Origin of the sequence: Methylotenera sp. (assembly GCF_029946165.1) — a bacterium.
Classification (GTDB): domain Bacteria; phylum Pseudomonadota; class Gammaproteobacteria; order Burkholderiales; family Methylophilaceae; genus Methylotenera.
This window is the reverse complement of sequence record NZ_JAQSDZ010000021.1, coordinates 66,782-124,452: the sequence shown is the minus strand read 5'-3', so window position 1 is coordinate 124,452 and position 57,671 is coordinate 66,782. Positions and strand designations below refer to the sequence as shown.

Here is a 57,671-nt window from a genome sequence, read left to right as displayed (position 1 = left end):
GATCGGTTTCTCTTGGTAAAAAATTAATTTATAGTAGCGAAAAAATGTTTGGCACATTTTTGGCACAGTTGGCACATTATTTTGAGTGATTTCGCATTATTTCAAATGATACTGAGCTGACGCAAAAAACAAAAAACCCCTGATAAATCAGGGGTTTTGAATTGGTGCCCGGAGCCGGAGTCGAACCGGCACACCCATAAGGCGAGAGATTTTAAGTCTCTTGTGTCTACCAATTTCACCACCCGGGCAGATGGAAGGTCTACATCAAATTGCGGAGCGTATTCTAACACTGTAATTCAAATTTTTATAAGCTATAAATGAGTTTTTTTACAGTAAAGTAAAAAATATTTATATATTTTCACTTTCAACATGGATCAAGTCAAAATTTAACAAAAAAAAATGGAAGCCTAGGCTCCCATTTTTACTTTTAACTACATGAACTAAATTGCTACTAGAACTTCAATATGTAACTTATTTTTTCTGCTCACGCACTAGCTCTATGCGACGATTAACCAAATTACCTTTTCTTGGATCATTCTCAGCGATTGGCATGCTATAACCATAACCTTTAGCAGATAAACGTTTAGCATCTATACCTTTTTTAACGATATAGTCCATCACTGCTTTAGCACGCTTCTCAGATAAGCGCTGGTTATAATCGGCATTTGAGGTGCCGCTTTGATCGGTATGACCACCGACTTCAACGTTTGAATCACCCCACTCTTTCAAGGTATTAATCGCGTTATCTAACGCAGGATAGGAAACCTCTTTAATTTTAGCGCTATTAGGCTCAAACTGCACATCAGGCACGATTTTATTTGCCATTGCTTTATTTGCTATTGGTTTCGCTTCGACCTTTGCTGGTTCTAAGGCTACGGGCATAGCCACAAATATGGTCGAACTAAGTGGCTTTGCATCAGCCAATAGTGCTGCTTTGTCTATAGTCTTTTGAACTGGGGACGCAGCCTGACAAACATTTTCATCATCCATGTAACTTTCACGTTTGTACTCAGGCAAGCCACCACGCGCGGCGCCGATTTTATTCAACAACTCGCCTTGACCCGCATAAGTTCTTGCAAAAGCTGTTTGAATATCGTACTGCGTATTTGCCAGCGCACGCCTAGCTTGAAAGTATTCATTCTCAGTATCTAACAAATCTAATAAAGTGCGTTGACCAATCTCGAATTGCTTACGATAAGCTTCACGCGCATTCTCAATAGAGTTTTTATGTTCTGTACGATACTTTTCTTGCTCTTTTAACTGTTGAACGTCGTTATAAGCAATCACTACCAGTTGACGAGTATCAACACAGGCTTTATCACGTAAATCTTTAGAGTTGTTAAGCTTTTCTGCCGTTTGTTTAATCGCGTTTTGATCTGAAAAGCCATTAAATAAATTAAAATTCATGGTTAATTCAAGCAAATCAGCGGCGCCAGCACTAAACCTGCCATCATTACTAACACCTAGGTTCTTGCGTGCTTGCAAGTCTAACTTAGGGTAATAACGTGATTGTCTTGTTTTAATCTCATCTTTACTGGCTTGAATGTCTTCAATTGTTGAAAGTAAATCTGGATTTTGATTGTATGCAACTTTTAAGGCTTCCATTGAAGTTGGCTCTACCCCTGCATTAAAAAAGGTAGGAGCCTCTAAGGTTTCTGGTGGAAGCTCGCCATACAGACGTTGCATACGTGCAGTCACATCATGCAAATTTGTTGTTTCAGTGAGCAAATTAGCTTCAGCTAAAGCTAAACGCCCCGAGGCTTGCTCTAAATCGACTTTACGCGCGACGCCTGCGTTCACACGCTCATGAATGCGGTCAAACAATTGCTTGTGTATCACATAGTTTTCTTTTGCATACTCGCTTAACTCGCGATAACGATTAGCATCAATATATGAGCGCATAAATTCCAGCGTAGTATTTTGCATTGCACTTTGCAGTTCATAATAACGTACACGGTTGGCATGACCCAACCGCTTAACCTCATTGCTTGTAGCAAAGCCGTCAAAAATCATTTGTCGCAAAACAAGCTCATTGTTAAAGCGGGGAATATTGGTGCCATCACCAGAATTGTTAAGGTCTTCTTGTTTTCTGTAAGTAGAAACAATATCTGCTCTTGGCAAGAAATTACCGTGCGCTACATCTTGCTCGAAGCCTGATTCTAAAAAACGGTGATAACGTGATTGCACATCAGGATTTGCAGTAATGGTTTTCTCAACCATCTCTTTTAATGTTACCAACGATCCTACAGCAAACGCAGTGTTACTTGTAAGGCCACCTAAGCAAGAAATTAAAGCTAAAGTAATTAGTTTATAGTTGAATTTGTTATTCAAAATTTATTCCCATAATCTTTCATTAATTGTTCATAAAATTGAAAATGCAAGACCGCAACAAATTTCAATCTATCAATCATCTACACCATCTAGTTAATCTGACAAGCATGAATATAAGCAACAACCATACCAAGCTAAAATCCACTTAAAAATTAGAAGTTAAAATTTCAAGAAAATGTAAACGCAGCCAATTAGGCGTGACCTTTAAAGCTTGAAGACATCAAGCCTACCCGCCCTTAATAAATAAACAAGCGTTTGTTTTTATTATGTATTTTTATTATTATTAATAAAAATTTACAATTTCAACCGCCATTAAAGCGATATTTACTGTATACGACAAACTTCAGAGTGTATTTACAAAAAATGCTTACTTCAATTTAAAGTCAGCAATTAGTAAATCAGGGAAACTGTCATTATTCAAAACAAACCTGTTTAAGAATTAGACAATTGAAGGACACACTTACTATTAATCATAAGTGACCTTTAAATCTTTTAATCGGCTTTTAATTAAAAAACGATTGGTTAAGTATTTAAGTTGGTTGATAATAGGACTCCTCTCTAATAACCCTTCATTTTAATGTCCACTCCTACTGGCAGTAAAACAAAGCTCTCCGCACTTACCTTAGCCGCACTTGGGGTCGTATTTGGTGATATTGGCACAAGTCCTTTATACACAATCAAAGAAGTTTTCTCAGCTGGCGCTCACCCCGTGCCTCTCACCGAAGCTAATATGTTCGGCATATTATCGCTGATTGTTTGGGCGCTTATCATGGTGGTATCGGTTAAATATGTTGCATTTATTATGCGAGCAGATAACCGTGGGGAAGGAGGAATTATGGCTTTGCTTGCCTTAGCTAGTCATAACGCGGGCAGCAATATTAAGAAGCAACGCACCATCATGTTGCTAGGTATTTTAGGTGCCTGTATGTTTTATGCGGACGGCATGATTACACCAGCCATTTCAGTTCTATCTGCTGTGGAAGGACTTGAACTTGCAGCGCCGATTCTGCATCCACTCATCCTACCGATTACATTGGTGGTACTTTTTATTTTATTCTGGGCACAAAGTAAAGGCACTGCCTTAGTCGGCGCCTTTTTTGGCCCAATCATGCTGATGTGGTTTGGCACGCTCGGGGTTCTTGGTATACAAAGTATCATGCAGAACCCCAGTATTCTGCATGCATTAAATCCAATTTATGCTATTCAGTTTTTCATGGTAAGCCCGTGGATTGCATTTGTTGCACTTGGCGCTGTGGTGCTAGCGGTGACGGGTGCAGAAGCTTTATATGCAGACATGGGACATTTCGGACGCTTCCCCATTCGTCTAGCTTGGTTTGGTTTTGTTTTACCTGCACTAATTTTAAATTACTTTGGTCAAGGGGCACTCATCCTGCAACATCCAGAGGCTATTAAAAATCCATTCTATTTACTTGCTCCAGAATGGATGCTTTTCCCACTCATTATTTTAGCTACCCTTGCTGCAGTCATTGCCTCACAAGCTGTAATTACTGGTGCATTTTCAGTATCGCGCCAAGCCTTGCAATTAGGCTACTTACCGCGCATGCACGTGGAACACACCTCTGAAAGCCAAGAAGGTCAGATTTATATGCCACGCGTCAATTGGGGGTTAATGGCAGCAGTAATGGGATTGGTCTTAACCTTTAAATCGTCCGGCAATTTAGCCGCCGCTTATGGAATAGCGGTAACTGGCGACATGGTCATCACCACTCTGTTGGCAGGTATTATTTTCCATAATCTTTGGGGATGGAGCAAGTTGCGCACAGGTTTGTTAGTAGCTATGTTTCTCACAATTGATATTGCTTTTTTCAGCGCAAACGTCTTAAAAATCCCTGATGGTGGTTGGGTGCCGTTAGCTATTGGCATTGTAATTTTCACGTTGATGCTCACTTGGAAAACTGGCCGTGGAGTAGTCTATACAAAACTTAAAAATGAGGCCATGGCATTAGACCCATTTATTGAAGCAATTGGCGCACATCCTCCAACACGTGTTCCAGGTACAGCACTGTTTCTAACACCAAACCCAGAGGGTGTGCCACATGCAATGCTGCACAACCTAAAACACAACAAAGTATTGCACGAAAAAATGGTGATACTCACCGTTAAATTTTTAGACTACCCACATACCGTGGAAGAAGAGCGCGTGAAGTTAGAAGTTCTGCCGCACGAGTTTTATAGAGTGACCGTGAAATATGGTTTTAAAGATGAGCCAGATTTACCTCGCGATTTACAACTTTGTACTGAAAAAGGCTTAGTTTTAGATGAAATGGACACTTCATTCTTTATCGGTAAAGAAATTCTGATTGCCAGCGGCAAGTCTGGTATGTCTTTCTGGCGCAAGAAAATATTCATCGGTTTATTTAGAAGCGCAGAAACAATCACCAATCAATTCAAACTACCGCCAAACCGTGTGATTGAGTTGGGCTCTCAATTAAAGATTTAACAATTATTGACGACTTCTCATTCAACTTTATAATAGACTCACGCGTTAGCAGCTTAGATATTGGTAAATATACCCATTTAAGTACTAAAACTTTTCAGATAAAGGAACAAATATGAAAAAGCTGACCCTAATTTTACTTGCCGCAATTTCTTTACAAATCAGCGGCTGTGCTACTACTACTCAAGATAGCGTTTCAGGTGTAAATCGTACACAACTCTTGTTAATGCCCGAATCGCAAGTTGTCGCTATGTCTAGCCAAGCTTACACACAAACCTTGCAAGAGTCACAAAAGAAAAACACACTTAATACTGACAAAGCGCAATTCGAACGTGTGCGTGCTATTTCCAATAGACTCATTGCACAAGTCGGCATATTTAGGCCAGATGCTGTGCAATGGAAATGGGAAGTGAATGTGGATAAAAGCGACCAGGTGAATGCTTATTGCATGCCAGGCGGAAAAATCATGGTACTCACTGGTTTAATCGATCAACTAAAAGCAACTGATGACGAGTTAGGTGCAGTGATTGGCCATGAAATTGCACATGCCTTACGCGAGCATGGTCGTGAACGCATGTCACAAGCCTTTGTACAACAATTTGGTTTACAAGCACTAGGTGCAATCATAACCAATGGTACAAGTGCGGCAGTTGGCAATGCCTCGATGCAAGCTGCTGGGGTTGGTTCACAATTATTCTTTGCTTTACCTAATAGTCGCCTGCAAGAAACAGAGGCAGATAGAATTGGTTTAGAGCTATCAGCACGCGCTGGGTTTAATCCAGAAGCAGCGATTACTCTTTGGCAGAAAATGAGTAAACTAGGCGGCAATAAACCGCCAGAGTTCTTAAGTACCCACCCAGCGGATGGCACTCGTATTGCCCAATTACAAGCATTAGTGCCAAAAGTAAAGCCGCTATATGTAGCCGCTAAGAAAAAATAATTAGCGCCAGCAGAAATCATCTCGCAGAAATTATTTGAAGCTCATGTCAGATATTCAATATCTGACATGAGCTTTAGTTTTTGGTGAATACTCAGTTTAGGTTAAAATAACGTTTTTATTAAACCAACTAACTCTGAGAGCATTATGGATTCACGTCAAAGTATTATCGAAACGGCCTTTGAAGACCGCGCTAACATTAACCCTAGCAACGCAACTGCTGAAATTAAAGCAACTGTCGCTTCTTTAATCGCAGATTTAGACGCAGGAACACTACGCGTTGCTTCTCGTATTGGTGATAGCCAAGACTGGGAAACTCACCAGTGGCTTAAAAAAGCGGTATTGCTTTCATTCCGCCTAGAAGATAATACTTTGTTAGATGGCGGCTGCACTAAATACTACGATAAAGTACCGCCAAAATTTGCTGATTATACTGAAGAAGATTTTAAAGCTGGTGGCTTCCGCGTAGTGCCAAATGCAATGGTGCGTCGCGGTTCATTCATTGGTAAAAACGCAGTGTTATTACCTTCATACGTTAATATCGGCGCTTACGTTGGCGAAGGCACAATGGTTGATACATGGGCTACAGTAGGCTCATGCGCACAGATCGGTAAAAACGTGCATTTAAGCGGCGGCGTTGGTATTGGTGGCGTATTAGAGCCAATTCAAGCTGGCCCAACCATCATTGGTGACAACTGCTTTATTGGTGCACGTTCTGAAGTGGTTGAAGGCGTAATCGTAGAAGACAACTGTGTGATTTCAATGGGCGTTTATATTGGTCAATCAACCAAAATTTACGATCGTGAAACTGGCACTGTCACCTATGGTCGCATTCCTAAAGGTTCAGTTGTGGTTTCGGGCAACTTACCATCTAAAGATGGTAGCTATAGTCTTTACTGCGCAGTGATCGTTAAAAAAGTAGATGAAAAAACACTAGGAAAAGTCGGCATTAACGAACTTTTACGTGGTATTTAATTAAGCTGGATTTAATGCCTAGTTGACATGTAGCCGTCACTTTTCGACGGTTAGCTTTCTTAATATTAAATACCAGCCCTTAAACACCGATTGTCCATTAGAAATAATAAAATTAACGTAAATCCAATGTAGGAGGGGCTTGCAGCCCCGAATGGCGATTCGATGTGATATTTTGTTCGGGGCTACAAGCCCCTCCTACAGCCATCCGCAACAGTTTGAGTGGAAAATTCTACAAAATTAAATGTTCTAATGGATTATCTGCGTTTAATAACACTATTGTTTGAATAGGCTGCAAGCAAGCGTTCATTACGCTTCTGCAGCCTTTTTAACGTCTAGAGCAAATGCAATTCAGTCATAGGCGTCTAGATTGTGCTAACTTATCAGCACTTTAGGTCATTTCTATAGCGTATTGCTGTAAAATGCGTTTTTAATATAAAACGTTTATTTTAAACACTATATCTATGCAGCTATTTGGCATTCCTAACTGTAACACCGTGAAAAAAGCCCGCGATTGGCTAACCGAGCACCATATTGCTTACGAATTTCATGATTTCAAAAAAAATGGTGTCACTCAATCGCTACTTGAGGCTTGGTTAAACCAACAACCTTGGGAAAAGCTAGTTAACCGTGCAGGCATGACTTGGCGCAATTTAACTGACGCTGAAAAAGCCGCAATCATAGATGCGCCATCAGCGATTAAATTAATGTTGGAAAAATCTTCTGTGATCAAGCGACCTGTTTTAGTGAAAGACGGCAAAATCATTTGCCTGGGATTTTCTGAAGCAGCTTACAAAGAACTACTATGACAAATCCAAATACACAAAGCAAAACGCTCAATTTAGCCATCGACTTGTTAACCCGTCGCTCAAACACACCTGAAGACGCAGGTTGCCAAGACTTAATGATTTCACGCTTGGAACCACTAGGCTTTAAAATCGAACGTATGCGCTTCGGCAATGTAGACAATTTATATGCTAGACGCGGCACAACTGGCCCATTGTTAGTGTTTGCAGGTCATACCGATGTTGTCCCGACTGGGCCGCTAGACAAATGGCACACGCCGCCATTTGAGCCAACCATCAAAGATGGTATGCTCTACGCACGTGGTGCGGCAGACATGAAGACTTCACTGGCTGCGTTTATTACCAGTATTGAAGAATTTGTCGCTGAAAACCCAAATCACACAGGTTCGATTGGCTTGCTAATTACCTCTGATGAGGAAGGCGTGGCAGTTGATGGTACGGTTAAAGTGGTTGAAGTGCTAAAAGCGCGTGGCGAATTAATTGACTATTGCATTGTTGGCGAACCGACAAGCAACAAGGTGGTTGGAGACATGATTAAGAATGGTCGCCGCGGCTCGCTCTCAGGTAAGCTTACCGTTAAAGGCATACAAGGCCATATTGCTTACCCGCATTTAGTGAAAAATCCGATTCACCTTGTGGCGCCTGCCATTAAAGACATGGTTGAAACGGTTTGGGATAAGGGCAACGAATACTTTCCTCCCACCTCATGGCAAATTTCCAATATTAACGGCGGCACAGGTGCCACCAACGTAGTTCCGGGCGAAGTGGAAATTCTATTCAACTTTAGATTCTGCCCAGAACTTAACGGAGCTGGCAGCACTGAGGCTAATTTAAAATCGCGTGTGCATCATATTTTAGATAGCAACCAACTCAATTACGATTTGGAATGGGAATACTCACCTCCTTACATCACACCACGCGGCAACTTAGTTGAAGCTATAACAGAAGCTATCGAACAAGCTTATGGCGTAACGCCTGAATTATCAACCACTGGCGGCACTTCGGATGGTCGCTTTATCGCTGACATTTGCAAGCAGGTGATTGAGTTTGGCCCGCTTAACGCAACGATACACAAACTTAATGAATGCGTCGGCGTGGCAGATATTGAGCCGCTAAAAGAAACCTACAAACTCACGCTGCAAAAATTACTCAAATAAAGAACGTCATGGCAAATAACACACAAAATCAAGCAGCAAACGAGCTATTCACCATTCGTGACTGGATACGCTACGCCGTTAGTCAATTCGAGGCTTCAGACGTTTTTTACGGACACGGCACTGATAACGCGTACGACGAAGCTGTTTGGCTCATCATGAGCGCGCTGCACTTACCGATGGATACGCTTAATAACTTTTTAGATGCGCGCATTACTACTGAGGAGCGAATTAAGCTGGCTAACTTTATTGAGCAGCGCATCACCAAGCACACGCCTACTGCTTACCTCTTGAAAGAAGCATGGCTGCAAGGTTTGAAATTTTATGTAGATGAACGTGTGCTGATTCCACGTTCATTCATTGCTGAACTATTGGCTGACGGTTTAAACTCATGGATTGAGTTTCCTGAAATGGTCGAGAGTGCGGCTGACCTTTGTACGGGCAGTGGTTGCTTAGGTATATTGCTCGCCAGCGTGTTCCCAAATGCAGCAGTTGATGTGATTGATATTTCGCAAGATGCCATTGATGTAGCCAATATCAATATTGCCAACTACAGTTTGCAAGAGCAAGTCACTGCGATTAAGTCAGATATGTTCACGGCACTTAAAGACAAGAAGTACGATTTAATCATCAGCAACCCGCCATATGTCGATGCGCCATCCATGGCCGCATTACCACAGGAATATCAGAACGAGCCACAACTAGCGCTAGGTAGTGGTGATGCAGGTTTAGACCACACACACACTATTTTGCGTGAAGCTGCGAACTACCTGAATGATGATGGCATATTGATTGTCGAGATTGGCCACAACCGCGAGGCGCTAGAAGCCGCTTACCCAAACATTATATTTAACTGGCTAGAAGTTTCGTCAGGTAACGAATTTGTATTTTTACTCACTAAGTCACAGCTTATATAGGCATTATTTTGAACACACAAACAACTCAGCCCGTAGTTAACAATACCGTGGTTAACAACACCATTAGCTGGCAAGAAGCTAACAAAACTAAAACAGGCACTTGGCACTCAGAAAATGCCGCGCCAGTGCCTAAACGCGTTCAAATTGCCGATGACACTACTAAAGCCGACGATGCTTACAAACTTTGCTGCGAGGGCACAGCCTTACTTTGGCGTGGAGACTTTCAAAACGCTAAAATGTTGCTGCAAGCGCTTTCACGCCGCATAGATCGCCCAGGTAAAAAACCAAAAAAACCCGCAGAAACCATGCTTGAAGCTTTTCATTTGCATCGCCAAGCGCAGTCGCAAAAAGCGCGTATTTTAGGCATGTTGGTGATTGAATTAAATGTAGGTTACAACATCAGCTTACGTCGCGCGCCAGATGTAAAAGCCGCTTGTGAACATGCCTATGGCAAAAGTACGCATTCAATCGTAGTCTCTTTACGTGAGATTTTAGGTTTAGTCGGGGCTTATGAATGGAGCAAAAACGGCGTAGATATTCCCGTGATTAACAATAAAATATTCCCTAGTTATGGCGTATTTTCACCGATTCGCGGCGAATATTTAGATTTAGTGGATGTTTCACCTCTACCGATTCCATGTAACTTAGCTTTTGATATTGGGACAGGTACAGGCGTATTAGCAGCTATTTTGGCTAACCGCGGCATTACCAATATCATTGCCACAGACAACTCACATCGTGCGTTAGATTGTGCATTAAAAAACGTCAATCTGCTAGGCTTAAAAAATAATGTGAAACTGGTTGAAGCCAATTTATTCCCAAGTGCAGAACATGGTAAAGCGGATTTAATTGTCTGCAATCCACCATGGTTGCCTGCGCATCCTAGTTCTGCTTTAGAGTCTGCGATTTACGATGAAAAAAGTAAAATGCTCAAAGGCTTTTTAAATGGCTTAAACGCACATTTAAATGAAAATGGTGAAGGCTGGCTGATTCTTTCAAATTTTGCTGAACTTTTAGGACTAAGAACGGGCGAGGAATTACTAGGCTGGATTGCTGATGCAGGATTGAAAGTCATAGAAAGAACTGATACCAAAGCAAGACATGGCAAAACACTCGATGCTAGCGACCCATTACACTCGGCTCGTAAAGCAGAAGTGACTTCGTTGTGGCGCTTAGCTAAAGCTTAAATTTAAGATTTGGATTAGCTAAGAAATTTTTACACGAATCAATTAGACGCATTTTTTAAGTTTGCCTATCAAATCTTCGTCAGACTAGCAGAGGCTGGTATTCAGTCAGGTTCCAATGTAAGTGGCAGTGACTGAATACTTTAATATTTCACCACGACTGGATTCCGTCCTTCACGTGTGAATAATGCGCTTTAGCGAATATATTCCACGGGGATGCCAAGCACTGGTACGACGGAATGACGAATCTTTAAGTTTTTATGCATTGGTGTAGCGTGGGTGGAGGCGAAGCCGATACCACAAAGCAATGGTGAAATTAGGCAAGCGCTAATTTAATTTAAAGATTAGTTAAATTAAGTGATGGGTATCGCGTTGCTCAACCCATCCTACGTTTGCTAGTTAGCTTTTGGTAGTGGTGCTTAGTTCTTAGGGCTATCTTGCAAAGTTAATGCATTAATTGGCGAGACATTCCATGCATCAAGCAGCCGCCAAATGGCCGCATCAATTTCTTTAGCACGGTAGATTTGTTTTTGATCGGCATACCAATATAGACGATAGCCTGCCGCATAACGATTGACTTGAATGTCATTTCTTAAGCCCTCTGGAGGGACATAAAAATGATAATCTGGTGCTAAGGGCGTATCTGAATGCACAAAACACTGCCTCATCGGGCCTTCTTGATATGGTCTTTCTATATACTCGTAACAATCTACCCCCGCTTTTGATACTTTTTTATTCATATCTAGACCCTTCATTAGATCAAGGTCATAATTACGTTCCATTTGCAAATCGCGCTTATAAGAACGAGCTAACTCTGAACGCTTGTAATTTGAATCTGCAATATTTAAATGGTGACGAGATATGAACACTTTTATCTGATCTGGATGATCCATTTTCATACTTGCAATAGGGCTATCATACGTAGGTATTACTGTGCTGCCATTCAGCATTAAGTTAAACTCAATGTCTTTTTGCCCAGAATAATCATATTTTTTCAATCGTTTTTCTTCAGCGGCGTCAAATGCAACGGCGTCTTTCTCAGATAACTTTGGAAAGCGCTTTGGTACATAGTCAATTGGAAACTGACCGATAAATCCTTCTTGTTCGATTGGATAGCCTAAGTTCGGTTCTGTGTGTAGCCTACGTTGCCCTAAAACAGCCTTAATGACTAGTAATTGGTTGCCTCTCCACATCACGGTTTCCCCTTCTTTGGGCGCGTTGGGTAATTGGGCAGATTGGGCGTCGAGTGGCGATTTATTGATTACTTCATTTTCAGTGGAGGTGCGGGGCGGTGACGATTGATTGCAGCCACTTAAGTTCAAAGTACCGATGCTGACTAACATAAAAATCAATGAAGCATTCATCAATAGACTCCATTGATGAATGCATTTAGACCCGTTTGGCATCAGCTTCATGTTGCATCTTTCATTCATTATTAACTCGCGCTGGATTAACCAAGCGTAACCCAGCAAGCATACTAACAAACAGTACTAAATAAAAAAATGTAATCTATGGGGGGCGTTATATTGCCTAACCTCGACCGCGGTTTCTGTCACCTTTCTTCTGCATGGCTGGAGCAGCTAAGTCGCTAGTCTGTCTCACACGTCGATTAGCAGGTCTTTTAGGCGCAGGTTTTTTTGCCGCAACCGCATCAGGTTTTGCACGATAAGGTCTAGTTTCACCGTCTGCGCCAACTCTTGGCGGTCTATCAAGCGCGCTAATGCGTTGTTTACGCACTTTTGGCGTGAATACGGTAGTTGCTTTTAGTTTTTCACGTTGCGTTAATTGTCTTAATGGTGCACTTGGCACTGGCAAATCTGCCCATTCAAGCAAGCCAACCACTTCTTTTTGTTCAAGTTTCAGCATACTTCCGCGTTTAACGCGTGGTGGCAGATTCACTGGGCCAAAACGCACGCGCATTAAGCGGCTCACTGGCAATTGGAATGCTTCAAACAAACGGCGCACTTCGCGATTACGGCCTTCGCGCAGAATTACTTGATACCAATGGTTCGCGCCCTCGCCGCCTTGCGCAGTAATGCTATCAAAGTTTGCTGGGCCATCTTCTAGCTCTATGCCTTCTTTGAGTTGCGTCATTTGGCCTTCGGTTAACTCGCCAAAAATACGCACGGCATATTCACGTTCCACTTCATAGCGCGGATGCATAAAACGGTTTGCCAACTCGCCTGAAGTCGTAAAAATCAACAAGCCGCTGGTATTCATATCCAAACGACCAATGGCAATCCATTTACCGTTTTTAACTTTTGGCAGTTTATCAAACACGCTTGCACGACCTTCAGGGTCATCTTGACTGACGATTTCACCTTCTGGTTTATGGTAAATCAACACTTGCGGTAATTCCGCTATAAATGGCAATTTGACCGGGCGACTATCTAAGCGCACCGTATCATGTTGCGTTACACCTTGGCCTTGCGTGGCTGGCGCACCATTCACGGTGACTCGACCGCTAGCAATCAGCGCTTCCATATCACGGCGTGAACCTAAACCAGCCAGCGCCAATAACTTATGCAAACGTTGCGTAGGTTCTGGTGGCGCGTTAGCGTCTGTGGCTAATTTAGTGAAATTAGTTTTTGCGCGACGAGGAGTCGCTTGCGGGTCGCGTTGCGTTTTAAAAGGACGTGCCATAAGGATAAACTATTGATTGCAAAAGCGCATTTTACCGCAGTTAGTGAAAAACACCTCAGACTAAATGCAAGCAGATAAAACGGATTTAAAAATTAATTATAAATCCAACTGATTATCAGTTTTTACAAAGTCTTCCATGGCCGGCAATTCAGCAAGCGACTTTAAATTAAGGTCATCTAAAAAGTGTTTAGTTGTTGCGTACAACGAAGGCCGACCAGGTACTTCCCGTTGCCCTACTATATCGACCCAATCGCGCTCTTGTAATTGGCGCATAACATTGGGGTTAACAGCTACACCACGAATTTCTTCAATGTCGCCGCGGGTTACAGGCTGTCTGTAAGCAATAATCGCCAATGTTTCCATCACCGCGCGTGAGTATTTAGATTGCTTTTCAGGATTAAGCCGCGCTAAAAAAGTGGCGTACTCAGCCCGTGCTTGAAAGCGATAACCCGTTGCGACCTGCACCAACTCCATGGTGCGTGGCTCCCAGTCTTGCTTGAGTTCATCAAGTAACATACGTAACGTGGTGCGCTCCATGCGGTCTGCAAATAGCTTTTGCATATCATCTAGGCTTAACGGCTGCGGTGAAGTGAGCAAGGCAACTTCTAGCACCTGCTTTTTTTGCGTTATGTTTTCTGGTTCGTTCATGATAATTTCGTTTATAAAATTAAATTATTCACGAGAATTTAATTGCACATAAATCGGCGAAAAAGGCGCTTGTTGTGTCATACGTAGCAAGCCTTCACGGGCTAGTTCCAATATCGCTAAAAAACAAACCACCAACTTTGGAATGCCATCTTTGGCCACATCAAATAATTGCGAAAACTCTAAAAAATTATCCACTTTTAATCGACGTAAAATGATGCTCATATGCTCTCGAACAGAAAGCTCGGCCTTGCCTACTTTGTGATGCTTAAAGTGGCTGGCACGCTTCAAGACATTGCGCCAAGCTTCGGTTAAGTCATCCAAGCTCACTTCAGGTGGCTTCACATCGCTGATGTGCTGATAATAGGCGCTGGCAACGGCAATCTCCTCGCCGACTTTTGGCATTCCATCTAGACGCTGCGCGGCTAGTTTAATGGCTTCATACTCCATTAAACGGCGAACCAACTCAGCTCTAGGGTCATCTTCTGATTCAATCTCAGCAGGCTTCGGCAACAACATACGTGATTTAATTTCAATCAACATGGCTGACATCAGCAAGTAATCTCCCGCCAACTCAAGCTTGATTGCCGTCATTTTTTCTACATAGACTATGTATTGACGTGTTAAATCCGCCATCGGAATATCTAAAATATCTAAATTGTGCTTACGGATTAAATAGAGGAGTAAATCGAGAGGACCTTCAAATGCATCTAGATAAACCTCAAGCGCATCGGGGGGAATATAAAGGTCTTGTGGAAGCTGTGTAAAAGCCTCCCCTTTAATTTTTGCGCTTAAAGGCGTTTCAATCATTTAGCAATCAACTAACTGTAATTTAAGCCCATTGCATCGCGCACATCGCGCATAGTTTCACGCGCTAATTTACGGGCTTTCTCGCAGCCTTCTGCGACGATATTTTTAACTAAAGTAGGATCTTCGGCATATTGAGCAGCGCGTTCTTGAATCGGTTTCAATTCAGCTAACACGCCTTCAATGACTGGGCCTTTACACTCGATACAACCTATTGAAGCGCTTTTACAACCAGCTTGCGCCCATTCTTGCGTTGCGGTGTTTGAATAGATTTCATGCAGTTGCCAAACGGGACATTTTGCTGGGTCGCCCGGGTCTGTGCGGCGAACGCGCGCTGGGTCTGTCGGCATGGTTTTGATTTTTTTCGCAATTTGATCTGCTGGCTCACGTAATGAAATCGTGTTGTTGTAAGATTTAGACATTTTTTGACCGTCTAAACCTGGCATTTTTGAAGCTGGCGTGAGCTTGTATTCAGGTTCAAGCAGAATCATTTTGCCGCCGCCTTCTAAGTAGCCAAGTAGGCGCTCTTTATCGCCCATGCTCATACCTTGTTGCTCTTCAATCAACGAGCGAGCCGCATCTAAAGCCTCTTCATCGCCACTTTGTTGATAGGCATTACGCATTTCTTCATATAAAGCACTGCGTTTGCTGCCTAGTTTTTTGATTGCTGCTTCTGCTTTCTCTTCAAAACCTTTTTCTTTACCGTAGATGTGATTAAAGCGACGGGCAATTTCACGCGTGAATTCAATGTGAGGAATCTGATCTTCACCCACAGGCACTTGGGTCGCTTTGTAAATTAAAATATCCGCACTTTGTAAAAGTGGGTAGCCTAAAAAGCCATAAGTTGATAAATCTTTGCTTGAAAGCTTTTCTTGTTGATCTTTGTAAGTCGGTACGCGCTCCAACCAACTTAATGGTGTAATCATGCTGAGTAAAGTATGTAATTCGGCATGTTCTGGCACGCGTGATTGGATAAAAATCGTGGCATTGGCAGGGTCTACACCCGCAGCCAACCAGTCAATCACCATTTCCCACACACTTTCTTCAATCACTTCTGGCGTATCATAATGCGTCGTAAGCGCATGCCAATCTGCCACAAAAAACAAGCATTCATGCTCGTGTTGGAGTTTAATCCAATTTTTAAGTACGCCGTTGTAATGCCCTAAGTGCAAATTTCCTGTAGGGCGCATGCCTGATAAAACGCGTTCGATTGCCATGTGCGAAAACCTTAATTTTAATTCTTGAGTTAGTTATAACCGCTATTATACAAACAAGCTTAACCAAATAAGCTAATTATTAGCGCGTAGGCCGCATTGATGAAGGGGTCTAAAATTTTATTAAGTATGCCTGTAAACAGCAGAGCGATTAAAATTAAGAATCCAAAACGCTCAATTTTTGCAAACTTCATCGCGTAGGGCATCGGTAGCAAGCTTACAGCAATGCGTCCGCCATCCAATGGTGGTAAGGGCAATAGATTTAAAACCATTAAAACAATATTAATTTGAATACCCGCTTTAGCCATTTCAATTAGTGGAAGCGAAATCGTTTCTGGGGAACCCATCGCAAACTTAATCACAAATAGCCATAATATTGCCATTAAAAAATTAGATGCTGGACCAGCTGCCGCGACCCATAACATATCTTTTTTAGGGTTACGCAAACGGGCAAAATCAACGGGCACGGGCTTTGCCCAGCCAAAGAGAATACCGCCAATAAATATCGTCAATGCTGGCAATAAAATCGTGCCAAACAAGTCAATATGCTTTAAAGGATTTAAGGTGATGCGCCCGGCATTGAAGGCCGTCATATCGCCAAAATGCTTAGCCACATAGCCATGCGCGGCTTCATGCACCGTAATTGCAAATATTATAGGCGGTGCATAAATAATTATTTTTTGTATCAGTGATAATTCCATTATTAACTCTTTTTAAATTTTACGTTTTTTCAGTTACATGCCAACTGGTCTCAGTTGAAAGCAGCTTATATTAAAGTCCAAAGGGGGCTAAATCGCCCAATCCTTCACGTATTAACTCAGGCGCATCGCCAGTTAAGTTAATTACAGAGGTCGCGCCTGCCACGCAATGGCCTACATCAATAACCAAATCGACAACGTGTTCTAGTTTTTCGCGAATTTCCCATGCTTCATTGAGTGCTAAATCCTCGCCTGGAATAGACAAGGTCATACTAAGCAAAGGCGCGTCAATCTCTTCTAATATCGCCTGTACAACGGCATGGTCTGGCACACGTAAACCTACGGTGTTACGTTTAGGATGTTGCAGCTTGCGTGGCACCTCACGCGTAGCATTTAAAATGAAAGTGTATGCCCCAGGCGTATTAGCTTTTAGCAACCGGAATTGGCTATTGCTGACCACTGCATAATTGCCGAGCTCACTTAAATTACGACAAAGTAAGGTAAAAAGATGCTTATCATCCACGCCACGAATCTGCCGTATACGTGTTTGTGCATCTCCATGACCCAGCATACAGCCCAAAGCGTAGCCAGAATCTGTTGGGTAAGCAATTACGCCTCCCTCACGCAGAATTTCTGCCGTATGCACAATCAGGCGATGCTGCGGATTGTCTAAGTTAATATTGAAAAATTGAGACATGATGTTGTAAATATTTCTTTCAAATGAACGATGCCGCTATTTATGCGGTATTGTTTTTAGTAACATTTGTACTTGTTAACAAGGCTTCTGGCCAATCTTGCCAAATAGGCACGCAGTTATTTGGTAGTGCTGGCAAACGCCCCATTTCCATAAAGCTGACGCCCTTACCGTGATAATCTGTCCCTACTGAAGATTTCAAGCTAAACATCTGCGCATATTTCGCAAACTCAACATAATGTGCACCTGTGTGGCTGCCTGTCACCACTTCAATCGCCGTGCCGCCTAAAGCGCGAAACTCTTCTAATAATAACAACATATTGGTGCGACCTAAATCATATCGACCCGGATGCGCTAATACCGCAACACCGCCGCTATCCACAATCCAACGAATGGCTTCTTCTAAATTCGCCCATTGATGTTCAAAATATCCAGGCTTACCTTTAACCAAATATTTTTTAAACACAGCCTTAGTATCTTTTGAAACTCCACTTTCGACTAAAAATCTTGCAAAGTGAATACGACCTATAATGCCATCGTTTACGTATTGATAAGCACCGTTTAAGCTACCTTTGATACCAGCCTTGTCCAAACTGGCTGCCATTCCTTCCGCGCGCCAATTTCGTCCTGCACGAAGCGCCGCTAAGCCTGCTTTTAACTCTGGGTATTCAGGATTGATTTTTAAGCCAACAATATGAATCGTACGTTTTTTCCAAGTCACAGAAATTTCTACACCATTAATAAATTGCAAACCCCACCGCTTTGCCTCTTCTGCCGCTATCGCCAAACCACCTGTGTCGTCATGGTCAGTTAAAGCCAACACATCAACACCCTGCTTTGCCGCGTACGCAACCAACTCAGTTGGGCTTAACATGCCATCTGAGATTGTGGTGTGGGAATGTAGATCAAAAGTGAGAGACATAAACGCTATACTTAAATTTAGGCTTAAAAAATGGTAATGAATAAAAATACTTGCAAATTAAACCTTGTGGCACAACATCAATCATAGCAAAATAACGACTTACGCTAAAGCGTTGTTAATCATTGATTTTTTTAACACAATCACACCATACATTAAGTACCTCTTAGAAAGTGACTAGCCTAGGCCATGAATAAGTTTTTATTCGACATGTTTCCCGTTATTTTGTTTTTTATCGCATTCAAGTTTTTCGGCATTTTTACGGCAACAGCCGTGGCCATTGCTGCGACAATTGCGCAAATTATTTATAGCAAAATTCGCTATGGAAAAATTGAAAAAATGCTCATCGTAAGCGGCGCCGTTATCGGCATACTAGGCGGCATTACCTTGTTGTTACATGACAAAGCGTACATCATGATGAAACCTACCGCTTTGTATTGGATCATTGCAGTCGCCTTGCTCATTTCTAATTTATTTTTTAAAAAGAACTTAATTCAACAAATGATGAGCAATTTGATTGATGCTCCTGCACCTATATGGAATAAACTCAACTTAGTATGGGTGGCCTTTTTAGTATTACTAGGATTTTTAAACTTGTATGTAGCCTTTAACTATACTGAAAATACATGGGTTAATTTCAAACTGTTTGGTGTGACAGGCATCATGTTTGCATTCTTTATCGCACAAACCGTAGCCTTAAAAAAATATCTTATTGCCCCACTAGAAGAACAGGGCAAATTGGCAGAGAAAGATAAGTCAGCTCACAATAAAGACGAGACAAAATAATGTGGTACGCGATCATGGCAGAAGACACGCCTAATAGCTTAGATAAACGCTTAATCGCCAGACCCGAGCATTTAAAACGTTTACAAATATTGCAAGAAGCAGGCAAACTGCTACTTGCGGGGCCTTTTCCTGCTATAGATAGTAAAGACCCAGGACCTGCAGGTTTTACAGGCAGCTTGATTGTGGCAGAGTTCGCTAATCTTCAAGAAGCGACCGAGTGGGCAAATAATGACCCGTTTGTCATCTCAAATGTATATCAGAACGTTATAGTCAAACCATTTAGAAAAACTTTGCCGAGTTAACTCAGTCAAAATCACTTACCATCAACATCTTGCCGCACAGTAAATAGCCCAAAAATTATGACCTTAGTTGAAGAAATAACCAGCCGCTTACAATCACTAAACCCCAGCCACTTGCAAATTGAAGATGAAAGCGCATTGCATGTTGGACATGCGGGCAATGGCGGTGGCAGCCATTTTAAACTCAAAATAACAAGCTCGCATTTTTCTGAAAAATCACAGATAATGCGTCATCGCATTATTTATCAGGCACTTGCCGAACTTATTCCTAGTAAAATTCACGCCCTAAGCATAAAAGCTATGGCGCCAGAAGAACTTTAACCCATTTCTAACCATGAGGAATTTTCGCATGAAATTTACCCAAACCTTAATCGCAGTTGCTATTCTTTCATTAGCTCCAGCAGCATTTGCTGCGGATGCGGTAGCTACCGTGAATGGTAAACAAATCAAACAAACTGTTTATGATTACATTGCTAAAGATGCTGCTTCACGCGGTCAAAAAGTTGATGATCAAGTAAAGCAAGCTATTACGAATAAATTAATAGACTCAGAACTCGTATACCAAGAAGCGCAAAAAATAGGTCTAGATAAGCAACCTGACTACATCGCACGTGAAGAACTTTCACGTCGTGAACTGCTTACTTCAGCTTACTTGCAAGATTTTGTGAAGAAAAACCCAATTTCAGATGCTGATACTAAAGCCGCTTACGAACAATACAAAAAAGCATACGGCGATAAAGAATATAGCGCACGCCACATTTTAGTAAAAACTGAGGCTGAAGCTAAGGATATTATTGCGCAATTAGGTAAAGGTACTGATTTTGCTAAACTGGCAAAAGAAAAATCAATGGATCCTGGTTCTAAAGATAAAGGCGGCGACCTAGGTTGGTTCTCACCAGCAACCATGGTTAAACCATTCAGCGATGCTGTTGCTGGCCTACAAAAAGGTGCAGTATCTGTTACACCAGCACAAACTCAATTTGGCTGGCATGTGATTAAATTGGTTGATACGCGCAGCGCACAACCATTAGCATATGACAAAGTAAAAGAGGGTTTGCAAAAAAATCTTCAACAACGAAATCTAGAGAAAATGATGTCTGATTTGCGCACTAAAGCCAAAATAGATATTTCAAAATAATTCATTGCTATTCATTGAATTTGCTGCGAATTAGCAGCATTAAAAAAGGCTCTTAATGAGCCTTTTTTAATGCACATTTTTTAATTTATGACGCCTAACTTTAGCAACACTACTATTTTTCAACCTACTGCAGATTATTACTTTTAGAAATGCACACCATTATAGAATTATGCGATAATAAGAATTATTATCATTTGTGATTTTCTTCATTACCACTAATGCAACTACTCTCTCAATTAAAAATAGGTCAAAATGCTACCATTACTGCCATAGAAGCAGATGAGTATTTATTTCACCGTCTTTCTGCACTAGGTTTTCGTGTTGGCAAACCGCTCAGTATTATCCGCCGCGCCAATTTCAATGGTCCGCTTCATGTTAGGCTTGGTACCACCGATGTTATTTTGCGCGACTCCGAGGCTACTCGCATACGAATCAATACCGAAAATTAATCTATATTGTTACCCTTATAATAAAAATCCATTCATCTCCTACACCACCAATAAACACTCATGAAACGAATTGCACTATTAGGCATGCCCAACACAGGGAAATCAACCCTGTTCAATCGTATTAGCGGCGCCTCTGCAAGAGTTGGCAATTGGCCGGGAATTACGGTTGATTTAATGAGTGCAAAGATTTTGATTGGTGGTCATATTGCCGAACTAATCGACTTGCCAGGCATATATGATTTACATGGCTTTTCAGAAGACGAACAAGTAGTCAGACGTTTTCTATCAAACAATGCTGTAGACCTAGTCATTGTTTTATTAAATAGCTCACAGATAGATCGTCAACTTTCATTAGTATTACAGATTAAAAAACTTAATATTCCTTCTGTGCTAGCCTTGAACATGGCAGATGAAGCCAAGCAATCTGGGATTACGATTGATACTGAAAGTCTAGCCAAGGATTTACATATACCCGTGTTATCCATAAGCGCAAAATATGGTGACGGTTTACCAAAAGCTTTGCAGGCTGCCACGCAAATTATCAATCTGAATCAAACAGCTACCGACCCCCAAGTGATAAGCCAGCTTCTACAAGAGGACCACCAAATCGAACATGAAATGGAAGGTTTGATTCAACACCATGTTCAAATTCCAACGACCTTTACTAATAATACTACCGATAAAATCGATAAGATTTTGCTGCATAAATGGTTTGGCTTACCAATATTCTTTGCTGCGATGTTTGTGTTATTTCAGTTTATATTCACTGTGGGCAAGCCGCTACAAGATGGACTTGCATGGGCTTTGAGCTTATTAAGGTCAGGCTTATTGGAGCCCATATTCACGTCCAGCCCCGCATGGTTTAGCGGCTTGATGTTAGACGGTATTTATAACGGCGTAGCCACCGTTGCAGCCTTTGTCCCCATCATCGTTTTATTCTTTTTAGTCATGTCTATGGTCGAAGATAGCGGCTATCTATCACGTGCCGCTTTCCTCATGGATTCACTCATGGCTAAAATGGGCTTAGATGGTCGCGGCTTTGTCATGATGCTCATGGGCTTTGGTTGTAATGTACCAGCGCTGATGGGTACTCGCATCATGCGCTCTCGTCCGATGCGTTTGCTGACTATGTTAGTTATTCCATTGTCATTATGTTCAGCTCGGTTACAAGTATTTATTTTCATGATCACCGCCCTGTTTACGGCTAAACACGCGCCAATGGTCTTATTCACCCTTTACGTGATGAGCTTTTTAACAATGTTTCTAACTGCAATCTTGTTTCAAGGTCAGTATAAAAACACCGAACCTTTTATTCTTGAATTACCGCCTTATCGCTTTCCGACATTACGCCAAATCATATTAAGGGGCTGGCATGAGGTAAAACACTTTTTGGGACGCGCAAGTAAGTTTATTGTAATTGGTGTTGTGCTAGTTTGGGCGTTAACTAACTTCCCGAGCAATGTTGCTCCAGCGAGCGCTGGCACTTATGCTGGCCAAATTGGCGCTTTATTTGCGCCGATACTTGATCCACTTGGTATTAACAATCAGCTAGCGATTGCTTTAATATTTGGCTTTGTAGCTAAAGAGATTGTTGTTGGCGCGCTAGCCGTGATATACGGGATGCAGGGTGACACACTAATGGTGCACATGGCAACGCAAATTGATTGGGTTCAGGCGATGAGTTTTATGTTGTTCACGCTGATATATACCCCTTGCTTATCTACTATTGCCACACTCAGAAGTGAAGCTAAAAGTAGCGCATTTATGTGGCTGTCAATTACTTGGTCACTAGGGCTAGCTTGGGTGGTAAGTTTTGTGTTTTACCAAGGGGCGCGTTGGCTAGGTTTCTAATTTAACAAGGTAAAGCGCTCATCCTACGATGCTTAATAGGATATTTGCCCAGATAAATACCATGCGCGTTGATTGTTTTTATCAGCAATATTACCTAAATCCACATAAGCAGCGGTGACTGAAAAATTTCTCACAGGAAACCAAGTGACAAATAAATCCTTGGCATCTTCTTCTTTATAAATGTTTAAATTGTTTGGCTTAGCTCTGTATTCCGTCCCTAGTAAAACATTATCCGTCAACATTAACGCTACAGAAACAGCGGGTTCTAAACGATAACCGTCGTGCTTATCTCCACCAAAACCTAATATACCAAACTGATTGGCTTCAGTTGCAAGCAGCGTCGCATTCAATAGTACGTTCCGGCCTTTAATTGCTGCTAAATAAAGTTTTGTTGCTGTCACATATACATCAACGCTAGATGATTTTTTTGCGCCAAGTAGCTTAGGCACAAATGAAAAATCTTCATTGTGCTTAATGTGTATACCTGCAGCAATTTGCGGCACCCAGTTATCTTGATCATAAACTGCATCCCCTAAAACTCTAACTTTTACGCCTAGTGTATCAAGCCTGATAGATTCACGAGGGACAGTATTGCTTAAACCAAACTTCTGTTGGCTTAACGAGACTTCCACTCGATTGTATAAACCAATACTCACACCACCACTACTTAAGTCAAAACCGCCATTAGTTCTTAGCTCAGTATAAAAGGCTGATGCGCCAATTTGTGAATCTGTGCCATAACCGCTAATCAGCGCCCATGGCGTCAAGCCGCCGCCCGCAGAACCTTCAATTTGAGTCACCCCGCCTGTGGCAAGTAAGCGATCACCAGCGAAGCTTGGAGCTGCATATAAAAAACTAATAATGCATACAATAATGATTTTATTCATGTGCTGAGAACTATCTAGATTTTAAATGTATCTGAAGTATAAGAAATTGGTCTTATAGCATTCTTCATCATCAAATACTACAAGTGCTCGTGATAGATTGAATGACAGATTAACAAATGATTCTTAGCCTTATTCACCACTTAAATTAAAGCTTTAAAAACTATAATCAATTATTGCTGAATATTTTGTGGTTAATAATGAAACTGAAAACATTTAAAACGGTTGTGATGGTTGTATGCATATTAAACAGCCTTTTGGGATGCTCTCAATTGACAACAATATCGAATGCAGAAAAAATCTATAACTCAGAAGCAAAGGTTAATACTGAGGATAATCTGTTTAACAGAATGGGCGGCCTAACCGTCATTAAAATTGTGGTATCAGAGACGATCGATGAAGTCTCAAGCAATCCTAAAACCGCGAGATCATTTAAAGACTTGAAACTGCCGAAACTTAAAGAGAGTGTCGTGAGTCAGATTTGCATGTTAACTGGAGGGGGCTGTGAATATGATGGCGAAACAATGATTAATTCACACAAGGATGCAAAAATTTCAACAGCTGAATTCGAAATATTTGTTGCAGTGTTTAGAGAGTCTCTAAGCAAACACACGAAAACCCGAGAAAAAAATGAGCTTCTTAAAATCTTGGCGCCCATGAAGCGCGATATTGTCACGGCAAAAGAATTAATTTAGGCTAAAATTTTATGACTTCCTTCAAGTATGCAACTCCCCAGATCCTTCTTAATTTTTTCATAATATTAGGCATGTTGAATTTAAATGTGAACGCTGCAGAATTTGAAGTGCAAGTGAATGATCTTGCAGGTGTCAGCATAGAAAATGCTGTGGTTTATTTAGAAGCAAAAGATAAAACTACACCAATTTTAAAAAAACAAGTTGCAGTTGTTCAAAAAAATAAAACCTTTATCCCGCTAATCACTGTCATACAAACTGGCAGCAGCATTATTTTTCCTAATAAAGACTCTGTAAGACATCAGGTTTATTCATTCTCTCCCGCAAAATCATTTGAATTAAAGCTTTATTCTGGTGTTCCAAGCACTCCCGTATTGTTTGATAAAGCTGGGACTGTCGTACTTGGTTGCAATATCCACGACCAAATGCTGGCCTTTGTTTACATTGTAGACACCCCATATTTTGCCAAAACTGATACTAGCGGTAAAGTCAAATTTAGTGACATTCCAAACGGAGAGTATCTATTAAAAGTTTGGCATTACGCATTAAAAAAAGAGAACGTGACAGTTGATAAGGCAATTTCAAGCAAAGATACTGAGGCGATCAAAATGGCAATTGACATTAAAGTTTCCATTTAACTATTAATCTTTCATTAATACACACATAGATCTCAATGAAATTTAAAAGTCTAAATACAAGAATCACTTTCATTTTTCTTGTACTCATTCTTAGCATCCAGATTATTGGATCTATCGCCATTAGATTTAGTATTGAAAAGAACGCGCGTGCATCAGTGAGCGAACAACTGGCGCTTGGTGAAAAGATATTCTTGAGCCTGTTAAATCAGAACTCAGAGAGCTTAACTCAAGGCGCGCGAATTCTCGCCATAGATTATGGATTCAGGCAAGCCATTGCTTCGAATGATGAAGAAACAATTTTATCCGCGCTTAATAACCAACAGAAGCGACTTGGCGCTAACATTTCAGTGTTTTACACTTCATCCAACTTTTACCCAACGGCTGATGATCATCAAATAGTTGAGGGCGAAAAAATTTATGAGGTTGTTAAATCTGCAGTAACTGTGCTGGTAGAAACTGCTCAAGAGTCAGGTGATTTTAAAAGTTTTGCCATTTTCAACAACGAACCTTATCAGCTAGTTGCCGTGCCAGTTAAAGCCCCCTTAACCATAGGCTGGGTAATCATGGGGTTTAAGATAGATAATACTTTAGCTAAGAAGCTACATAAGTTAAGCAATCTTGAAGTCACGTTTGTGAGTAAATCAAATAATGCAAATTGGTCACTCATCGCCTCGACTTTAAATAGCTCCTCATTCAACAACATCATGACTCAGCCTTCGAACGTCCTTGATACAAATTCAATGAATCGAGAAATCCATATTGATGGGGTTTCTTTTGGCTCTCGATATGTGTCCATATTGAAGAGCCCTAATCAGGTGCTTTACGCTGTTTTGCAACGTTCAATTGACGAAGCAACTGCGCCTTATAAAAATCTACAGCTGACATTGTTAATTTTGACAATCTTTGGTGCCTTCGTTTTTGCAATCAGTATTTATTATGTATCTAAATATATTACCAAGCCAATTACGGATCTAGTTCAAGTTGCCAAGAGTTTGGAAAAAGGTAACTACGCAATCAACATCACGTCAGATAGAGCCGACGAACTAGGTGAGCTTAGTCGCAGTTTTAGCAGTATGAGCGAAGCGATCTCAAGTAGAGAAAAAAGTATCTCAAGGCTCGCTTACTATGATGAACTAACCCACTTACCCAATAGAACCTCATTCATGCTGACACTGAATAAAGCACTAGAGGAGGCTAAACTCACTAAGCAGCAATTGACTATATTTGTTCTAAACTTAAATCGATTCAAGCAAATTAACAATATTTTAGGTCATGATTCTGGTGACGAGATACTGCGTGTAATTGCAGAAAAAATAAAAATGACGGCTAGAGAGCAAGATTTTGTTGCTCGCATTGCAGGTATTCAGTATGCAATGATTCTTCCAGATACCACTTCTGAAATTGGCTTGAGTTTAGCTGATGAAATCTCTAGAAGTTTTGAAAATCCAATCATAATTAACATGCAATCCGTAGATGTCAGTGCGAGTATTGGCATCGCAACCTTCCCTACCCATGCTAATAATGAAGCTCAGCTTCTTACAAGAGCAGAAATAGCGATGTATGCAGCTAAAGCAAATAAAGTTGGAACCACTGTTTTTGATAAAAGTTATGATTTAAATAGCAGCACTAATTTATCGATGGCGTCTGAGCTGAAAAACGCGATTACTGATAATCAACTCATTATGTATGTTCAACCTAAGATTGATATCGCCACTAGCAAACTAACGTCTTTAGAAGCATTGGTCAGGTGGAAACATCCCGAAAAAGGTTTTATTTTTCCAGATCAATTCATCCCTTTTGCCGAACAAACTGGATACATACAACTTATTAGCCAGTGGATGCTTAACGAAGCGGCAAAATATAGTCAAATGTGGAATGCCCTGAATTTGCATTACCCAATTGCCGTTAATATCTCTACAAGAGATTTAATCGACCAAGACTTACCAGAAAAAATTGATGCCATATTCAAAACATATCACATTGATCACAGTTCTTTAACGCTAGAAATTACTGAAAGTAGCATTATGGATGACCCAGTGCGAGCCTTGGCGACACTGGACAAACTCTCTGGCATGAATATCAAATTGTCGATTGATGACTTTGGAACAGGTTATTCATCGTTGGCATATTTAAAGCGTTTACCCGTGAATGAATTGAAAATTGATAAATCGTTTATTTTAAAAATGGAACAAGATGAAAGCGATAAGAAAATTGTTCAATCAACGATTGATTTAGGGCATAACTTAGGACTTAAAGTCGTGGCAGAAGGCATTGAAAACCTAATAGTATGGAAACTACTAAGAAGCATGGGTTGCGATTCTGGGCAAGGTTACTATATGTCTAAACCCATGCCTGCCAGTGACTTTGTTAAGTGGATAAGTCTTTGGGACAATAGTTCGATATTTAAAGAAACTCAATTAAATATTGATTAGAAAATAAGTTTAATATGTAATATAAAGTCGCAACACGTTGATAGGACTCTAATCAAATGAGCCCTTATGTTCGGAACATAAAGTAAACTGCTCCCATCAGACAAACACCCGCCCACAAAAAATCTAGTTTAAGTGGCTGATGCATGTAAAGCACAGCAAACGGAACAAATACTGACAATGTGATTACTTCTTGCAATATTTTCAATTGCCCAAGAGACATCACTGTAAACCCTAAACGGTTTGCAGGGACTTGGAACATATACTCCATAATCGCAATGCCCCAACTTATAATTGCGGCGATAATCCAAGGTTTCTGACTTAGATTTTTAAGGTGTGCGTACCATGCAAATGACATGAATACGTTCGAAATGGTGAGTAAGAGAATTGTTTTTAGAATAGTAGGCATGAGTGATGAAACTTATAGATAGGAGCGAGGGTTGTTCGCTCCTATCAAAATTTTATACTGCTGACTCGCCTGTTTCGCCTGTTCGAATACGGATAACCTGTTCAACTGTACTAACGAAAATTTTACCATCGCCAATTTTACCCGTATGGGCGGCTTTAATAATGGCGTCCATGGCAGCTTCAGCCAAATCATCTCCGACCACTAACTCTAATTTAATTTTAGGCAGAAAATCTACAACATATTCAGCACCACGGTATAACTCAGTATGACCCTTTTGGCGACCAAAGCCTTTTACTTCTGTTACCGTTAATCCATTCACACCGATACTAGACAAAGATTCACGCACTTCATCTAATTTAAATGGTTTGATAATTGCTTCAATTTTTTTCATATTTGCTGAGCTCCAAAATGGTTTTTTAGTTAACTTAACTTAATCATTAAATTTATTTTTTTAATTAGTTTAAGTGTATATCAAAATCTAACTTCACTGTTATCGGATGACGCCTATCTTTTCCAAAACCACGATGCGTAATGCGAACTCCCACGGGAGATTGTCGGCGTTTGTATTCATTTCTATCAATGAGTGTAATCACGCGGTTCACATCAGCTGCAGAATATCCCATTGCGATGATATCCTTGGGACTTAAGTTATCTTCTACATAAGCTTCAATAATAACATCTAGCACTTCATAAGGCGGTAAGCTGTCTTGGTCTAATTGATTCGCACGTAATTCAGCAGACGGGGGACGAGTGATAATGCGTTGGGGTATGGCTTTAGATAAGCTATTGCGATAATCGCAAAGCCTGTAGACCAAAGTCTTTGGTACATCTTTTAATAGTGCAAAGCCGCCAGCCATATCACCGTAAAGCGTGCAGTAGCCTACGGCTGTTTCACTTTTATTACCTGTCGTCACAACAATACTACCAAACTTATTCGATATTGCCATCAATAGCATGCCGCGAATGCGTGCCTGCAAGTTTTCTTCTGTGGTATCAAAAGGCAATCCTTTAAATTCATCTGCTAGCGCTACTGTAAAACTCTCGTAAAGCTTAGAAATAGGCATTTGGCTATACTTCACACCTAGTAGATTAGCCATTTCAGCCGCGTCACTGACACTGATATCCGCGGTAAATTCTGATGGCATCATCACCGCTTGTACATTTTCAGCACCTAATGCATCAACTGCAATGGCCATTGTGAGCGCAGAATCAACGCCTCCAGATAAACCTAACACGACGCCTGGAAAACCATTCTTAACTACATAATCTTGTAAACCTAGTTTTAAGGCGGTATATACAGAGGCTTCTATTGATAACTGCGGCGAAACGGTTGCAGCAATTGGCTGTAATCCATTAAATTCGACTATTTCCAATACGGCATCAAAAGCGGGTAACTGCTGGGTTAAATCTCCTTCTGAATTTAATACAAATGACGCACCATCAAATACCAATTCATCTTGCCCACCGACCATATTGGTATAAATCATCGGCAAGTGAGTTTCTTCAACGCGTTCACGTAAAACCTCTAAACGGGTTGATTGTTTTTCCATATGAAAGGGTGAAGCGTTCAAGGCAATCAAAACTTCAGCCCCTGCGGCTTTTGCTAAAATTGCTGGATTCTGCTCCCACACATCAGCACAAATCAATACGCCAATCTGCACGCCTTCATGCTCAAAAATTAAAGGCTCTCCGCCCGCTGTGAAATAGCGCTTTTCGTCAAATACACTGTAATTAGGTAAGGCATGCTTATGATAGGTAGCAAGGATTTTCCCACCTTGCAATACTGATGCAGCATTAAAGCATTCATCACCCACTTGGTGCGGATGTCCAACAATCACAGTTATATCACTTAATGCAGTACTTAACTTTTCTAAAGCTGCATCGCAAGCTTGTAGAAAATCTTCACGGAGCAGTAAATCCTCAGGTGGGTAACCGCACAATGAAAGTTCAGGGGTCACCATCAACGTAGCGCCTTGTTGTTTTGCTTGGGCTGCATTTGCAAGAATTTTGGCTACATTCCCCGCAATATCACCCACTAAGCAATTCATTTGTGCAATGGCGATTTTCATGATGTAAGTGTTATTCTTTTTAGAAATAAATCAAAGTAAAAAATAAAGCAACTAATTTAAGGCTAAGCAATTGAGTAACATTAATAACTACCACCAGCCTCTTTAATTAAAGCAACAATTTCCGCGTTCTGACCTTTAAGTGCGTAAACCAAAGCGGTTAAACCATACTGGTCTTTAGCTTTAACTTTTGCATTGTTTTCTAAAAGTAATTTCACCATATCTGGCTTATTGTTTGTCACGGCAATATGCAGCAACGGTGTGCCTTCTGCATCTAAATTATTCACATTAGCGCCTGCTGACAAAAGCGCTTTTGCTGCGTCTAATTGCGACTTCTTGACAGCCCAAGTGAGCGCAGTCCATTTGGCAAGATCTTTTTGATTAACTTTTGCACCATCCTTAGTCAATAATTCAATAGCTTGCGCGTGACCTTGGCGCGCAGCAATCATCAGCGCAGTTAGCCCAGATCTATCTTTTGCCTGAATATCGGCCTTATTTTCTAGCAACACAGTAATGGTTGGAATATCACCACTTTTAGCCGCATGCATTAATACAGTTTTACCATCATCACTCTTGGAATTTACATCTACACCATACTTCAGCAAAGTGTTGACCGTCTCAGAAAAGCCTGACACTGCAGCAATACCAAAGGCACTCCAACCTGATGCGTCACGTACTTTAGCATCGGCGCCATTCTTTAAGAGTACTTCGGCCGCAATGAAATGATTTTTTTTAGCGGCATACATCAGTGGTGTCCAGCCATCTTTATCTTTAGCGTTTACATCGGCACCCTTGCTGATGAGCGCAGCGACAACATCCGCTTTATCTTTACGTACTGCGTACATTAACGCCGTTACGCCGTCTTCATCTTTTGCATTTGCGCTCGCACCGCTCGATAACATTGCATTCACCGTAGCGACATCGCCCTTAGAAGCAGCAGTCAGAAGATAGGAAACCTCTTCTGCGGCATGAACAGGTAACGACAATGTAGAAATGAGGAATAAAGCGGTAGAGAAATATTTAAGTAGAATGTGCATAGAATATTTAAAGATTGGTTCCCTATAGATTAATTAAGCTAGAAATTAAGCATTTTTGCTGTTAATGGCAGCTAATACAGCCTCACCTAAACCAGCTGGTGAGCTAGCCACTACTGCGCCAGCCAATTCAAGCGCGCGAATCTTGTCAACTGCTTTACCACTACCACCAGAGATAATCGCTCCAGCGTGCCCCATGCGCTTACCTGCAGGTGCTGTTTGCCCTGCGATATAGGCAGCAACCGGCTTAGTGACATGGCTTTTAATATATTCTGCTGCTGCCTCTTCGTCTGAACCACCGATTTCGCCAACCATAATGATGGCTTCAGTTTCGCTATCAGCTTCAAACATTTGTAAGCATTCAATGAAATTAAGTCCTTTAATTGGATCACCACCAATGCCCACACAGGTACTTTGACCTAAATTGAGCGCAGTCGTTTGATGAACCGCTTCATAAGTGAGTGTACCAGAGCGAGAAACAATCCCCACTTTGCCGCGCATATGAATACTGCCAGGCATAATGCCAATTTTGCACTCATCTGGCGTAATCACACCTGGGCAATTGGGGCCGATTAACTTGGTGCCATTAGCCTTTAAAGCGGCTTTCACATTGAGCATATCCAACACGGGAATGCCTTCTGTGATGCAAATAATTAAATCGATGCCGGCATCACAAGCTTCTAAAATTGAATCAGCCGCAAAAGCAGGCGGCACATAAATCACACTCGCTGTTGCACCTGTTGTTCGCACTGCATCACGCATGGTATTGAACACTGGTAAGCCAAGATGAGACATTCCACCTTTACCTGGTGTAACGCCGCCGACCATTTTTGTACCATATGCCAGCGCTTGTTCTGAGTGAAATGTGCCCTGTTTGCCTGTAAAGCCTTGGCACAACACTTTAGTATTTTTATTGACTAAGATACTCATGCCGCCACCGCGCCATTTTTTGATGCATCGCTTCGCACTGCATTCACAGCTTGTAGGGCTGCATCAGTCAAACCATTTGCTGAAATAATATTCAATCCACTTGTTTGCAACATTTGTTTACCTAAATCCACATTGGTACCTTCTAAACGCACGATGACGGGAATTTGCATACCTACATCTTTAACCGCAGTGATAATGCCTTCTGCGATAATGTCACAGCGCATGATGCCACCAAAAATATTCACTAAAATGGCTTTTACATTATTATCTGCCAAGATGATTTTGAATGCCTTAGTCACAGTTTCAGCCGTTGCGCCACCGCCCACATCTAAGAAGTTAGCAGGTGTGCCACCGTGAAGTTTGATTAAATCCATCGTCGCCATGGCCAATCCTGCACCATTCACCATACAACCAATATTACCGTTTAACGCGATGTAATTTAAGCCAGCATGATGCGCGACCGCTTCTTTACTATCTTCTTGTGACCAATCACGCTGCTCCGCCAAAGCTTTTTGACGATACAGTGCGTTATCATCAATACTCATTTTGCAATCTAAGGCAAATAATTTGCCTTCTGCAGTCACTACTAATGGATTGATTTCGAGTAAAGCCAAATCGTTTTCTTTAAATAGACGGTATAAGCCTTTTAATATTTTAGTGAAAGCGCTAATTTGGTCACCCACTAAATCCAGCTTAAATGCTAAATTACGTGCCTGAAAATCCACCACGCCATTTAATGGATCACATACTTCTTCCAAGATTTTCTCAGGGCTAGTTTGAGCAATTTCTTCAATATCCATACCGCCAGCGCTAGAGGCAATAATCACCACATGCTCAAGTGTTCTATCCACTAACATAGACAAGTAAAGCTCACGCGCGATTGGCAAGGTTTCTTCAATCAACACTTGGTTAACCAGTTGACCATCTGGCGCATTTTGATAGGTCACCAAAGTTTTGCCTAGAAGCTCACTCACAACCGCTTGCGCTTCTGAGGTGGATTTTACCAACTTAACGCCACCCGCTTTACCGCGCCCACCCGCATGGATTTGCGCCTTCACAACCCATGCATCACTGGTGATTTCTGTAGTGGCAGCAGCAGTGTCTTTAGCCACGGTCACCACTTGACCACGTGGCACTGGAATGCCGTATTTTTGCAGTAAAGTTTTAGCCTGATATTCGTGCAAATTCATAAAATAATGTTCTTATTAAAGGTAACGCACATTTTCGCGCAAAACAACCAAATGTGCTAGCCCGAATGTTTTATAAACTCGCTTAATTATCGCGCTGGATTTTGTTTTGTAGGGGAACTTTGTGAAAGAGTGGCGTAGTTATTCATACGCCCGACTGAATAAAGTTTTCATACGGAACAAAAGACTAACGAGAACAGGCGTTAGTTTATGAAACATTCGGGCTATAGTTGGCTTGATATTCTCTGTGTTTTAGTCATTTACAATAGGTGCCAAGTGTATAATTACTTTTTTAATAAAAATTAAAAGCTATGCGCCTCGTTATTCAAGCTGCAAAAAATCCAGCTCCTACTATTGGATCTGCTATCACTTTTTCACATTTGGCACATATACACCAACTGTGCGCTACCAGTGTTCAATTTACTCAAATTGCTGAACATGCTTATTATCTTTCTAACCAGAACATCCCAATTGAAGCGGTACAACAATTTTGTGCACAACAAAACATTGACTGCGCATATGTTGAAGATAAGCAGCTTCTAAAAAACTATGGTTTATGTGTCATGGATATGGACTCCACACTCATTAGTATCGAGTGCATCGACGAAATTGCCGATATGGTCGGCATCAAACCACAAATCGCAGCAATTACCGAACGAGCCATGCTAGGTGAATTAGATTTTGCACAAAGTCTGCGCGAACGCGTAGCTTTGCTTAAGGGCTTGCAAGAGTCTGACTTAATGCGCGTATTGAATGAACGCCTTAAACTTAACCCTGGCGCTGTTGAATGGGTCGCCACATGTAAAGCCAATAACATTACCACTTTACTGGTTTCTGGCGGCTTCACCTTCTTTGCTGAGCGCGTAAAAGAAATGTTGAACTTGGATTATGCCGTTTCTAATACCTTAGAAATTATTGACGGCAAATTAACAGGCAAAGTATTAGGCAATATTGTTGACGCGCAAACCAAAGCAGATGAGTTAATTAAACTACGTGATAAATTAGGGTTAGTCTCGGCGCAAACCATTGCCATTGGCGATGGCGCCAATGACCTTAAAATGATGTCTGCAGCAGGCATCGGCATTGCTTACCATGCTAAACCTATCGTACAGGCACAAGCCACTTACGCGTTGAATCATGTAGGCTTAGATGGTGTAATTAACCTACTTACTACCTAAAGTTAGCACTCGCTCAAAGTGCGGCCTTAAAGCCCACCTAGGTACTTAAGCTCAACTTCCGTAAATCCTGCTTGTCGTCTTGCCTCCATATTAAATGGTGGGCGCAGTTTTGGCGCACTGTATTGTTCCGCCAGTTGCCGATAAGTAGAGACTGGTTCTAAATCTCTTTGCCCACAAAGCCAATTAAACCAATAATTGCCAATAGCAACATGGCCAATTTCATCGCGCAAAATAATATCTAATATTTCGGTAGCGGCTATATCGCCTACTTGCGCTAATTTAGCTCTTAGCTGTGGCGAGGCGTCTAAGCCACGCGCTTCCATGGTACGTGGCACTAAGGCAATACGCGCTAACACACTGTCTTTAGTTCTTTCTGCCATTTCCCACAAGCTATTGTGCGCATCAAAATAGCCGTAATGAAAGTCCAAAGTATGTAAATGTGCGTTCAGCAGACTAAAATGATAAGCCTCTTCATCCGCTACTTTAAGCCAATCCGCATAAAATTGAGCAGGCATTTCTGCAAAGCGCCAAATCACGTCTAGTGCCAAATTAATGGCATTAAATTCAATATGCGCTAATGCATGAACTAAAGCCACACGACCTTCAAGCGTATTCATAGCACGGTGTTTGAGTAATCGCGGCGCGATGAGTTGTGGTTTATCAGGTCTGCCTGGGACTGGCAAATGTGCCGCCAGCGATTGATTAACATCTAGCAAAATATCGCCAGCTAACCAATTGCTGGCAAGCTGACGCACTGCATTGGCTTTTATCACGGCGTTTGTTTCCGCCAAGCAATTAAAAGCCGCTTGGCGAAGTTCTATCTGCGTAGCACGTAAAGTCATTTAAACAATATTTCAGTCACAATTATTGCAAAGGGATGAAATCTAACTCGCCCGCTTTCATGTCTGGCACCATGAGGTATTTTTCATCTTTTGTAAGCGCAATATCCGCAGCGGATTGGTAGCCGCCTTTTACTAAAGCGACTTCGCCTTTGGTATTCACGCTAAATACTTTGCCGTTCTTCCAATCACTCACATACATGGTGCCGTTAGAGCGATGCAATAAGCCATCGCCACCGCCAAAACCTTCTGCAATATCATTAAGGGCTTTTGCTTTTGTATTCAAGCTGTAAAGTATGCCTGACGCAAAATCAACGTAGATTAAAGCGTTACCAGTATCATCAGCAAGCAAACCATTTGGCGCTTTTACGCGTGCGTCTTGCGTATCGTTAATCAGTAACTTAACCTCACCTTTTGGGCTGATTTTATAAATTGCGCCACCTTTGCCTGATCCAAACAAGTCGCCACTATCGCTCACATACAAATTGCCTTGAGGATCAGCTTCCAAGTCGTTTAAGAATAAAGGTGTAACTGGAAATGCACTAGCGGCTACAAATGTTTGCACTGGAGCATTCACATCAACGCCATCTAGATCAATTTTCATGATTTTAGTTTTATCGGCCACATACAAAGTTTTACCAATAATCGCTAAACCTTTTGGATCATCCAACCCTGTTGCAATTACACGTTTTGTTCCATTTTCAATCACAGTAATCTGACCGTCACCATCTTTACCAAACTCATTGATTTCAGAAACGTAAATTTTGCCATTTTTGGCCTGAACCACTGATTCAGGTGTTTTAAGCCCAGTAATTTTCTGCATCAAGCCCAGATTACTTTTCACTTCTGTCGCACAACCCGTGGCTAAAAAAGTCAACATTAACGCACTTAGTATTAATTTTTTTTGCATGATTTATTTCCTATTGATTTTAAAATTGAAAGGTGGCAGCGCTGAAACAGCATAATTAATAAAAATTGATTTTAGTATCGTTTTGCGCACCAATCAAACCACATGGCAACTTAGCCTCTGATTTAACGCTATCTGAAGAAGGGTTAAAGGTTAACTTAGCCATTAAGTCCTGCATAGCTAAACCATAAACTTTATTGAGATGATACTTGGTACCATTATCAAAACTGGTATAGCCAAGCTGTTGTGCCTCGCCTACATAAGTGCCTATTAAATCACCCTTGCCTGAAAAAACGGTAGCCACTAGCTTGCTATGATAAACATGCATCTGTGGGTTATAAAACACACTTGGCTTAAGTCGGATAATAGTCTCGGCAGTTTCATTAGCCTGACATAATGCCATTTCACCATACTTTTCTTGCAAGGCTTTTAATGCAATAGGTTCAACCAATGGGCCTTGCTCAAACCAATACTCATAATAAGGTGCCAATAGGTGTACGCTGTAGTTGTAATCATTCGGGCTGATATACAACAATGTTTTTGTATTCGATTCAGCGGCAAAAACTGATGTTGATAGATGCGCAAGTAACAATGCACTGACCAATTTTTTAGTAAAACTTAACATTGATGGACTCCTGATGTCATTCATAGGTGATTTCCGTATACTGCATTAACTCTTATGACATGGTTCTTAAATTCACAATAATCAAGAGTTAAAATCTACTTTTTAATATTTAAAGTGAAAACAAAAAAACCATTGACGAATATTACTTGGCATTAATAATTAGTTATTAAGTCAAAGTATCTGCCCAAATATTTTGCGCCCAAGCCACTGCATTTACGCCCTCTTTTTCACTCGGGCTCAGTGAAACGCCACCACCTTCGGCAGAGATCATCATTTTTTTGCCTTCGTCATAACGGTATACATTGGCTACATGCATCGCGGATTTATTAGTGACATAGCTATAACAAGTATTGGCGAATACAGGCGCAGGGTCAGGCGCTTGCCCAGCGAACAATTGCACAATGGCATTAGCGCATACTTTGGCTTGATTTGTCGCCATATGTGCAGATTTGGGCAATCCAGCAGCCACGCTATCGCCTAACACGTGTATGTTGGGCTCTATTTTAGATTCATAAGTTAAGAAATTAACATCGCACCATGGGTAATCTTTTTCAGTCAAATTGGCGATTTGAGCAATCTTGCCCGCGCGTTGCGGTGGAATCACATTGAGCACATTCGCTTTAATATTGTCAAAATCTGTATGCACCGTTTTTGTTGCCACATCCACTCCTGTCATCTCGTTATCAGGGCGATAGTCCACGATACCTGCATAAGTCTCGTTAAAAACTTTAGTAAATAAACCCTTCTTAGAGATGATTTCTGCATTGGCATCTAGCACAATGACTTTGCTTTTTGGTTTGTGCGCTTTGAAGTAACTTGCCACTTGGCAAGCGCGCTCGTAAGGTCCTGGCGGGCAACGATATGGCGCCTTTGGTACGTTCATCACAAACACGCCACCATTAGGCATAGCTTCTAATTGTTTGCGCAAATTAACAGTTTGCCAACCCGCTTTCCATGCATGAGGAATCTGCTGTTGCGCCTCAGCGCTCGCCAGCATTGGTAAGGTGTCATAACTAAAATCCACACCTGGCGCTACGATTAACCTATCGTAGCTAATTTCGCCGCGCAACATTGTTACTTTTTTCGCTGACGCATCAATCGCCATGACAGTATCTTGCACCCACTTTATGCCATGATTTGCTTTAAGCGCCTCGTAACCAAATGTTAAGTCATTAATACTTTTACTACCACCCAAGACCAAATTACTTAATGGGCAAGATACGAATTGCGAGTTCGTTTCAATTACAAGCACTTCAACAGAACCCAAACTCCAAAGCCTTAAATACTTAGCGACTGTAGCACCCGCATACCCTCCGCCAATGACGACAACGCGACCAATTGGCGGCTTAGTCGCCCGCGCAAAGCCACTTTTGCTCATGACTAAGGTACTAGCCGCCCCTGCAAACTTAATAAAATCGCGTCGATTAAACTGATCAGCCTTATTCATGGTCAGCCTTTAATGTTTGTGATTTTAATGCTTTGCTAACAACGCGTTTTTGTTGTGAGAAATGCACTGCAAGCTGATTGATTTCATCCACCGTTAAGCCTTTAGCGTGATGATGCATCACTGTTGCTTTACGGCTACCGTCTTTAAAACCGAGCATTTTTTCGGTAAATTCAGCTGGCGCCACGCCCGCTAAGACTGCGTTTGCACCATCGTCAACATTGGTCGCTACAGAGTTACCTTGCGACCCATGACATGCGGCACATGAAGCCGCTAATTGGCGTATATGAACATTTTGTGTGTCTGAAAAAACAGAAACCTCAGCTGCATTACCAATATGCGGTATGCAAACTGAGGTTATGAGTATTAAAGCTAAAAAACCAGTAATTTGTATCGGCTTCATGGTGTTTTGCGAAAATTCAAAACACCATTCTAATTGTTTTTTTGTGTGCGTGACTATATATGAAACAATAACCAAGTTAACGCATTAATTTAGAAGCATTTTTCGTCTTGGCAACCATCATCTTTAACGCCTAAAGATTCCATCAACTTTACCATATCAGGTTGGCCTTGATCGCGGAAATAGCGCACTAAAGAAACATCGCCTTTTAATTTTGAATTTACATTCACACCACTTGCAGCCAAGAATTTAATCAGTTCTACATTGCCGCTGAATGCTGCCATATGAAAAGCTGTATTTTCGCTTGCAGGATGCACGTAGTCTTTCTCAGCGCCTTTAGCAATTAAATATTTCACAATATCCAGATGACCATGTGAAGCTGCCATTTGTAAAGGTTCCCAAGCAAAGAACTTTTGATTCACAAGTTTTGGGTCTGCTTCCATATATTTTTTAACGACTTTGGTTTTTCCTGTACTGATTGCGTCGGTAAGATCTAGGTATTCTTCATCAGTAAGCGCAAAACTATTGAGTGAAAAACTTAAGGCTATTAGTGCTAATATTGCTTTAAACATATTCATGCTAATTAATCTCCAAACTTCTAGTTAATGTGTTTTTATAAATTATCCAACAAACTTTCTTGCATTGCGGAACATCCGAATCCAAGCACTATCTTCACTATCATCGCAACGTTGCCATGTGTTTTGCACATTTCGAATTACCCGCTCAGGATGTGGCATCATAATACTAAAACGTCCATCTGTGCTGGTTAATCCAGTAATCCCTTGTGGAGAACCGTTTGGATTATACGGATAGCTTGTTGTTGGTGCTGATGCATGATCGATAAAGCGCATCGTCACCAGTTTTTTCGCTAACACTTCATTGACCGCTGAGTTTTCAGAAGGTTCTTTAAACTCAGTAAAACCTTCGCCATGCGCCACGGCAATTGGCATTTTGCTGCCAGCCATGCCATTAAAGAATAGCGATGGCGACTCTAAAACCTCAACCATAGCTAATCTAGCTTCAAATTGTTCAGATTTATTTTTCACAAAATGTGGCCAATGCGCAGCACCTGGAATAATGCTTTGTAAATTACTCATCATTTGGCAACCGTTACAAACGCCTAATGCAAAGCTATCGGTACGGTTAAAGAATGCTGAAAATTCATCGCGTGCACGTGAGTTAAATAAAATTGATTTTGCCCAACCTTCACCTGCACCTAATACATCACCATACGAGAAACCACCGCAAGCCACAACGCCGGCAAAATCTTTTAGCGAAACTCTACCCGCAATAATGTCGCTCATATGCACGTCATAGCTTGCAAAGCCAGCACGGTCGAATGATGCAGCCATTTCCACATGACCATTCACGCCCTGCTCACGCAGAATTGCCATTTTTGGACGTGCGCCAGTAGAAATATATGGCGCAGCGATATTTTCACTTGGCGTATAAGTAAGTTCTGCAAATAATCCACGATTTGTTTCGTCTAACAGACGGTCATATTCTTGCTGTGCGCAAGCTGGGTTATCACGCAACTTTTGCATTTGATAAGTCGTTTCAGACCACATACGATGCAAGTTAACGCGTGTATCACTAAACACCACTTTATCGTGTTGTTTAATTTCAATTTGATTGCCCGCAATAACTTCACCGACAACATGCGCTAAACCATTAAACTGCTGAACAATTGCTTCTGCGTCAGAAGAAGCCACTTGAATCACAGCGCCTAATTCTTCGTTATACAAGGCACTAGTCACATCGCCCTGCAAGCTTGAAATATCAACATTCAAACCGCAATGACCGGCAAATGCCATTTCAACTAAAGTGGTAAATAAGCCGCCATCTGAACGGTCATGGTAGGCTGAAATTTTGCCAGCTTTATTCAACTGTTGAATGGTGTTAAAGAAATGTTTTAACTGCGCGGCATCATCGACATCTGGCGCCACATCACCCACCACACCGTAAACCTGCGCCAAGCTTGAACCACCCATGCGGTTTTTGCCTGCGCCTAAATCAATCAAGATTAGTTTAGATGGTGCCCCTGTTTGTAATTGCGGAGTTAAAGTTTTACGTGCATCTGGAGTGGTTGCAAAAGCAGTCACAACCAATGAAATCGGCGAGGTGACTGCTTTATTGACACCGTCATCATTCCACACGGTTTTCATAGACATGGAGTCTTTACCCACTGGAATACTGATGCCTAATTGCGGGCAAAGCTCCATACCGACAGCTTTAACCGTTTCAAACAAAGCCGCATCTTCACCCGCATGACCTGCTGGCGCCATCCAGTTGGCTGATAGTTTAAGTACGCTTAAATCATCAATTAAGCAGGCTGCGATATTGGTAATTGACTCACCAATTGCCATACGACCTGAGGCTGGCGCATTAATTAAGGCCAAAGGTGCTTTTTCACCAATCGCAAACGCTTCGCCCACGTAAGTTTCATAACCAGCCAAAGTCACAGCAACGTCCGCCACTGGCACTTGCCATGGGCCGACCATTTGCTCACGCGCTACTAAACCAGTCACTGAGCGGTCACCAATGGTAATCAAGAAAGTTTTATCAGCCACGCCTGGTAATCTTAATACGCGGGCTGTGGCATCTTTTAAATCAATTTTACTGGTATCGAAAGCTTGTAATTGCTTAGCGATGCTTTTCACATCACGTGTCATTTTTGGCGGTTTGCCCAGCAAAACTGACATATCCATATCCACTGGATTATTGTCAAAATGACTATCAGCCACGGTTAAATGACGCTCTTCAGTAGCAATACCTACCACAGCGAATGGGCAACGTTCGCGCTCACAAATAGCTTTAAAACGTGGTAAATCCTCTTGCGCAATCGCCATCACATAGCGCTCTTGCGCCTCGTTACTCCACAACTCACGTGGTGACATGCCAGGCTCTTCGTTATTCACATCGCGCAATTGAAAAGTCGCGCCTACGCCAGCATCGTTCACTAGCTCGGGAAAAGCGTTTGAAATACCACCCGCGCCTACATCGTGAATACTTAAAATTGGGTTTTTGTCGCCTAGTTGCCAGCAACGGTCAATAACTTCTTGCGCTCTACGCTCAAGCTCTGGGTTGCCGCGCTGTACTGAATCAAAATCTAGATTTTCAACGTTGCTACCAGTATCCATACTTGACGCAGCGCTACCGCCAAGCCCAATCAACATTGCTGGGCCGCCTAATTGCACTAAAGCCGCACCTGCTGGAATTGGATTCTTTTTAGAATGTTTTGCAGAAATATTGCCTAAACCACCCGCCAACATAATGGGCTTATGGTAGCCGCGCATTTCCGATTGACCATTAGCATCTAGTGATTCCAACTCAAAAGTACGGAAATAACCTGCAATATTTGGGCGACCAAATTCATTGTTATACGCCGCGCCACCAAGTGGGCCATCAATCATAATCTGGAATGGTGAAGCTATGCGGCCAGGGCGACCGTAATTATTGGCTTCCCAAGGTTGCTCGAAATTTGGAATATTTAAGTTAGAAACTGAAAAACCCGTTAATCCTGCTTTTGGTTTAGAGCCGCTACCAGTTGCGCCTTCATCACGAATCTCGCCCCCAGCACCCGTTGCCGCACCCGCAAACGGTGAAATAGCCGTTGGGTGGTTATGCGTTTCCACCTTCATTAGGTAATGCATTTCTTCTTCAATAAAACTATACGCACCATTTTCACGCGGATAAAAACGCTTAGTTTTTTCGCCTGATTGCTGCCCCTCAACAATAGAAGAGTTATCAGAATAAGCCACCACTGTGCTGCCTGGGTTTAGCTTATGCGTATTACGTATCATGCCGAATAATGATATTTCCTGCTGCGCGCCATCAATTACCCAATCCGCATTAAAAATCTTGTGGCGGCAATGTTCAGAGTTAGCTTGCGCAAACATCATTAACTCAACATCGGTTGGATTGCGACCCATACGCAAAAAGTTTTCTAGCAAGTAATCAACCTCATCAGGCGATAGCGCCAAGCCAAGCTCAGAGTTCGCTTGCACAAGCGCTTGTTTGCCGCCTTGCAGAATATCTACGGTGCTTAATGGTTTTGGCGCATCTGCGTGATAAAGCTTAGCGGCATCGTCCAAGCTGGCAAATACCATTTCAGTCATGCGGTCATGAATCAATGGCAAAAGCTGTTGACGCTCTTCTTGCGTGAGTTTTTCGCCATTTTTGGTTTGCACATAATAAGCAATACCACGTTCAACGCGTTGCACAGCCTCTAAACCACAGTGTTTAACAATATCTGTCGCGCGTGAAGCCCAAGGCGAAATCGTGCCAATGCGCGGAATCACTAAGAGCAACTCCCCTTGTGGGTCTTCGGCCTGCAACCTTGGTCCGTAGGTCAAAATCTCTTTTAAAGTATTTTGCTGCACTTCATTTAATGCAACATCCGCCCAAATAAAATGTCGAAACTCAGCATAAAAATGCTTGATGTTTGAAGCATTCTGGTTAAGTTGGGATTGGATTTTCTCGATACGAAATTGAGATAAGGCGGCGCTGCCACGTAGGCAAACCATTGGTGTGTGGGCTTTAGATTGAGTCATTAAAATTCAGCTAAATAAATACAAATTGCGAAAGCTGAATTCTATCAGATTGGCGGCGATTAAGCCTTAAATGCTTATTGCCGCCAACCAAGTTTAACGAAACTTTATTGCTAATAATTAGTATTTAATTATCAATTGACCCAAACACTTTCTTCAACAAACTACTTGCCTGACCAACAGGATCTTGGCGAATAGCAGCTTCTTCTTTAGCAATCATCAAGTACACGCCATCCAATGCTTTTTGAGTAACATATTGGTTAATGTTAACGTCCTCTTTTTTCACTAAGCCATATTTAGCGCCTTGCTTTGCGTATTTATTATATGAATCAGCCAACTGCACGTTAGCTGTCGCTTTCTCTACAACAGGTAAAAACTTTGCGGCCATTTGTGCTGAGGTGGTTTTTTTAAAGTATTGTGTTGCGGCATCTTGAGGGCCCGTCAAAATGGCTTTTGCGTCGGCTACCGTCATTTTTTTGATTGAATCTACTAATAAGGTTTTAGCTTCTGGCACGGCGGCTTCTGCAGCACGGTTCATTTTGAGCACTAGCTCGTCAGATTGTTTGCCCATGCCCATCATTTTCATGATCTTTTGCGCTTTTTGTAGCGAGCGTGGTAGTGGGATTTTCACTTCGCTATTGCCCATAAATCCATCGGTAGTACCGAGCATGCTTACAGCTTTATTAACGCCTTGGCTTAAGGCTTCTTTTAAACCATTACTGGCCTCTTTATTGCTTAAGTCGCTAACACCTAAGGCATTAGCGTGACTTGTGAATAAAACAAAACCTAATGTGGCTAAAAGTTTACGCATTTCCTTCTCCAATGAATGTCGCAATGCGTAAGCATAACGCTAAATGCTCGCATGCGCTTAAGCACTAATGATAATTTACGATTGCTTATTCTAATTTGTTAACCACAAAAAATACTGCCCTGCAAGCCTAATCATACTTGGCTTGCAGGGCAGTACTTATTAAGACTTCTAAATATTGAATCTAGGTCTTTACATGCCAAATATTTTTCGCATAATCGTCAATCGCACGGTCACTTGAAAATTTAGCCATATTTGCCACATTCAATATGGCTAAACGCGTCCATTCATCTTGATGTTGATACAGCTTGCCAACTCTGTCTTGCGTTTCTATATAACTTGCGTAGTCTGCAAGCAGCAAGTACTGATCGCCATTTTTAAGCAAATTATCAATAATCGGTTGATAACGGCTTGGTTCTTCCACAGAGAAGAAGCCGCTTGCAATCATATCTAACACTTGTTTGAGTTCAGGATTGCTATGGTAGTAGTCATATGGGTTGTAGCCGTTGGCTTTTACTTCCGCTACTTGCGGAGTGGTTAAGCCGAAAATAAAGATATGCTCATCGCCAACCTCTTCCATAATTTCAACATTCGCACCATCTAAAGTACCAATAGTTAAAGCGCCATTGAGTGCCATTTTCATGTTACCTGTACCGCTTGCCTCGGTACCTGCAGTTGAAATTTGTTCAGACAAATCACTACCTGGGAATAAAATTTCAGCTGCTGAAACTTCATAATTCGGGTAGTAGACCACTTTGAGTTGGTCACCAACCGCCAAATCTTCGTTAATAATGGCTGCGACATCATTAATTAAACGAATAATTTGTTTTGCCATCCAGTAACCTGGCGCGGCTTTACCACCAAAAATCACGGTACGAGGCGTAATGCCTTTTTCGCCATTACGAATGCGGTTATACAAAGTCACCACATGCAACACGTTTAATAATTGACGTTTGTATTCGTGAATACGTTTAATTTGCACATCAAACAAGCTATTAACGTTAACTTTAATGCCAGTTTTTTGCTCAATTTTAGCGGCTAGTCTAGCTTTATTTACCTGCTTGACCGCTGCAAAAGCCATTCTGAATTCGGCATCATTGGCTAAAGGCGTGATTTTTTTAATTAATGATAAGTCCTTTTGGAAGCCCGTTCCAATGACTTTTTCTAGCAATGCCGTTAAGCCAGGGTTAGCTTGATTTAACCAGCGACGCGGCGTAATTCCGTTGGTCACATTGGTCATTTTTCCTGGATAAATGCGATCAAAATCTGCAAATAGGTGTTGTCTAAGTAACTGGCTATGTAATGCCGCCACTCCATTTACGGTATGGCTACCCACCACGGCTAAATGCGCCATACGCACGCGGCGGCCATTGTTTTCATCAATAATGGAAACGCGTTTCAACAGCTCTGGGTCACCAGGGAAATGATGGTTGACCATGTGTAAAAATTCAAAGTTAATCTTGTAAATAATGTCTAAATGACGCGGCAATAGACGTGAGAATAAGTCTACCGTCCAGGTTTCTAGTGCTTCTGGCATGAGCGTGTGATTTGTGTAAGCAAAAATCTTTCCGACTAACTTCCATGCAAAATCCCACTCTAAACGATGGACATCTACCAATTGATACATCATCTCTGCAACACCAATTGAAGGATGTGTATCGTTAAGTTGAATCGCAATTTTATCTGGCAGAATCGCCCAGTCTGCTTGTTTTTTCATTTCATGCGTACTTAAGAAGCGACGCAAAATATCTTGAATGGAAGCTGAAACAAAGAAATATTGCTGCTTTAAACGCAATTCTTTACCCAACACCGAAACATCGTTTGGATATAAAACTTTTGAGATGCTTTCAGTATCGTTGCGCTCTTGCACGGCTTGCTCAAAATTGCCGTCATTAAAATGGCGTAGATCAAATTCACGCGCTGCTTTAGCTGACCATAAGCGTAAAGTATTGACGGTTTCGCCTCCATAACCTGGCACTGGCATATCATATGCCATAGCGACAACGTGTTCACTATCAACCCAGTGCTGTGAATGCTCTGAAAAAACCACATGCCCATAAAACTTAACGTCATAACTAGCTTCTGGACGTTGAAACTCCCAAATATTACCGTAGCGTAACCAGTTATCTGGGTTTTCTACCTGCTGGCCATTTTCAATAGTTTGCTTGAACATGCCATATTCATAACGAATGCCGTAACCTGTTGCTGGAATAGCCATAGTTGCCATTGAGTCTAAGAAACAAGCGGCTAAACGACCCAAACCCCCATTTCCTAAAGCAGCATCTGTTTCCATTTCTACAGTATTTTCTAAATCGCGCCCTAAACTAGCGATTCCATCTTTAAGGTCTTTGTCTATGCCCAAGTTTAGTGCAGCATTGCTTAACATACGCCCGATTAAGAACTCTAGCGACAAGTAATAAACGCGCTTTGGATCCTCTTTATAATAAGAATCAGCGGTTTTTACCCAACGCTCAACCACATGGTCACGTATCGTATAGCTAGCTGCATCATACCAATCTCTAGGTGTGGCTGCATCATTGGTTTTAAAGCTAGAAAAAATGAGATGGTTTTGTAAAGCTTGATCAATGGGTGAGAGCTTAGGCACTAAAGTTAACTTAGCTGCTTTTGTTTTAGGCATAGGTTTAGCACTGGTAGCGGCTGATTTACTCATGCCTTTAGGTTTTACTGCTGGGGTTAATGTGTCTTTCGCAATGGATGAAGTTGTAGCTTTAGGCTGATCTGGCGTTTTCATTAGCTGAACTCATTTAGTTGTTTATGTAAATATCATTCTAGCAAAGAATATGCCATGATAAGACCGCTAAATAAGCTACCAACTAATTTTTAGTTAATATTTTACGAATCTAAAACTACTAACTAACTTTTACTCTAGATTGAATTGATCATAATGAAATTCTGGTGACACTTTAATCGCCTTAAGTACCGACAATTTTATCGCAGCTTGACCTAAGATTGATTGTAAATTATGTAATGCGGTTAACTCTAAGTGCACGCTAATAGCGCCTAGCTGAACTTCAACAACTTGGCATCCCTCACAATATACAATTTGGCAACCTTCGCCACCCGCTAACACTATTTTTCGGCACACTTCATCTTCTCTCATTACCACATCCAGTCATCATTTGTTAGAAGGTAGATTTAATTACTTGTTTAAAAAAAGTGACCGGCTGACATGAATAAATTCAATGCGGTCATAAGTTAATACAAGGAGATGCACGTTGCCGTGCAATTACAGCTTTCTAGATTGATTCGCATCAACCTAATATCTAAGCCTGTGTTAGTCAGGCTTAAATTCGGTTTGAGTAATATTCAACAACTTGCTGAACATCAATCGGAAAAGGTACTTGGTCTGCATCTGGTAAGTGAGCCACTTTAATGCGCTTAGCGGTTTCATCCCATTGCAACCAATCGGGGCGATCTAATACTGGTTTGGCTAGAGTTTCAGCCACTAGAGGTATCTTTAAACTAGTCACTTTAAGTGTAACTTCATCCGATATTTTCACGCGCATTGACGGAATATTCGCCGACCGCCCATTCAAAATTACATGACCATGTGTAACTAATTGACGCGCCGAAATCACTGATGGAGCAAATCCTGCTCTAAAAATAACGTTATCTAAGCGGCGCTCTAATAACTGTAAAAAATTATCACCAGTCGGTTCGCTACCCTTACGCGCCTCAATAATCAAGCGGCGCATTTGTCTTTCAGTTAAGCCATAGTTGAAACGCAACTTTTGTTTTTCTTGCAATTTCACACCATAGTCAGACTTACGGCGACGTGTTGCTTTCATGCCATGCTGACCAGGCGGTGTAGGTCTTGCTTCTATGGTTTTACGGGATAAGCCTGGTAAATCAACCCCTAATGAACGCATAATTTTTAATCTTGGGCCTGTTAATCTTGACATATTATCTCTCTGTATTTTTAGCTAAAACTTTGTTTGCAATCGTTAATCTTCTATAAAACTAATGAAAAGATTCGCTCAAAGGTGTGGCATCTAAAAGGCTAGCTTGTTGCTCACGAACTATCTCCGCCCATTGATTCACAAGTCGTTTTGCCACCTCTGTCACCAAAGTAGATTCTGCGTATTGTGGCGCAGTCAGTTTGTGTGCCAGATCTGCAACCAACATCGCCAAATCCGCAGAAGGATGAACAATATATTGCGAACTCACACAGCAGATTGCCGCCATCACCGCATTTGCATTTGGCAAATCTGGGTCATATACGCCCGCACCATAACGTTGCTGAAGGTTATTTTGCTGTTTATTACAATTTGCCATCTATATTTCCCGTTGCTTAATATCACATACAAATGATAATGATTCTTATTTACATAGTCAACAACTAAAGTTAAAATTTATCTAATTCTTCACGTATTGATACAAATAAATAAAAAAAGTAAGAAAGAATAAAAAACCCGCCTAACTTACGTTAGGCGGGTTTTTATTAGATAAATTACTTATCGGTTATTAGCTAATTAGACTGTTCATACGTTTCACAAAGCTTGCTGGATCATTCAATGTTCCGCCTTCTGCCAACAAAGCTTGGTCAAATAACACGAACGCTAAGTCACTAAAAACCGCATCAGCATTCTCTGCCTCAAGACGTTTCACAAGTTTATGCGCTGGGTTGATTTCTAAGATAGGTTTAGCGTCTGGCGTATTTTGTCCTGCGGCTTTTAACATACGTGCCAAATTACCCGATAAATCATTCGCATCGCTCACCAAGCAAGCAGGTGAATCAGTTAAGCGGTGTGTCACACGTACATCTTTCACTTGATCGCCTAATGAATTTTTAATTTTCTCAACTAAGGTTTTGGCTTCTTCTTCAATTTGTTTTTGAATCTCTTTTTCCGTGTCTGATTCTAGTTTGCCTAAGTCTAAATCACCTTTGGCGATAGATTGCAGTTTTTTACCGTCAAACTCAGTCAAACTACCGAGTAGCCACTCATCAACACGATCAGACATCAGTAATACTTCAATGCCTTTTTTACGGAAGATTTCTAAATGTGGGCTGTGTTGCGCGGCAGCGAAACTTTCTGCCGTAATGTAATAAATCACATCTTGCTCAGGCTGCATACGCGCGATATAGTCTTTGAAAGAGACTTCTTGCACGTCAGTATCCGCCTTGGTTGAAGCGAATCTTAATAACCCAGCAATTTTGTCTTTATTAGCATAATCTTCGCCTGGACCTTCTTTCAATACACGGCCAAACTCTGCGTAGAATTTTGTGTAATCTTCTGTTTTATTCTCAGCCATATCTTCAAGCACACCCAAGATTTTCTTAGTCGAACCCGCTTTAATCGCATCCACATCGCGGCTCGACTGCAAAATCTCACGTGAAACGTTTAATGGCAAATCAGAAGTATCAATCACACCACGGACAAAACGCAAATACTGCGGCATTAACTTTTCGGCATCTTCCATAATGAAGACGCGTTTTACGTATAACTTAATGCCGTGGCGACGATCTCGGTCGTACAAATCAAACGGCGCTTTGCCTGGAATATAGAGCAGTGAAATGTACTCTTGTTTACCTTCTACGCGGCTATGTGTATAAGCCAGTGGATTTTCAAAGTCATGAGAAACGTGTTTATAGAACTCTTGATACTCTTCTTCTGTAATGTCGTTTTTGCTGCGCGCCCATAATGCTGACGCTTTATTCACCGTTTCATCTTCATCGGTTGCTATCTCAGCGCCCTCTTTCCATTCGGATTTTTTCATCACGATTGGTAAAGTAATGTGGTCTGAATACTTGCGAATAATGGTTTTTAGCTTCCAATCACTTAGAAACTCGTCTTCGCCCTCACGTAAGTGCAATACAATTTCAGTACCACGAGTCGCTTTATCTGCATCTTCTAATGTGAAGTCGCCCTCCCCAGCTGATTCCCAACGTACCGCTGTTGTGGCGCCAGCGCGACGTGTTGTTAAGGTCACTTTATTTGCAATAATAAAAGCTGAATAAAAGCCCACACCAAATTGACCAATCAAATTCGCATCTTTAGCTTGGTCGCCAGAAAGTGCATTAAAAAATTCTTTAGTGCCAGATTTTGCAATCGTACCAATGTTCGCAATCACCTCATCACGGCTCATACCAATGCCGTTATCATTAATGGTCACGGTGCGCGCGTCTTTATCGAAAGCAATACGAATCTTTAAATCGCTATCACCATCATAAAGTCCGCCATTACTCACGGCTTCAAAACGCAATTTATCCGCGGCATCGGACGCGTTAGAAATCAATTCACGCAACACAATCTCTTTGTTGCTATATAAGGAGTGAATCATCAATTGAAGCAATTGTTTCACTTCCGCCTGAAAAGCCATGGATTCTTTGGGATGAGTTTCTTTTTGGGTTGTCTCTACGGACATAAATTGAGCTCCTTGCTTGTGTATCGAAATTTGTGGGTTTAAGAATTTAGTTTATAAATTGAGGTTTAAAAACAATAGTCTATTAATGGGGATAACATTATAATTTTCAAGCGAGATATTTTTAATAGCCCTACTCCATTATTGGAAAAGCCTTTCCAATCTTGTGCTGTAATTCTGCGACATAGTTTCTAGCGGAATAATTAAATCTTATATTTGCGGTAACAGATAGAGAATCCTGTCAGAGGCTCCATAAATTAAGCTAAAGATGAGTCATAAGCTTGTACTATATAGATGAGATATTCCTAAAATTCTTAGCTTTAGAATCAAAGAGACTGAACCATAAATATAGCCAAAGCTTAAAATTAGAAGCTTAAAGCTACTAATTACTTCATGAGTTTTTATTCGGCAGATGAACTCAGGGGTGTAAGGAGTTTTGTGTTAATCGTCATTTTGCAGGAAACCGCATCTTTCAAAAAGGGATTAAAAATGACCCGACAAAAAGATTTACCCAACGAATGTTTTTATTGTTAGGTGTTGGGCTTCACGGGTTCAGCACCAAACTAAAGTTAACATTTGCTTGTTTAGATTTATCAATTATAAAAAACAAAAAAAAGCCCATACACGATGTATGGGCCTAATCAACCATGTAACTTGTAATTAAAAGTCGTAAATCAATGTCGCGCGACCTGTAATTGGTGAACCTGGTGTGATGTTATTGTTGTTATGTGCATAAAGCGCATATTCTTTATTGGTTAAGTTTTCAAGGTTGACTTGTAAGCGTGTGTTTTTGTTGAATTTCGCAAACACAGCTGCATCTAAGCGTGTGTAGCCAGGCAGTATTGTGCTTTGTGATGCGGTAGGCGTTGCTGCATACATTTCTGAACGACTTACTACACCAATAGCCGCACCCCACATTTCATTGAAGTCGTAACGATTCCACAATGAAAATGTGCGAGTTGGAGTTTGTGCTAGTTCTGCCCCTTTTAGTATGTCGCTACCAGGGTTTCTTGTACCATTAGTATTAAAGGCAAGTATATCCTTGGTTATTTTTCCGTCTTGAAATGCTATACCACCAATTACACTCCACTTGTCTGTAATATTGCCTGTCATTCCTAATTCAATACCTTTTGTTTCTTGACCATCAATCAGAATTGAATTCGCTGCAGGATTGCTTGGGTCAGCTATTAAAACATTTTCACGTTCTAATTTATAAACCGCAGCGGTGAATGCTAAGTTAGGGTTAACGTCCCACTTTGCACCCACTTCATAGTTAATGAATTTTTCAGGATCAAAACTGCTGTTTGTAATAGTAAGAGATGTGAGTTGATCACCTGCACGTGGTACATAAGAGATGCTGTAATTGCCATAGAGTGAAACTGCTTCTACAGGTTTAAAAATCAAACCTGCACGTGGAGATATAAAGTTATCACTGACATCAATTTTTTGATTAGCTATTTTATCTGTGAAATCTGTTTCAAATTTATCGTGTCTTAAACCCACAATTGCTTGCCATTTCGGCGTTAAAACAATTTGGTCTTGCATGTAAAAAGCAGTGACATCCACGTCACTTTTTCTATTAGTAGCCAAAACTGCAAAAGAAGCAGTAGGGACGAATGGATTGCTTGCAGGTTGTGTTCCTGTAGAGCCAGGAATGTTTGTTGAGCCTGTTGTTGGCTGGAAGCGCTTATTGTCTGTTTCTTGCTTAGCTAATTCCATACCAAATAACAATTTATGTTCAATAGAACCTGTTTTTACGTCAAACATCAAATCCGTTTGGTTAATGAGATTTTCACGATCTGTTTCATCGCGATAAGCACCAAATTGAACAGTGCCAGCATTGGTAACCGAGTTTCTAGCGAAAATGTTTTGATAAAACTTATCGTAATCTGCATAACGCAAGCGGTTACGTACAGTTAGACCGCTATCAAATGCATGTTCAATCATGGCGTTAAATGCTTTTGTTTCGGTTTCGTTAGGGCTTAATGCTGCATTACCAAAAAATTGGTCAGTATCGCCAATTTTATAAGGGCGGTTTTTCAAGCTTGAGTTACCTGCACCGTTCATGGATGGTATACCGCGGTCACTGGTGTGTTCATCTTTAAAGTATTCAACGCCTAATGTGATTTTAGTTTTATCTGAGGGTTTAACTGTAATCGTTGGTGTTACGCCATAACGTTTAAGTTCTACACCATCACGGTAAGAGTCCGAGTTTTCGTAAACCGCATTGATACGGAATGCGACTGCATCATTAATGGCTTGGCCAAAATCTGCTGAAATACGTTTTTGGTCATAAGCGCCATAGCTTGCCATGATTTGGCTAATGGGATCCCAGCCTGCTTCTTTAGACACACGGTTAATTGCACCGCCTGCACCGCCACGGCCAAATATCATGCCATTTGGACCTTTTAATACCTCGATGCGATCTGTATTGTAAACATCGCGGTAAGTTTGCACATCATCACGTACACCATCTAAAAAGAAGTCACCTGTTGTTTGATTCCCACGGAAAATCAGTGCATCACGATTACCTTCACCCTGTGCCGCTTGTACACCTGGTACGTAACGAACGGCATCTGCAATACTTTGAACAGATTGATCTTTAATTTGGTCTTGCGTGACGACAGAAATAGATTGCGGCACATCACGTAATTCAGTATCTGTTTTGGTTGCAGTTGTGCTACGTTTTGCGTTGTACCCGTTAACTGATTGCGTATCGCTAATTGCTGGCGCAGTAACCGCGACTTCTTGTAACTCAATGGTGTTGCTAGTGCTGGTTTCTGCTAATACTGAAGTTGGGCTAGCCATTAAAATCACGCTAGTACCGAGTAAAATATTTCGAATCGCTAGCGTTAACTTTGATAGTTCAAACTGATTTTTATGTTTGGTATTTTTAAGGACAGACTGTTGCGCGCTGGCTGCAATAAATTGCATTTCTAACTCCATTAAGATGATTGATAATTTTTTTGTAATATTAACACAAATGAGAATTGTTTTCATTAAGATTATCTCTAAATTTTGTATTTAAGGCTGTGAAATATCTAACGCAGCCTCATCACCATAAACTGAAATACAGTAATGAGCGCCTCATTTCTGTCATTGCATTAGGACGCGGAATTATTTACGGTTATGTGCGGAGTCAGACAGATACTATAAGCATTTCACTATATTGTCATTTATGTTTCGTAAGCTATCAATGAACCAGATAAGGACAAATAATGAAAAAGGAAAGAGTAAACGGGAAACTTGAGGCGGCAGTAAAAACTGGTATTGCGGCTGTCTTATCACAAGGATTTCATGAAGGCATCAAAGTAATGAAGGACAATCAAGTTCCAGTGGAAATTGCTGCGCGTGTGATTTTAAGCCCTAAATCTAGAAGATCTTCTGATGAAGTACCCTAATTGGATTAACGCCAGCAAACAACTTAATTATGTAGACAACTCTGAACTACAGTGCTTTCTTAATTTTGGTTAGTAGTGGTGCTGATTGCATTATTAGTCTGACATTGCTTGCGGAAAAACTAACTGATTATTTTTTAAAGTAATGAAAACTCAGAAATTAAAAATCCATACATTTTTTCATACCGTCAATTCCATGAGAAGTCCATTTTATCGGTGGGCTAAAAGCTATCATGGAGCATTTAAGTGTGGCTATGCCGAACTGCACTGACTTAAAATTGGGGTTAGTACTTCCCTTCCCCCAAATTACCCCACTCTATCGTTAGATAAGAAGTTGCCAGTTGTACACAAAAATTTCATCCAAAGCCTTGAATACTCTTGCATTTACTAAAGCTATTACTTTTTATGGTACGTGAGAAAACTAACTTTTGGCGGAGGAGGCGGGATTCGAACCCGCGACAGAGTTGCCCCTGTGCCACCTTTCCAGGGTGGTGCCTTCAACCGCTCAGCCACTCATCCGAATTTGAAACTTGATTTACATTTAGTAAACCGACGCATTATATCGCAGCGAGCCTAATCCTACCAATGCAAATCGAGTGAATATAAGCCGCCTTCATAAATAAAAAGTTCTATTCATTTAAATAGAACTTTTTATTTATTTTTTACGTATTTCAATGTGGCAGCAACTTCTGATTAACAGATTGTTAGCGTTATCTTCCATAAAATGGATTTTCGGCAATTTTATAGGTTACCTTAAGTCATAAGCTTTTGTATAAATTTACATGAGGTTTGAACCTCATGTAAATTAAAAAAAGCTTCTGGGTTTTTAAAGTTAATCTACTATTAGTTTATTGTTCGTTAACAAATTTTGTATAACCTGTTGATCAGTTGTCGAAGTGCCAATTAAATCAACATTTGTGAATACAATCTGTTGAACATCTTTAGCACTCAAGACGGCATCTGCACCAACCGTATTGTTATCACCGTAGGTACCGCTGCTAGTGATATGCAGAATGGTATCGCTGCCTGACTTCTCAAAATGCAGGTAATTATCAAGCGCATCTGCGGTTGTCGCTGTGCCAGTGATAAGGTCACGTAAATCCAGCACATCGCCCCCCGACGCTGCTGCTACCGTTGAAAACGTGGTGATGGTATCGATAGCTGGTGAACCTACGGTGCCAGCATCTGCCAAGTTCCAAACAAATACGTCAGAGAGAGAATCGTCCACACTGGCATTGCCGCCAGTCATAGTGTCGTTACCTGCACCCCCAGTAATCGTATCAGCACCTGTGCCACCAACCAAGATATCTTCGCCTGCACCACCATTTATAGTGTCACTTCCAGCGCCGCCATTGATGTAGTCGTTGTAACTGCCTCCTGTGTGGGTTGAGCTAGCGCTTCCACCAATAATAGTCACTGAAGTAGTTGATCCATCTACAGTTTCCAAAGTCATTGTGGGAGAGAAACCAGAGGTTAAGGCTGTACTGGTCGTTAAGTAGATTTTATCTACACTTGTAGTTGTAGAGGTGCTTAATAAACTGGTATAAGCACTTAAATCGTACACTCCTCCAACTGGTTGAATCTCCACATAAGTACCATTAGCAAGTACCACCGTGAGTGATTGTGTATCCGCTGGCAGATCGCTCAGTTTAAGGCTAGTAATGGTTTCTGATGGGTCTGGATTTATTGCATAAATATCTACTGGATATGAGTATCCACTACCTGTTATAGCAGCGTTCGCTGAAATAGCTGCAATCTGGAAGCCATCATTGGTGTCATTCAATGAATATGTTTTAGCAGTATCTGGCGCAATCGTAAAGCTCTTCATATCAGTGCTGATATTAAAGGTGGTCGCATCAGTACCACCATTATTGAATAAGTCACCATCGACTAATGCAGTCACATTTGCTGATGAAATAGTTTTGCCTCCTGTGTTGTATGACAAGCTCCAAGCGCCTCCAGATGAAACCGTAGCTATGAAAGGAGAACTCGTCGTACCATCTGTGTATTGAAGCACCAGACTAACCTGCATATTAGATGATGAAGGCGTCCCTTGTGCAGCAGGACATGTCACTTGCCCAGTGATGGTACCAGAACTGTTTAAATCAGGGACTTCCAACCCAGCAGTTAACTTAAGCGTGTCACTGGCTGTATTCTTTAGTTGCAATGACATAGATTGCATGCCTGATGGGAAACTAAAGATAATGGATTCAGACCCATCAATTCGATTGCTACCACCGCTCGGACCACCTTTAACACCCAGATCATTACCATTAGACAAGTTAAAGTTTGCGCCACTACCACTGGACATAATCACGCCATTACCAAAGGTAAAACTATTCACGCCATCAACACCAGATCCACCCGAACTCAAATCAATGGTGTTACTAATAGCCGCGCCAACTACAACCGACACACTATTTGGATCAGAAATAGGATCAGCAATAGGAGTGATAGTGATGTTCACAGTATCAGTGTCAGTCAATACATTGCCTGTGCCAGTGTTACCCTGGTCGCTAGTCACCATAGTTAGCTGCACTGTACCGCTAACATCTTTTGCTGGCGTGTAGGTCGGTTGATTAGTTGCACTTGCCAAATATGCGTTGATATTAGCCAAAGTACCGGTAAGCGTAATGCTGGTCGTACCAGAACCTGAAACTGTTACTACTCCCGTACCTGTGGCTGCGATAGTCCCATTACTTGATGGCACTGACAATGTAACAGTGATACTTCCTGTGCCTGCATCGACATCCGTTACAGATAAACCACTCAATTTAAGCGTAGTATCTTCATTGGTAGTGTAACTCGCAGGCATTGCATTCACTGGTACATCATTGACTGGACTAACATTAATGGTCACGGTGTCGACATCGGTTAGGGTGCCGCCGCTACCAGTGTTGCCGTTGTCGCTGGAGGTCATGGTAAGTGTGGCCGCACCATTGAAGTTAAGGGTAGGTACATAAATCACATTCGATGCCAGAGTGGTATTGATCTGTGCCACGGTACCAGTCAGCGTTACGCTGCTCGTACCGGAGCCAGCAATGGCTGCGGTGCCACCAGTCACGGTCAGGGTGCCATAGGTCATTGCCAATGTTACAGTCATACTGCTGCTGCCTGCATCAACGTCGCTAATAGAGAGGCCAGTAATAGCTTTGCTGGTATCCTCATTATTAGTTTGCGCAACTGGTACGGTATTAATTGGCGCGTCGTTAACGGCCGTAATCGTTAAGGTCAAGGTTGAGGTGTTGCTTCCGCCCACGCCATCGGCAACCGTGTAAGTGATCACGGGGATTGCGCCTGCGTAATTGGCGACTGGGGCAAAGCTGTAGCTGCCGTCACTGTTAATGGTGAGTACGCCTACCCCTGCAATGTTGGCGACACCTGGGGTGCCTGCTGTCACGGCAAATGGAGTGGCGTTGCCTGCCACTAGGAAGCTGGTGATGCTTAGTGGATTGTTGTCTGGGTCGGTTGCGTTGTTGAGTAGGTCTCCTACAGCGCCGTTGGCTACTGTTAAGGTGAGGTCTTCTGTGATGGAGTTGGTTTCATCGCCGTCTACTGGTGGGTTGTTTGCGCCGATAGTGAGGGTCAGGGTTGAGCTGTCTGTGAGTGGGTTCACTGCAGCGTTGTCGCTGACGGTGTAAGTCACTACGGGTATCGCGCCTGCGTAATTGGCTACTGGGGCAAAGCTGTAGCTGCCGTCACTGTTAATGGTGAGTACGCCTACCCCTGCAATGTTGGCAACCCCTGGGGTGCCTGCTGTCACCGCAAATGGAGTGGCGTTGCCTGCCACTAAGAAGCTGGTCACTGTTGGTGTGCTGCCGTCCACGTCGGTGGTGTTGGCGAGTAAGCTGTTAGGGCCTACTGGGACAGTGAGGGTGGCATTTTGTGTGACGATGTTCGTTTCGTTGCCATCGATTGGCGCGTCGTTAACGGCCGCTACGTTGATGACTTGGTTCGCGGTCGAGGT

49 protein-coding genes and 2 tRNA genes are annotated in these 57,671 nt (G+C 41.6%); 18 read left to right on the top strand and 33 right to left on the bottom strand.

Going from position 1 to position 57,671, the window contains the following annotated elements; translation table 11 throughout:
• Positions 1-162: 162 nt before the first annotated feature.
• Both PSV17_RS11165 and PSV17_RS11160 read right to left on the bottom strand, forming a co-directional pair.
• A tRNA-Leu gene (locus PSV17_RS11165) sits at positions 163-248 on the bottom strand.
• Between the two features lie 223 nt (positions 249-471).
• Positions 472-2,331 (bottom strand): TolC family outer membrane protein, encoded by a 1,860-nt coding sequence (locus tag PSV17_RS11160; RefSeq protein WP_300482613.1) that lies wholly within the window; start codon positions 2,329-2,331, stop codon positions 472-474.
• A gap of 577 nt (positions 2,332-2,908) precedes the next feature.
• Here PSV17_RS11160 and PSV17_RS11155 point away from each other — a divergent pair.
• The 7 genes from PSV17_RS11155 (at position 2,909) to PSV17_RS11125 (ending at position 10,762) form a co-directional block, all read left to right on the top strand.
• Positions 2,909-4,792 carry a potassium transporter Kup gene (locus PSV17_RS11155; RefSeq protein ID WP_300482611.1) on the top strand — a complete coding sequence of 628 codons (1,884 nt, stop codon included), beginning with the start codon at positions 2,909-2,911 and terminating at the stop codon, positions 4,790-4,792.
• Between the two features lie 112 nt (positions 4,793-4,904).
• On the top strand, positions 4,905-5,729 hold the full coding sequence (locus tag PSV17_RS11150; protein ID WP_300482610.1) for a M48 family metallopeptidase: 825 nt from the start codon (positions 4,905-4,907) through the stop codon (positions 5,727-5,729).
• A gap of 144 nt (positions 5,730-5,873) precedes the next feature.
• Positions 5,874-6,701 (top strand): 2,3,4,5-tetrahydropyridine-2,6-dicarboxylate N-succinyltransferase, encoded by an 828-nt coding sequence (gene dapD / locus PSV17_RS11145; RefSeq protein WP_300482608.1) that lies wholly within the window; start codon positions 5,874-5,876, stop codon positions 6,699-6,701.
• Between the two features lie 461 nt (positions 6,702-7,162).
• Entirely contained in the window at positions 7,163-7,507 is a 345-nt protein-coding gene (locus PSV17_RS11140; protein WP_300482606.1) for an ArsC family reductase, read from the top strand.
• Complete coding sequence (gene dapE / locus PSV17_RS11135; protein ID WP_300482603.1) at positions 7,504-8,661, top strand: succinyl-diaminopimelate desuccinylase; 1,158 nt, start codon at positions 7,504-7,506, stop codon at positions 8,659-8,661. Before PSV17_RS11140 ends, dapE begins: the two co-directional genes overlap by 4 nt.
• An 8-nt stretch (positions 8,662-8,669) precedes the next feature.
• Positions 8,670-9,575: a 50S ribosomal protein L3 N(5)-glutamine methyltransferase gene (prmB, locus tag PSV17_RS11130; RefSeq protein WP_300482601.1), complete on the top strand. Its 906-nt coding sequence runs from the start codon at positions 8,670-8,672 to the stop codon at positions 9,573-9,575.
• A gap of 8 nt (positions 9,576-9,583) precedes the next feature.
• The gene (locus PSV17_RS11125) at positions 9,584-10,762 is read left to right on the top strand and encodes a class I SAM-dependent methyltransferase (protein ID WP_300482600.1); all 1,179 of its coding nucleotides are present in this window, start codon (positions 9,584-9,586) and stop codon (positions 10,760-10,762) included.
• 416 nt (positions 10,763-11,178) lie between these two features.
• Here PSV17_RS11125 and PSV17_RS11120 read toward each other — a convergent pair whose 3' ends face one another.
• The 8 genes from PSV17_RS11120 to PSV17_RS11085 form a co-directional block, all read right to left on the bottom strand.
• Positions 11,179-12,123 carry a hypothetical protein gene (locus PSV17_RS11120; RefSeq protein WP_300482599.1) on the bottom strand — a complete coding sequence of 315 codons (945 nt, stop codon included), beginning with the start codon at positions 12,121-12,123 and terminating at the stop codon, positions 11,179-11,181.
• A gap of 166 nt (positions 12,124-12,289) precedes the next feature.
• Positions 12,290-13,402 carry a pseudouridine synthase gene (locus PSV17_RS11115; protein WP_300482597.1) on the bottom strand — a complete coding sequence of 371 codons (1,113 nt, stop codon included), beginning with the start codon at positions 13,400-13,402 and terminating at the stop codon, positions 12,290-12,292.
• Positions 13,403-13,498: 96 nt separating this feature from the next.
• Positions 13,499-14,050: an SMC-Scp complex subunit ScpB gene (gene scpB / locus PSV17_RS11110; RefSeq protein ID WP_300482595.1), complete on the bottom strand. Its 552-nt coding sequence runs from the start codon at positions 14,048-14,050 to the stop codon at positions 13,499-13,501.
• A 24-nt stretch (positions 14,051-14,074) separates the two neighbouring features.
• Positions 14,075-14,857, bottom strand: a complete 783-nt coding sequence (locus tag PSV17_RS11105) for a ScpA family protein (RefSeq protein ID WP_300482593.1) — start codon at positions 14,855-14,857, stop codon at positions 14,075-14,077.
• An 11-nt stretch (positions 14,858-14,868) separates the two neighbouring features.
• Entirely contained in the window at positions 14,869-16,071 is a 1,203-nt protein-coding gene (locus tag PSV17_RS11100) for a tryptophan--tRNA ligase (RefSeq protein ID WP_300482591.1), read from the bottom strand.
• Between the two features lie 59 nt (positions 16,072-16,130).
• Positions 16,131-16,769: a site-2 protease family protein gene (locus PSV17_RS11095; protein ID WP_300482590.1), complete on the bottom strand. Its 639-nt coding sequence runs from the start codon at positions 16,767-16,769 to the stop codon at positions 16,131-16,133.
• A 70-nt stretch (positions 16,770-16,839) separates the two neighbouring features.
• Complete coding sequence (locus PSV17_RS11090) at positions 16,840-17,463, bottom strand: L-threonylcarbamoyladenylate synthase (protein ID WP_300482588.1); 624 nt, start codon at positions 17,461-17,463, stop codon at positions 16,840-16,842.
• A 40-nt stretch (positions 17,464-17,503) separates the two neighbouring features.
• Entirely contained in the window at positions 17,504-18,382 is an 879-nt protein-coding gene (locus tag PSV17_RS11085) for a 3',5'-nucleoside bisphosphate phosphatase (protein WP_300482586.1), read from the bottom strand.
• Between the two features lie 186 nt (positions 18,383-18,568).
• On the opposite strand from PSV17_RS11085, the gene PSV17_RS11080 reads away from it, so the two are divergent.
• The 6 genes from PSV17_RS11080 (at position 18,569) to feoB (ending at position 22,902) form a co-directional block, all read left to right on the top strand.
• A complete protein-coding gene (locus PSV17_RS11080) occupies positions 18,569-19,165 on the top strand; it encodes a septation protein A (RefSeq protein WP_300482585.1) in 597 nt (198 codons plus the stop codon).
• Entirely contained in the window at positions 19,165-19,467 is a 303-nt protein-coding gene (locus PSV17_RS11075) for a YciI family protein (RefSeq protein WP_300482584.1), read from the top strand. The genes PSV17_RS11080 and PSV17_RS11075 overlap by 1 nt, the downstream gene beginning before the upstream one ends.
• Before the next feature lie 57 nt (positions 19,468-19,524).
• Complete coding sequence (locus PSV17_RS11070) at positions 19,525-19,785, top strand: BolA family protein (RefSeq protein ID WP_300482581.1); 261 nt, start codon at positions 19,525-19,527, stop codon at positions 19,783-19,785.
• 28 nt (positions 19,786-19,813) lie between these two features.
• The gene (locus tag PSV17_RS11065; RefSeq protein WP_300482579.1) at positions 19,814-20,602 is read left to right on the top strand and encodes a peptidylprolyl isomerase; all 789 of its coding nucleotides are present in this window, start codon (positions 19,814-19,816) and stop codon (positions 20,600-20,602) included.
• A gap of 218 nt (positions 20,603-20,820) precedes the next feature.
• The gene (locus PSV17_RS11060) at positions 20,821-21,051 is read left to right on the top strand and encodes a FeoA family protein (RefSeq protein WP_300482576.1); all 231 of its coding nucleotides are present in this window, start codon (positions 20,821-20,823) and stop codon (positions 21,049-21,051) included.
• A 60-nt stretch (positions 21,052-21,111) separates the two neighbouring features.
• Complete coding sequence (gene feoB, locus PSV17_RS11055) at positions 21,112-22,902, top strand: ferrous iron transport protein B (protein ID WP_300482573.1); 1,791 nt, start codon at positions 21,112-21,114, stop codon at positions 22,900-22,902.
• 32 nt (positions 22,903-22,934) lie between these two features.
• Here the strand turns inward: feoB and PSV17_RS11050 are convergent, their stop codons facing one another.
• Positions 22,935-23,789 (bottom strand): DUF3034 family protein, encoded by an 855-nt coding sequence (locus tag PSV17_RS11050; protein WP_300482570.1) that lies wholly within the window; start codon positions 23,787-23,789, stop codon positions 22,935-22,937.
• A gap of 197 nt (positions 23,790-23,986) precedes the next feature.
• Here PSV17_RS11050 and PSV17_RS11045 point away from each other — a divergent pair, with 197 nt between their 5' ends.
• The 3 genes from PSV17_RS11045 (at position 23,987) to PSV17_RS11035 (ending at position 27,548) form a co-directional block, all read left to right on the top strand.
• Positions 23,987-24,481, top strand: a complete 495-nt coding sequence (locus tag PSV17_RS11045) for a group 1 truncated hemoglobin (RefSeq protein WP_300482568.1) — start codon at positions 23,987-23,989, stop codon at positions 24,479-24,481.
• A gap of 71 nt (positions 24,482-24,552) precedes the next feature.
• The gene (locus PSV17_RS11040) at positions 24,553-25,116 is read left to right on the top strand and encodes a methylamine utilization protein (RefSeq protein WP_300482566.1); all 564 of its coding nucleotides are present in this window, start codon (positions 24,553-24,555) and stop codon (positions 25,114-25,116) included.
• A 35-nt stretch (positions 25,117-25,151) separates the two neighbouring features.
• Complete coding sequence (locus tag PSV17_RS11035; RefSeq protein WP_300482564.1) at positions 25,152-27,548, top strand: EAL domain-containing protein; 2,397 nt, start codon at positions 25,152-25,154, stop codon at positions 27,546-27,548.
• A gap of 64 nt (positions 27,549-27,612) precedes the next feature.
• Here the strand turns inward: PSV17_RS11035 and PSV17_RS11030 are convergent, their stop codons facing one another.
• The 6 genes from PSV17_RS11030 to sucC all read right to left on the bottom strand — a co-directional run bounded on the left by PSV17_RS11030 (position 27,613) and on the right by sucC (position 33,174).
• Positions 27,613-27,954, bottom strand: a complete 342-nt coding sequence (locus PSV17_RS11030) for a DMT family protein (RefSeq protein WP_300482562.1) — start codon at positions 27,952-27,954, stop codon at positions 27,613-27,615.
• A gap of 52 nt (positions 27,955-28,006) precedes the next feature.
• Positions 28,007-28,345, bottom strand: coding sequence for a P-II family nitrogen regulator (locus PSV17_RS11025; RefSeq protein ID WP_300430847.1), 339 nt, complete (start codon positions 28,343-28,345; stop codon positions 28,007-28,009).
• Between the two features lie 64 nt (positions 28,346-28,409).
• Positions 28,410-30,023 (bottom strand): NAD+ synthase, encoded by a 1,614-nt coding sequence (locus PSV17_RS11020; RefSeq protein ID WP_300482560.1) that lies wholly within the window; start codon positions 30,021-30,023, stop codon positions 28,410-28,412.
• An 80-nt stretch (positions 30,024-30,103) separates the two neighbouring features.
• Positions 30,104-31,057, bottom strand: coding sequence for an ankyrin repeat domain-containing protein (locus PSV17_RS11015; RefSeq protein WP_300482558.1), 954 nt, complete (start codon positions 31,055-31,057; stop codon positions 30,104-30,106).
• A gap of 45 nt (positions 31,058-31,102) precedes the next feature.
• Positions 31,103-31,984 carry a succinate--CoA ligase subunit alpha gene (gene sucD, locus PSV17_RS11010; protein WP_300482555.1) on the bottom strand — a complete coding sequence of 294 codons (882 nt, stop codon included), beginning with the start codon at positions 31,982-31,984 and terminating at the stop codon, positions 31,103-31,105.
• Entirely contained in the window at positions 31,981-33,174 is a 1,194-nt protein-coding gene (sucC, locus tag PSV17_RS11005; RefSeq protein WP_300482554.1) for an ADP-forming succinate--CoA ligase subunit beta, read from the bottom strand. The genes sucD and sucC overlap by 4 nt, the downstream gene beginning before the upstream one ends.
• Positions 33,175-33,482: 308 nt before the next feature.
• Between sucC and serB the strand changes: the two genes are divergently transcribed.
• Positions 33,483-34,349: a phosphoserine phosphatase SerB gene (gene serB, locus PSV17_RS11000; RefSeq protein ID WP_300482553.1), complete on the top strand. Its 867-nt coding sequence runs from the start codon at positions 33,483-33,485 to the stop codon at positions 34,347-34,349.
• Positions 34,350-34,375: 26 nt separating this feature from the next.
• Here serB and PSV17_RS10995 read toward each other — a convergent pair whose 3' ends face one another.
• The 14 genes from PSV17_RS10995 to PSV17_RS10930 all read right to left on the bottom strand — a co-directional run bounded on the left by PSV17_RS10995 (position 34,376) and on the right by PSV17_RS10930 (position 53,240).
• Positions 34,376-35,191 carry a ferritin-like domain-containing protein gene (locus tag PSV17_RS10995; RefSeq protein WP_300482551.1) on the bottom strand — a complete coding sequence of 272 codons (816 nt, stop codon included), beginning with the start codon at positions 35,189-35,191 and terminating at the stop codon, positions 34,376-34,378.
• Between the two features lie 22 nt (positions 35,192-35,213).
• Positions 35,214-36,098: an SMP-30/gluconolactonase/LRE family protein gene (locus tag PSV17_RS10990; protein WP_300482549.1), complete on the bottom strand. Its 885-nt coding sequence runs from the start codon at positions 36,096-36,098 to the stop codon at positions 35,214-35,216.
• A gap of 55 nt (positions 36,099-36,153) precedes the next feature.
• Positions 36,154-36,720, bottom strand: coding sequence for a hypothetical protein (locus PSV17_RS10985; RefSeq protein WP_300482548.1), 567 nt, complete (start codon positions 36,718-36,720; stop codon positions 36,154-36,156).
• 166 nt (positions 36,721-36,886) lie between these two features.
• Positions 36,887-38,167: an NAD(P)/FAD-dependent oxidoreductase gene (locus tag PSV17_RS10980; protein ID WP_300482546.1), complete on the bottom strand. Its 1,281-nt coding sequence runs from the start codon at positions 38,165-38,167 to the stop codon at positions 36,887-36,889.
• Complete coding sequence (locus PSV17_RS10975) at positions 38,160-38,567, bottom strand: class I cytochrome c (RefSeq protein ID WP_300482543.1); 408 nt, start codon at positions 38,565-38,567, stop codon at positions 38,160-38,162. The genes PSV17_RS10980 and PSV17_RS10975 overlap by 8 nt, the downstream gene beginning before the upstream one ends.
• Positions 38,568-38,656: 89 nt before the next feature.
• Positions 38,657-39,142, bottom strand: coding sequence for an ankyrin repeat domain-containing protein (locus PSV17_RS10970; RefSeq protein WP_300482541.1), 486 nt, complete (start codon positions 39,140-39,142; stop codon positions 38,657-38,659).
• A 42-nt stretch (positions 39,143-39,184) separates the two neighbouring features.
• A complete protein-coding gene (purL, locus tag PSV17_RS10965; RefSeq protein WP_300482538.1) occupies positions 39,185-43,117 on the bottom strand; it encodes a phosphoribosylformylglycinamidine synthase in 3,933 nt (1,310 codons plus the stop codon).
• 124 nt (positions 43,118-43,241) lie between these two features.
• The gene (locus PSV17_RS10960) at positions 43,242-43,925 is read right to left on the bottom strand and encodes a DUF4197 domain-containing protein (RefSeq protein ID WP_300482536.1); all 684 of its coding nucleotides are present in this window, start codon (positions 43,923-43,925) and stop codon (positions 43,242-43,244) included.
• 181 nt (positions 43,926-44,106) lie between these two features.
• Positions 44,107-46,560, bottom strand: coding sequence for a glycogen/starch/alpha-glucan phosphorylase (locus tag PSV17_RS10955; protein WP_300482651.1), 2,454 nt, complete (start codon positions 46,558-46,560; stop codon positions 44,107-44,109).
• Positions 46,561-46,803: 243 nt separating this feature from the next.
• The gene (locus PSV17_RS10950) at positions 46,804-47,043 is read right to left on the bottom strand and encodes a hypothetical protein (RefSeq protein ID WP_300482534.1); all 240 of its coding nucleotides are present in this window, start codon (positions 47,041-47,043) and stop codon (positions 46,804-46,806) included.
• A 184-nt stretch (positions 47,044-47,227) separates the two neighbouring features.
• The gene (gene rpsD, locus PSV17_RS10945; RefSeq protein WP_300482531.1) at positions 47,228-47,845 is read right to left on the bottom strand and encodes a 30S ribosomal protein S4; all 618 of its coding nucleotides are present in this window, start codon (positions 47,843-47,845) and stop codon (positions 47,228-47,230) included.
• A gap of 58 nt (positions 47,846-47,903) precedes the next feature.
• Positions 47,904-48,218: a hypothetical protein gene (locus tag PSV17_RS10940; RefSeq protein ID WP_300482528.1), complete on the bottom strand. Its 315-nt coding sequence runs from the start codon at positions 48,216-48,218 to the stop codon at positions 47,904-47,906.
• Positions 48,219-48,407: 189 nt separating this feature from the next.
• Entirely contained in the window at positions 48,408-50,309 is a 1,902-nt protein-coding gene (gene htpG / locus PSV17_RS10935; protein WP_300482525.1) for a molecular chaperone HtpG, read from the bottom strand.
• A 657-nt stretch (positions 50,310-50,966) separates the two neighbouring features.
• Positions 50,967-53,240, bottom strand: a complete 2,274-nt coding sequence (locus PSV17_RS10930) for a TonB-dependent siderophore receptor (protein WP_300482523.1) — start codon at positions 53,238-53,240, stop codon at positions 50,967-50,969.
• Between the two features lie 284 nt (positions 53,241-53,524).
• Here PSV17_RS10930 and PSV17_RS10925 point away from each other — a divergent pair, with 284 nt between their 5' ends.
• The gene (locus PSV17_RS10925; RefSeq protein ID WP_300482521.1) at positions 53,525-53,707 is read left to right on the top strand and encodes a hypothetical protein; all 183 of its coding nucleotides are present in this window, start codon (positions 53,525-53,527) and stop codon (positions 53,705-53,707) included.
• A gap of 426 nt (positions 53,708-54,133) precedes the next feature.
• Here the strand turns inward: PSV17_RS10925 and PSV17_RS10920 are convergent.
• Together PSV17_RS10920 and PSV17_RS10915 are read right to left on the bottom strand one after the other, a co-directional pair.
• Positions 54,134-54,223, bottom strand: a tRNA-Ser gene (locus PSV17_RS10920).
• Positions 54,224-54,536: 313 nt separating this feature from the next.
• The coding region (locus tag PSV17_RS10915) for a tandem-95 repeat protein (RefSeq protein ID WP_300482519.1) at positions 54,537-57,671 on the bottom strand (3,135 nt) is incomplete at its 5' end.

What these genes read in the sequence shown, in the direction of transcription:
- PSV17_RS10980 (WP_300482546.1), bottom strand. Translation starts at nt 38,167, where the DNA reads ATGAATAAGGCTGATCAGTTTAATCGACGCGATTTTATTAAGTTTGCA.
- PSV17_RS11105 (WP_300482593.1), bottom strand. Translation starts at nt 14,857, where the DNA reads ATGATTGAAACGCCTTTAAGCGCAAAAATTAAAGGGGAGGCTTTTACA.
- PSV17_RS11020 (WP_300482560.1), bottom strand. Translation starts at nt 30,023, where the DNA reads ATGAAAATCGCCATTGCACAAATGAATTGCTTAGTGGGTGATATTGCG.
- PSV17_RS10930 (WP_300482523.1), bottom strand. Translation starts at nt 53,240, where the DNA reads ATGCAATTTATTGCAGCCAGCGCGCAACAGTCTGTCCTTAAAAATACC.
- rpsD (WP_300482531.1), bottom strand. Translation starts at nt 47,845, where the DNA reads ATGTCAAGATTAACAGGCCCAAGATTAAAAATTATGCGTTCATTAGGG.
- PSV17_RS11155 (WP_300482611.1), top strand. Translation starts at nt 2,909, where the DNA reads ATGTCCACTCCTACTGGCAGTAAAACAAAGCTCTCCGCACTTACCTTA.
- PSV17_RS10940 (WP_300482528.1), bottom strand. Translation starts at nt 48,218, where the DNA reads ATGGCAAATTGTAATAAACAGCAAAATAACCTTCAGCAACGTTATGGT.
- feoB (WP_300482573.1), top strand. Translation starts at nt 21,112, where the DNA reads ATGAAACGAATTGCACTATTAGGCATGCCCAACACAGGGAAATCAACC.
- PSV17_RS11070 (WP_300482581.1), top strand. Translation starts at nt 19,525, where the DNA reads ATGACCTTAGTTGAAGAAATAACCAGCCGCTTACAATCACTAAACCCC.
- serB (WP_300482553.1), top strand. Translation starts at nt 33,483, where the DNA reads ATGCGCCTCGTTATTCAAGCTGCAAAAAATCCAGCTCCTACTATTGGA.
- purL (WP_300482538.1), bottom strand. Translation starts at nt 43,117, where the DNA reads ATGACTCAATCTAAAGCCCACACACCAATGGTTTGCCTACGTGGCAGC.
- PSV17_RS11040 (WP_300482566.1), top strand. Translation starts at nt 24,553, where the DNA reads ATGTTGAATTTAAATGTGAACGCTGCAGAATTTGAAGTGCAAGTGAAT.
- PSV17_RS11025 (WP_300430847.1), bottom strand. Translation starts at nt 28,345, where the DNA reads ATGAAAAAAATTGAAGCAATTATCAAACCATTTAAATTAGATGAAGTG.
- PSV17_RS10975 (WP_300482543.1), bottom strand. Translation starts at nt 38,567, where the DNA reads ATGAAGCCGATACAAATTACTGGTTTTTTAGCTTTAATACTCATAACC.
- PSV17_RS11150 (WP_300482610.1), top strand. Translation starts at nt 4,905, where the DNA reads ATGAAAAAGCTGACCCTAATTTTACTTGCCGCAATTTCTTTACAAATC.
- PSV17_RS10955 (WP_300482651.1), bottom strand. Translation starts at nt 46,560, where the DNA reads ATGCCTAAAACAAAAGCAGCTAAGTTAACTTTAGTGCCTAAGCTCTCA.
- PSV17_RS11115 (WP_300482597.1), bottom strand. Translation starts at nt 13,402, where the DNA reads ATGGCACGTCCTTTTAAAACGCAACGCGACCCGCAAGCGACTCCTCGT.
- PSV17_RS11120 (WP_300482599.1), bottom strand. Translation starts at nt 12,123, where the DNA reads ATGAATGCTTCATTGATTTTTATGTTAGTCAGCATCGGTACTTTGAAC.
- PSV17_RS11085 (WP_300482586.1), bottom strand. Translation starts at nt 18,382, where the DNA reads ATGTCTCTCACTTTTGATCTACATTCCCACACCACAATCTCAGATGGC.
- PSV17_RS10950 (WP_300482534.1), bottom strand. Translation starts at nt 47,043, where the DNA reads ATGAGAGAAGATGAAGTGTGCCGAAAAATAGTGTTAGCGGGTGGCGAA.
- PSV17_RS11075 (WP_300482584.1), top strand. Translation starts at nt 19,165, where the DNA reads ATGTGGTACGCGATCATGGCAGAAGACACGCCTAATAGCTTAGATAAA.
- PSV17_RS11080 (WP_300482585.1), top strand. Translation starts at nt 18,569, where the DNA reads ATGAATAAGTTTTTATTCGACATGTTTCCCGTTATTTTGTTTTTTATC.
- PSV17_RS11065 (WP_300482579.1), top strand. Translation starts at nt 19,814, where the DNA reads ATGAAATTTACCCAAACCTTAATCGCAGTTGCTATTCTTTCATTAGCT.
- PSV17_RS10995 (WP_300482551.1), bottom strand. Translation starts at nt 35,191, where the DNA reads ATGACTTTACGTGCTACGCAGATAGAACTTCGCCAAGCGGCTTTTAAT.
- PSV17_RS11060 (WP_300482576.1), top strand. Translation starts at nt 20,821, where the DNA reads ATGCAACTACTCTCTCAATTAAAAATAGGTCAAAATGCTACCATTACT.
- sucC (WP_300482554.1), bottom strand. Translation starts at nt 33,174, where the DNA reads ATGAATTTGCACGAATATCAGGCTAAAACTTTACTGCAAAAATACGGC.
- PSV17_RS11045 (WP_300482568.1), top strand. Translation starts at nt 23,987, where the DNA reads ATGAAACTGAAAACATTTAAAACGGTTGTGATGGTTGTATGCATATTA.
- PSV17_RS11095 (WP_300482590.1), bottom strand. Translation starts at nt 16,769, where the DNA reads ATGGAATTATCACTGATACAAAAAATAATTATTTATGCACCGCCTATA.
- dapD (WP_300482608.1), top strand. Translation starts at nt 5,874, where the DNA reads ATGGATTCACGTCAAAGTATTATCGAAACGGCCTTTGAAGACCGCGCT.
- scpB (WP_300482595.1), bottom strand. Translation starts at nt 14,050, where the DNA reads ATGAACGAACCAGAAAACATAACGCAAAAAAAGCAGGTGCTAGAAGTT.
- PSV17_RS11035 (WP_300482564.1), top strand. Translation starts at nt 25,152, where the DNA reads ATGAAATTTAAAAGTCTAAATACAAGAATCACTTTCATTTTTCTTGTA.
- PSV17_RS11100 (WP_300482591.1), bottom strand. Translation starts at nt 16,071, where the DNA reads ATGGCAATCGAACGCGTTTTATCAGGCATGCGCCCTACAGGAAATTTG.
- dapE (WP_300482603.1), top strand. Translation starts at nt 7,504, where the DNA reads ATGACAAATCCAAATACACAAAGCAAAACGCTCAATTTAGCCATCGAC.
- PSV17_RS11050 (WP_300482570.1), bottom strand. Translation starts at nt 23,789, where the DNA reads ATGAATAAAATCATTATTGTATGCATTATTAGTTTTTTATATGCAGCT.
- sucD (WP_300482555.1), bottom strand. Translation starts at nt 31,984, where the DNA reads ATGAGTATCTTAGTCAATAAAAATACTAAAGTGTTGTGCCAAGGCTTT.
- htpG (WP_300482525.1), bottom strand. Translation starts at nt 50,309, where the DNA reads ATGTCCGTAGAGACAACCCAAAAAGAAACTCATCCCAAAGAATCCATG.
- PSV17_RS10970 (WP_300482541.1), bottom strand. Translation starts at nt 39,142, where the DNA reads ATGAATATGTTTAAAGCAATATTAGCACTAATAGCCTTAAGTTTTTCA.
- PSV17_RS10985 (WP_300482548.1), bottom strand. Translation starts at nt 36,720, where the DNA reads ATGTTAAGTTTTACTAAAAAATTGGTCAGTGCATTGTTACTTGCGCAT.
- PSV17_RS10990 (WP_300482549.1), bottom strand. Translation starts at nt 36,098, where the DNA reads ATGCAAAAAAAATTAATACTAAGTGCGTTAATGTTGACTTTTTTAGCC.
- PSV17_RS10925 (WP_300482521.1), top strand. Translation starts at nt 53,525, where the DNA reads ATGAAAAAGGAAAGAGTAAACGGGAAACTTGAGGCGGCAGTAAAAACT.
- PSV17_RS11015 (WP_300482558.1), bottom strand. Translation starts at nt 31,057, where the DNA reads ATGCACATTCTACTTAAATATTTCTCTACCGCTTTATTCCTCATTTCT.
- PSV17_RS10960 (WP_300482536.1), bottom strand. Translation starts at nt 43,925, where the DNA reads ATGCGTAAACTTTTAGCCACATTAGGTTTTGTTTTATTCACAAGTCAC.
- prmB (WP_300482601.1), top strand. Translation starts at nt 8,670, where the DNA reads ATGGCAAATAACACACAAAATCAAGCAGCAAACGAGCTATTCACCATT.
- PSV17_RS11140 (WP_300482606.1), top strand. Translation starts at nt 7,163, where the DNA reads ATGCAGCTATTTGGCATTCCTAACTGTAACACCGTGAAAAAAGCCCGC.
- PSV17_RS11090 (WP_300482588.1), bottom strand. Translation starts at nt 17,463, where the DNA reads ATGTCTCAATTTTTCAATATTAACTTAGACAATCCGCAGCATCGCCTG.
- PSV17_RS11030 (WP_300482562.1), bottom strand. Translation starts at nt 27,954, where the DNA reads ATGCCTACTATTCTAAAAACAATTCTCTTACTCACCATTTCGAACGTA.